Source organism: Roseibium limicola (assembly GCF_017313085.1).
Lineage (GTDB): Bacteria > Pseudomonadota > Alphaproteobacteria > Rhizobiales > Stappiaceae > Roseibium > Roseibium limicola.
In genome coordinates, this window is sequence record NZ_JAFLNF010000010.1 from 1 (window position 1) to 56,934 (window position 56,934).

52 protein-coding genes and 1 tRNA gene (1 of these 53 only partly in view) are annotated in these 56,934 nt (G+C 60.1%); 34 read left to right on the top strand and 19 right to left on the bottom strand.

Features of this window, described 5'->3' with window-relative positions; genetic code table 11:
* Positions 1 to 817: 817 nt before the first annotated feature.
* On the bottom strand, positions 818 to 1,912 hold the full coding sequence (locus J0X15_RS18725) for a zinc ABC transporter substrate-binding protein (RefSeq protein WP_206944191.1): 1,095 nt from the start codon (positions 1,910 to 1,912) through the stop codon (positions 818 to 820).
* A gap of 310 nt (positions 1,913 to 2,222) precedes the next feature.
* Here J0X15_RS18725 and J0X15_RS18730 point away from each other — a divergent pair, with 310 nt between their 5' ends.
* Together J0X15_RS18730 and J0X15_RS18735 are read left to right on the top strand one after the other, a co-directional pair.
* A complete protein-coding gene (locus J0X15_RS18730) occupies positions 2,223 to 3,842 on the top strand; it encodes an EAL domain-containing protein (RefSeq protein ID WP_206944193.1) in 1,620 nt (539 codons plus the stop codon).
* 204 nt (positions 3,843 to 4,046) lie between these two features.
* On the top strand, positions 4,047 to 4,796 hold the full coding sequence (locus tag J0X15_RS18735) for a sulfite exporter TauE/SafE family protein (RefSeq protein WP_209015472.1): 750 nt from the start codon (positions 4,047 to 4,049) through the stop codon (positions 4,794 to 4,796).
* Between the two features lie 74 nt (positions 4,797 to 4,870).
* Here the strand turns inward: J0X15_RS18735 and wrbA are convergent, their stop codons facing one another.
* Positions 4,871 to 5,494, bottom strand: coding sequence for an NAD(P)H:quinone oxidoreductase (gene wrbA, locus J0X15_RS18740; protein WP_206944195.1), 624 nt, complete (start codon positions 5,492 to 5,494; stop codon positions 4,871 to 4,873).
* Positions 5,495 to 5,826: 332 nt separating this feature from the next.
* Between wrbA and J0X15_RS18745 the strand changes: the two genes are divergently transcribed.
* From J0X15_RS18745 to J0X15_RS18775, 7 genes are all read left to right on the top strand, one after another.
* Positions 5,827 to 6,735: a LysR family transcriptional regulator gene (locus tag J0X15_RS18745; RefSeq protein WP_206944197.1), complete on the top strand. Its 909-nt coding sequence runs from the start codon at positions 5,827 to 5,829 to the stop codon at positions 6,733 to 6,735.
* 283 nt (positions 6,736 to 7,018) lie between these two features.
* A complete protein-coding gene (locus J0X15_RS18750) occupies positions 7,019 to 8,179 on the top strand; it encodes an ABC transporter substrate-binding protein (protein ID WP_206944199.1) in 1,161 nt (386 codons plus the stop codon).
* A gap of 73 nt (positions 8,180 to 8,252) precedes the next feature.
* Entirely contained in the window at positions 8,253 to 9,242 is a 990-nt protein-coding gene (locus tag J0X15_RS18755) for an ABC transporter ATP-binding protein (RefSeq protein ID WP_206944201.1), read from the top strand.
* Positions 9,239 to 10,195 (top strand): ABC transporter permease, encoded by a 957-nt coding sequence (locus J0X15_RS18760; RefSeq protein ID WP_206944203.1) that lies wholly within the window; start codon positions 9,239 to 9,241, stop codon positions 10,193 to 10,195. The genes J0X15_RS18755 and J0X15_RS18760 overlap by 4 nt, the downstream gene beginning before the upstream one ends.
* Complete coding sequence (locus J0X15_RS18765) at positions 10,185 to 10,520, top strand: hypothetical protein (RefSeq protein WP_206944204.1); 336 nt, start codon at positions 10,185 to 10,187, stop codon at positions 10,518 to 10,520. Before J0X15_RS18760 ends, J0X15_RS18765 begins: the two co-directional genes overlap by 11 nt.
* Positions 10,517 to 11,329, top strand: coding sequence for an ABC transporter permease (locus J0X15_RS18770; RefSeq protein WP_206944206.1), 813 nt, complete (start codon positions 10,517 to 10,519; stop codon positions 11,327 to 11,329). Before J0X15_RS18765 ends, J0X15_RS18770 begins: the two co-directional genes overlap by 4 nt.
* 21 nt (positions 11,330 to 11,350) lie before the next feature.
* A complete protein-coding gene (locus tag J0X15_RS18775) occupies positions 11,351 to 12,778 on the top strand; it encodes a gamma-aminobutyraldehyde dehydrogenase (RefSeq protein ID WP_206944208.1) in 1,428 nt (475 codons plus the stop codon).
* A gap of 77 nt (positions 12,779 to 12,855) precedes the next feature.
* Here J0X15_RS18775 and galE read toward each other — a convergent pair whose 3' ends face one another.
* Positions 12,856 to 13,887, bottom strand: a complete 1,032-nt coding sequence (gene galE / locus J0X15_RS18780) for a UDP-glucose 4-epimerase GalE (protein WP_206944209.1) — start codon at positions 13,885 to 13,887, stop codon at positions 12,856 to 12,858.
* Positions 13,888 to 13,937: 50 nt separating this feature from the next.
* On the opposite strand from galE, the gene J0X15_RS18785 reads away from it, so the two are divergent.
* The 4 genes from J0X15_RS18785 (at position 13,938) to J0X15_RS18800 (ending at position 17,410) form a co-directional block, all read left to right on the top strand.
* Positions 13,938 to 14,105, top strand: a complete 168-nt coding sequence (locus tag J0X15_RS18785) for a hypothetical protein (RefSeq protein ID WP_206944211.1) — start codon at positions 13,938 to 13,940, stop codon at positions 14,103 to 14,105.
* 19 nt (positions 14,106 to 14,124) lie between these two features.
* Entirely contained in the window at positions 14,125 to 14,499 is a 375-nt protein-coding gene (gene secG, locus J0X15_RS18790; protein ID WP_206944239.1) for a preprotein translocase subunit SecG, read from the top strand.
* A 134-nt stretch (positions 14,500 to 14,633) separates the two neighbouring features.
* Positions 14,634 to 16,262, top strand: coding sequence for a CTP synthase (locus tag J0X15_RS18795; RefSeq protein ID WP_206944241.1), 1,629 nt, complete (start codon positions 14,634 to 14,636; stop codon positions 16,260 to 16,262).
* Between the two features lie 980 nt (positions 16,263 to 17,242).
* Positions 17,243 to 17,410, top strand: a complete 168-nt coding sequence (locus J0X15_RS18800) for a hypothetical protein (RefSeq protein ID WP_206944243.1) — start codon at positions 17,243 to 17,245, stop codon at positions 17,408 to 17,410.
* 50 nt (positions 17,411 to 17,460) lie between these two features.
* Here J0X15_RS18800 and J0X15_RS18805 read toward each other — a convergent pair whose 3' ends face one another.
* Positions 17,461 to 17,682 (bottom strand): hypothetical protein, encoded by a 222-nt coding sequence (locus J0X15_RS18805; RefSeq protein ID WP_206944245.1) that lies wholly within the window; start codon positions 17,680 to 17,682, stop codon positions 17,461 to 17,463.
* Between the two features lie 213 nt (positions 17,683 to 17,895).
* On the opposite strand from J0X15_RS18805, the gene J0X15_RS18810 reads away from it, so the two are divergent.
* Positions 17,896 to 18,717 (top strand): VOC family protein, encoded by an 822-nt coding sequence (locus J0X15_RS18810; protein ID WP_206944247.1) that lies wholly within the window; start codon positions 17,896 to 17,898, stop codon positions 18,715 to 18,717.
* A gap of 192 nt (positions 18,718 to 18,909) precedes the next feature.
* Here the strand turns inward: J0X15_RS18810 and J0X15_RS18815 are convergent.
* Positions 18,910 to 18,985: transfer RNA gene (locus J0X15_RS18815), tRNA-Lys, on the bottom strand.
* 383 nt (positions 18,986 to 19,368) lie between these two features.
* Here J0X15_RS18815 and J0X15_RS18820 point away from each other — a divergent pair.
* Both J0X15_RS18820 and J0X15_RS18825 read left to right on the top strand, forming a co-directional pair.
* Positions 19,369 to 19,665 carry a hypothetical protein gene (locus J0X15_RS18820; RefSeq protein ID WP_206944249.1) on the top strand — a complete coding sequence of 99 codons (297 nt, stop codon included), beginning with the start codon at positions 19,369 to 19,371 and terminating at the stop codon, positions 19,663 to 19,665.
* Between the two features lie 244 nt (positions 19,666 to 19,909).
* Positions 19,910 to 20,647 (top strand): cytochrome c biogenesis CcdA family protein, encoded by a 738-nt coding sequence (locus J0X15_RS18825; RefSeq protein WP_206944250.1) that lies wholly within the window; start codon positions 19,910 to 19,912, stop codon positions 20,645 to 20,647.
* A gap of 7 nt (positions 20,648 to 20,654) precedes the next feature.
* Here J0X15_RS18825 and J0X15_RS18830 read toward each other — a convergent pair whose 3' ends face one another.
* Positions 20,655 to 21,977 (bottom strand): hypothetical protein, encoded by a 1,323-nt coding sequence (locus J0X15_RS18830; protein ID WP_206944252.1) that lies wholly within the window; start codon positions 21,975 to 21,977, stop codon positions 20,655 to 20,657.
* Positions 21,978 to 22,199: 222 nt separating this feature from the next.
* Here J0X15_RS18830 and glmU point away from each other — a divergent pair, with 222 nt between their 5' ends.
* The 3 genes from glmU to J0X15_RS18845 all read left to right on the top strand — a co-directional run bounded on the left by glmU (position 22,200) and on the right by J0X15_RS18845 (position 25,998).
* The gene (glmU, locus tag J0X15_RS18835; protein ID WP_206944254.1) at positions 22,200 to 23,558 is read left to right on the top strand and encodes a bifunctional UDP-N-acetylglucosamine diphosphorylase/glucosamine-1-phosphate N-acetyltransferase GlmU; all 1,359 of its coding nucleotides are present in this window, start codon (positions 22,200 to 22,202) and stop codon (positions 23,556 to 23,558) included.
* A 132-nt stretch (positions 23,559 to 23,690) separates the two neighbouring features.
* On the top strand, positions 23,691 to 25,517 hold the full coding sequence (gene glmS / locus J0X15_RS18840; RefSeq protein ID WP_206944256.1) for a glutamine--fructose-6-phosphate transaminase (isomerizing): 1,827 nt from the start codon (positions 23,691 to 23,693) through the stop codon (positions 25,515 to 25,517).
* A 31-nt stretch (positions 25,518 to 25,548) separates the two neighbouring features.
* Positions 25,549 to 25,998, top strand: a complete 450-nt coding sequence (locus tag J0X15_RS18845; RefSeq protein ID WP_206944257.1) for a GNAT family acetyltransferase — start codon at positions 25,549 to 25,551, stop codon at positions 25,996 to 25,998.
* An 18-nt stretch (positions 25,999 to 26,016) separates the two neighbouring features.
* On the opposite strand, the gene J0X15_RS18850 is transcribed toward J0X15_RS18845, so the two are convergent.
* Complete coding sequence (locus J0X15_RS18850; RefSeq protein WP_331461955.1) at positions 26,017 to 26,385, bottom strand: YbaN family protein; 369 nt, start codon at positions 26,383 to 26,385, stop codon at positions 26,017 to 26,019.
* Between the two features lie 145 nt (positions 26,386 to 26,530).
* Here J0X15_RS18850 and J0X15_RS18855 point away from each other — a divergent pair, with 145 nt between their 5' ends.
* Positions 26,531 to 27,274, top strand: a complete 744-nt coding sequence (locus J0X15_RS18855) for a DUF502 domain-containing protein (RefSeq protein WP_408015354.1) — start codon at positions 26,531 to 26,533, stop codon at positions 27,272 to 27,274.
* Positions 27,275 to 27,353: 79 nt separating this feature from the next.
* Here J0X15_RS18855 and J0X15_RS18860 read toward each other — a convergent pair whose 3' ends face one another.
* Positions 27,354 to 28,847: an aminotransferase-like domain-containing protein gene (locus J0X15_RS18860; protein WP_206944261.1), complete on the bottom strand. Its 1,494-nt coding sequence runs from the start codon at positions 28,845 to 28,847 to the stop codon at positions 27,354 to 27,356.
* 256 nt (positions 28,848 to 29,103) lie between these two features.
* Between J0X15_RS18860 and J0X15_RS18865 the strand changes: the two genes are divergently transcribed.
* From J0X15_RS18865 to J0X15_RS18880, 4 genes are all read left to right on the top strand, one after another.
* Positions 29,104 to 30,243, top strand: a complete 1,140-nt coding sequence (locus J0X15_RS18865) for an ABC transporter substrate-binding protein (RefSeq protein WP_206944263.1) — start codon at positions 29,104 to 29,106, stop codon at positions 30,241 to 30,243.
* A 147-nt stretch (positions 30,244 to 30,390) separates the two neighbouring features.
* Complete coding sequence (locus J0X15_RS18870) at positions 30,391 to 31,485, top strand: ABC transporter ATP-binding protein (protein ID WP_206944265.1); 1,095 nt, start codon at positions 30,391 to 30,393, stop codon at positions 31,483 to 31,485.
* 3 nt (positions 31,486 to 31,488) lie between these two features.
* A complete protein-coding gene (locus J0X15_RS18875) occupies positions 31,489 to 32,412 on the top strand; it encodes an ABC transporter permease (RefSeq protein WP_206944267.1) in 924 nt (307 codons plus the stop codon).
* Complete coding sequence (locus tag J0X15_RS18880) at positions 32,409 to 33,626, top strand: ABC transporter permease (RefSeq protein WP_206944269.1); 1,218 nt, start codon at positions 32,409 to 32,411, stop codon at positions 33,624 to 33,626. The genes J0X15_RS18875 and J0X15_RS18880 overlap by 4 nt, the downstream gene beginning before the upstream one ends.
* A 731-nt stretch (positions 33,627 to 34,357) precedes the next feature.
* Here J0X15_RS18880 and J0X15_RS18885 read toward each other — a convergent pair.
* From J0X15_RS18885 to J0X15_RS18920, 8 genes are all read right to left on the bottom strand, one after another.
* Positions 34,358 to 35,551 carry an osmoprotectant NAGGN system M42 family peptidase gene (locus tag J0X15_RS18885; protein WP_206944271.1) on the bottom strand — a complete coding sequence of 398 codons (1,194 nt, stop codon included), beginning with the start codon at positions 35,549 to 35,551 and terminating at the stop codon, positions 34,358 to 34,360.
* Positions 35,548 to 37,332, bottom strand: a complete 1,785-nt coding sequence (ngg, locus tag J0X15_RS18890; protein WP_206944273.1) for an N-acetylglutaminylglutamine synthetase — start codon at positions 37,330 to 37,332, stop codon at positions 35,548 to 35,550. The genes J0X15_RS18885 and ngg overlap by 4 nt, the downstream gene beginning before the upstream one ends.
* A gap of 7 nt (positions 37,333 to 37,339) precedes the next feature.
* Entirely contained in the window at positions 37,340 to 39,115 is a 1,776-nt protein-coding gene (locus tag J0X15_RS18895) for an N-acetylglutaminylglutamine amidotransferase (RefSeq protein WP_206944275.1), read from the bottom strand.
* Positions 39,116 to 39,988: 873 nt separating this feature from the next.
* Entirely contained in the window at positions 39,989 to 41,191 is a 1,203-nt protein-coding gene (locus J0X15_RS18900; RefSeq protein ID WP_206944277.1) for a molybdopterin molybdotransferase MoeA, read from the bottom strand.
* Between the two features lie 33 nt (positions 41,192 to 41,224).
* Positions 41,225 to 41,746 (bottom strand): cyclic pyranopterin monophosphate synthase MoaC, encoded by a 522-nt coding sequence (moaC, locus tag J0X15_RS18905; RefSeq protein ID WP_206944278.1) that lies wholly within the window; start codon positions 41,744 to 41,746, stop codon positions 41,225 to 41,227.
* A 26-nt stretch (positions 41,747 to 41,772) separates the two neighbouring features.
* Complete coding sequence (gene trpC, locus J0X15_RS18910) at positions 41,773 to 42,585, bottom strand: indole-3-glycerol phosphate synthase TrpC (RefSeq protein ID WP_206944280.1); 813 nt, start codon at positions 42,583 to 42,585, stop codon at positions 41,773 to 41,775.
* 4 nt (positions 42,586 to 42,589) lie between these two features.
* Positions 42,590 to 43,603: an anthranilate phosphoribosyltransferase gene (gene trpD / locus J0X15_RS18915; RefSeq protein ID WP_206944282.1), complete on the bottom strand. Its 1,014-nt coding sequence runs from the start codon at positions 43,601 to 43,603 to the stop codon at positions 42,590 to 42,592.
* Between the two features lie 92 nt (positions 43,604 to 43,695).
* Complete coding sequence (locus J0X15_RS18920; RefSeq protein WP_206944284.1) at positions 43,696 to 45,582, bottom strand: peptidylprolyl isomerase; 1,887 nt, start codon at positions 45,580 to 45,582, stop codon at positions 43,696 to 43,698.
* Between the two features lie 247 nt (positions 45,583 to 45,829).
* On the opposite strand from J0X15_RS18920, the gene tpiA reads away from it, so the two are divergent.
* From tpiA to J0X15_RS18970, 10 genes are all read left to right on the top strand, one after another.
* A complete protein-coding gene (tpiA, locus tag J0X15_RS18925; RefSeq protein WP_206944286.1) occupies positions 45,830 to 46,603 on the top strand; it encodes a triose-phosphate isomerase in 774 nt (257 codons plus the stop codon).
* A 248-nt stretch (positions 46,604 to 46,851) separates the two neighbouring features.
* A complete protein-coding gene (locus J0X15_RS18930; RefSeq protein WP_206944287.1) occupies positions 46,852 to 47,208 on the top strand; it encodes an FtsB family cell division protein in 357 nt (118 codons plus the stop codon).
* Positions 47,209 to 47,367: 159 nt separating this feature from the next.
* Positions 47,368 to 48,420 carry a pyruvate dehydrogenase (acetyl-transferring) E1 component subunit alpha gene (gene pdhA / locus J0X15_RS18935; protein WP_206944289.1) on the top strand — a complete coding sequence of 351 codons (1,053 nt, stop codon included), beginning with the start codon at positions 47,368 to 47,370 and terminating at the stop codon, positions 48,418 to 48,420.
* Between the two features lie 15 nt (positions 48,421 to 48,435).
* A complete protein-coding gene (locus J0X15_RS18940) occupies positions 48,436 to 49,824 on the top strand; it encodes a pyruvate dehydrogenase complex E1 component subunit beta (RefSeq protein ID WP_206944292.1) in 1,389 nt (462 codons plus the stop codon).
* Between the two features lie 15 nt (positions 49,825 to 49,839).
* Entirely contained in the window at positions 49,840 to 51,222 is a 1,383-nt protein-coding gene (locus J0X15_RS18945) for a pyruvate dehydrogenase complex dihydrolipoamide acetyltransferase (protein ID WP_206944294.1), read from the top strand.
* 76 nt (positions 51,223 to 51,298) lie between these two features.
* Positions 51,299 to 52,747 carry a dihydrolipoyl dehydrogenase gene (gene lpdA, locus J0X15_RS18950; protein WP_206944296.1) on the top strand — a complete coding sequence of 483 codons (1,449 nt, stop codon included), beginning with the start codon at positions 51,299 to 51,301 and terminating at the stop codon, positions 52,745 to 52,747.
* A 265-nt stretch (positions 52,748 to 53,012) separates the two neighbouring features.
* On the top strand, positions 53,013 to 53,249 hold the full coding sequence (locus tag J0X15_RS18955; protein ID WP_206944298.1) for a GlsB/YeaQ/YmgE family stress response membrane protein: 237 nt from the start codon (positions 53,013 to 53,015) through the stop codon (positions 53,247 to 53,249).
* A 2-nt stretch (positions 53,250 to 53,251) separates the two neighbouring features.
* Positions 53,252 to 53,671 carry an acyl-CoA thioesterase gene (locus tag J0X15_RS18960; protein WP_206944300.1) on the top strand — a complete coding sequence of 140 codons (420 nt, stop codon included), beginning with the start codon at positions 53,252 to 53,254 and terminating at the stop codon, positions 53,669 to 53,671.
* 83 nt (positions 53,672 to 53,754) lie between these two features.
* On the top strand, positions 53,755 to 54,729 hold the full coding sequence (gene lipA / locus J0X15_RS18965) for a lipoyl synthase (protein WP_206944309.1): 975 nt from the start codon (positions 53,755 to 53,757) through the stop codon (positions 54,727 to 54,729).
* 79 nt (positions 54,730 to 54,808) lie between these two features.
* Positions 54,809 to 55,261, top strand: coding sequence for a type II toxin-antitoxin system RatA family toxin (locus tag J0X15_RS18970; RefSeq protein ID WP_206944311.1), 453 nt, complete (start codon positions 54,809 to 54,811; stop codon positions 55,259 to 55,261).
* A 24-nt stretch (positions 55,262 to 55,285) separates the two neighbouring features.
* On the opposite strand, the gene J0X15_RS18975 is transcribed toward J0X15_RS18970, so the two are convergent.
* The 3 genes from J0X15_RS18975 to recG all read right to left on the bottom strand — a co-directional run.
* Positions 55,286 to 55,816: a hypothetical protein gene (locus J0X15_RS18975; RefSeq protein ID WP_206944314.1), complete on the bottom strand. Its 531-nt coding sequence runs from the start codon at positions 55,814 to 55,816 to the stop codon at positions 55,286 to 55,288.
* A 203-nt stretch (positions 55,817 to 56,019) separates the two neighbouring features.
* Complete coding sequence (locus tag J0X15_RS18980; RefSeq protein WP_206944316.1) at positions 56,020 to 56,538, bottom strand: hypothetical protein; 519 nt, start codon at positions 56,536 to 56,538, stop codon at positions 56,020 to 56,022.
* Positions 56,539 to 56,691: 153 nt separating this feature from the next.
* Positions 56,692 to 56,934, bottom strand: partial view of an ATP-dependent DNA helicase RecG gene (gene recG / locus J0X15_RS18985; protein ID WP_206944318.1) — the 3' end only. The gene runs 1,860 nt beyond the window's last position; only the last 243 of its 2,103 coding nucleotides appear in the window; its start codon lies beyond the right edge, outside the window — the gene reads right to left on this strand; the stop codon is at positions 56,692 to 56,694.

Here is a 56,934-nt window from a genome sequence, read left to right on the forward strand (position 1 = left end):
CAAGCCCCCGCGTGACACAGGCAAGCCCGCAAAAAACAAACCCATAAACGCGGACAATCGCCACAAAGCAAAAGCTTAAAAAACAAACCCGCCGGAAATCGACGGGTTTGTCAGCAGTCTGAGGCCGCCCACCCGGGCGGCCTTTTTATTACGCATGCCACCTCTGCGTCATGCCATGGCTTGACCATGGCATCCATGCCGTTACGTCCCCTCTCGGTGAGGCTGATCGTGTGACACGGGAGTGGCCTGGATCCTCGGGTCGAGCCCGAGGATGACGGAGTGGCGAGGTTGGGGTGTGGTGGAGATGGCAGGTGTCGCCCTTCCCACCTCTGCGTCATGCCATGGCTTGACCATGGCATCCACGCCGTTACGTTTCCTCTCGGGAAGACTGATCGTGTGACACGGGAGTGGCCTGGATCCTCGGGTTGAGCCCGAGGATGACGGAGTGGCGAGGTTGGGGTGTGGTGGAGATGGCAGGTGTCGCCCTTCCCACCTCTGCGTCATGCCATGGCTTGACCATGGCATCCATGCCGTTACGTCTCCACGCGGGGAGCTTGTTTGTGTGGCAACGGAGCGGCCTGGATCCTCGGGTGGAGCCCGAGGATGACGGAGTGGCGAGGTTGGGGTGTGGTGGAGATGGCAGGTGTCGCCCTTCCCACCTCTGCGTCATGCCATGGCTTGACCATGGCATCCATGCCGTTACGTCTCCACGCGGGGAGCTTGTTTGTGTGGCAACGGAGCGGCCTGGATCCTCGGGTCGAGCCCGAGGATGACGGAGTGGTGAGGATGGGACGCGATGAGGTCAGTGCGCCGGGCGCTAGTCCTTGGCGCAGGTGGCGATGGCGTCGGCCATGGCGGTGAGCAGTGCCGGGTAGAGATCCGGGCCGGCCGCCAGATCAGCGCCGAGCGGGTCGAGGGTGCCAATCTTCAGGCCCGAGGATTCTTGCAGGAGTTTTACCCGTTTGGCAGTGAATTGCGGTTCGGCAAAGATGCAGCGAATGCCGCGTTCCTTTACCAGCGTTTCCAATGCCGACATGCTGGAGGCTCCGGACTGGACCTCCGGATTGGGAGAGACGGCCGCCTCGAAGTGCAGGTCGAAGCTCTCTTCGAAATAGTGATAGGCGTCATGGAAGACGATCATGCCGGTGCCACGCGCCGCGGCGACGCGACTGTTGATCTCGTCGGACAGCGCGCTGATCGAGATTTCAAGGGCCCGGGCATTCTCCTGATAGCGGGCGGCATTGTCCGGGTCCATCGCGCCAAGGCGAGCTGCCACTGTGGCGGCGATCAGCTTGGCATTATTCGGTGACAGCCAAATGTGGGCGTCAAGGCCGGTGTGGTGATGCGCGCCCTCAGGGTGGCCGTCCTCATGATCCGCTTCTTCGTGGTCTCCATGATCTGCGTGATCTGCATGTTCTTCGTGGTCGGCATGACCTGCCTCATGCTGTGCGTCGTGATGATCTTCATGATCATCATGGTCCGGATGGCCCCAATCGTCGCTGTCGCGGTAGGACAGAAGCTGCAGTCCGTCGATCTCCATCAGTTCGAGAACGCCGTCCTGCTTGCCCAGGCTTGCCAGCGGCTTTTCCAGTGCGCTTTCCAGGTTTTCTCCAACCCAGATGATCAGATCAGCTTTCTGCAGTTTTGCTGCTTGCGACGGCTTCAGCGCCAGTTCATGCGGCGAGGTCGAGCCTTCAATCAGAAGCTCGGGTGCGCCGATGCCCTGCATGACGGCGGCGATAAGCGAGTGGATTGGCTTGATCGTCACAACCACACCCGGCGCGGCATAAGCTTGCGGCGAGGTGGCGATGGCAAGCGCGGCTGAGAGGGGCAGACCAAGTGCCAACGCGGCAAGCTGGCGACGAAGGGCACGGGGCTGTTTCCAGTTGGAAAAAAGGCTAAGGGAGGACATTTGCAAAACCATGTTATGTTATCAAGTAACAGTAACTCTATAACGTGTCAGGTGCGGGCCATCAAGCGCGATTTCAAAAAAACAGCGGGCACGTCGCTGTGGTGGCTGCAGAACGCTTTCTTGCCTCTAGGGGACCTCTTGTAGGGTTCGTGCAATCGCGGTTCAGTATTCTGACGTATTTTCCATGGAAAACCCTTGGTAAGATCTTGTCGTTTATACTCATGCAAATTCATCCCGGCTTTCGGGCTGTGGAGAATGAGGAGTAACAGCGGAGCCTTGAGCTTCGCCCAGTGAGGCAGGGTGATTTTGAATGTCCAGAACGGCAGTGCCAGGCTCTGTTCCAAAATTTTGGTTGGTCGCCGTTTCTCTGTTTTTGTTCGCATTGTGCCTGATCTCTGTTGTGCTGCTGACAAAGAACGAAGAAGAAAGGGAGTTGCGCTACGAAGCGGAGCTTCTGGTGAGGAATGTCCTGGACGCGCTGCAGGAACGCGAAAGGGTGTTTCGCGACCCGATCCTGGTTGCGTCAGGTGACTGTAGCGAAGCCAGTCTGGCGACGTTTCGCGAAACCTTGTTCGGCTTTACCCTGCTTACCGATATTGTTGTTTTCGAAGAGGCTGGCGACGCCATTCTCTGCTCGGCGACCATGGGCGCCCTGAAAGAGCCGCATGTTGTCGTCGGACGTGAGATTGAGTCCCTAGTCTATCTGCATCGCCAGATCATCGTGGATGTCCGGCTGCCATTTCTCCCTCAGGTTGCTGGCCATCACCTGGAGAGACGCCGGCGTATCGGTGTGATTCTGGACCCGAAGCGGGCCCGTGGGCATGTGCCCGATCACCGTTGGCAGGTCTACTCGGTGGATCTGTCGGGTGCGTTCATAGCGCACGTCCATGGCAACCCGATGTTGCGGGAGCTGGCCGCGCGCAACACTCTGACCAGCTTCTTTTGGGCGACCGTCACGCATTGCAACAAGGATCTTGGCGTGTTTTGTGTGGTCACAGCCAATTCACCGCTCAGTGTTGCCAGAAACCAACGGCTCATGATTGTTCTGGGCGGCCTGACTTCGCTTTGTATCGCTGTGCTGTTTTATCTGGTTTCCAAGCGGTCTCTGGAGAAACGCCTGAGTGTGAGTGGGCGGATATTGCGTGCTCTCAGGCACCAGGGAAAGGGCTTTGCCTGCCACTATCAGCCGATCATCGACATGAACACGGGACGTGTTGCTGGCTGTGAGGTGCTTGCGCGGTTTGAGGATGAGTATGGGCGGCTCAGCCCTCTGGACTTCATTCACGTGATTGAGAGGGAAGGGAAGTCCTGGGCATTTACCGAAATGCTCTTTCGGATTGTGCTGCGCGAACTTGAGAGCCTTGGCTCGCTTCCTGACGGCTTCCGTTTGTCCTTGAATTTCTATCCGGCAGACCTCTGTGATAAAAACCTTCAGCGCATCAAGGGCTGCAGTGCCTTGGCTGGCCTGCGTCAGCGGAATATTCAGATTGTCTGTGAAATCCTGGAAACCGGCATGGGCCATGGCAACGGCATGGTGGAAACTTTCAGGTGGCTGAAGCAGGCGGGCCTGGATGTTGCCATCGACGATTTCGGGACGGGATATTCCAACCTGCAGCAGTTGCAACAGGTCGATGCAGACTACCTGAAGATCGACAAGTCGTTCACCGACGAGATTGACCCGGCGCGCAAAAGCGTCAAGGGATCCTTTTTCCGCCATATCGTGGCAATCGGCGAGGAGGCAGGCATTGCGATGATCGCCGAGGGCGTGGAAACACCAGCTCAGGTCCAGGCTCTGGCCGCTTATGGCATTCCCTATGCCCAGGGCTATTATTTCTCCCGCCCTGTGCCAGCGGTCGAATTTGCGAAAATTATCGGGCATTGCTATCCGGTGTCCGCGAACTCCCAGGTCGCAGCGACGGCTCGCTCCTGATCTTCATACCTCTGCTTTTGTTGGAGAAAGTCCTCCGCATAGGTGTGTTGCACTGGACATCTCGCGCCTGACCGTGGGACGAGAGATCTGATGGTCTGCGTGCTGAGTCCGGATCCTTGATTTTGTATATGTCGCGCACCTGGGCCCTTGCCGCAGAGGAGGCGTCCTGCGCCTGCCGCACACGATAGCTACGGAGTTCTTCAGTTGGAGTTCGATCTTTTCTCGTTGGCCATTGCGCTTCTCGCCTGCGCCATGGGCGGGCTGCTGAAAGGCGCGACCGGAGCGGGGGCGCCGATCATCGGCATTCCGGTCCTGACGGCGCTGGTCGACATTCAGTTCGCAGTCGCCGTCTTCGTCGTTCCCAACCTACTGACCAACATCTGGCAGGCCTGGCTGTATCGGCGTCACCTGCTGCCTGTGCCGTTTCTGGCACTGTTTGGCGGCGGCGGCGCACTCGGGGCCATCATCGGCACCTATCTTCTGTCCGAACTGCCGGGCGAGACGCTGGAAATCGCCATGGCCCTGGTTGTCATCGGCTATGTCGGATTCCGCCTTTGGAAGACGGATTGGGCTCTGACTTATCCAGGTGCGGTGAGGCTGGCACTGCCGCTTGGCTTTCTCGGTGGCATGATGCAGGGCGCAACCGGCCTTTCGGCCCCGGCCTCTCTGACCTTCCTCAATGCCTTGAAGCTGCCTCGGGCAGCCTTCATTGCGACGATCTCGGTGTTCTTCGCGTTGATGACCGTGACCCAGATCGAGCGCATGGTGGCTGTCGGACTGTTGACCGAGGAGCGGTTTCTGATCGGACTGGCCGCAACAGTGGCCTCATTGATCGCCATGCCTGCAGGCGCCTGGGTTGGCGAGCGGGTGTCGCGTCAGGTCTTCGACTGGGGTATTTTGGTGCTGCTCGTCATCCTGGCCCTGAAGATCCTCACCGGTGCGCTGTTAGGCTAGAGACCTCGCAAAAAAAAGCGGAGTGCCGAAGCACTCCGCTGAAGTTTGGGCCTTTCTCACGGGAGGAGAGAAGCTCAGGCCGGCTCGGCAACCTTGGCACCGGCGAGCAGCTTGCCAGCTGTTTCAGCCACGAACTTGCCCTGGTAGCGCGCGCCATCCAGTTCGATCTTGCTCGGCAGACGTTCGCCCTTGCCACCGGAGATGGTTGTTGCACCATAGGGCGAACCACCGGCGATTTCGTCCAGGGTCATTTGACCGGCGTAGGAATAGGGCAGGCCAGTCACCACCATGCCGAAGTGCAGGAAGGTGTTCAGCAGACCGAAGAGTGTGCCCTCGTTGCCGCCGTGCTGGGTGGCGCTGGAGGTGAATGCACCACCGACCTTGCCTTCCAGAGCGCCCGTGGCCCACAGACCGCCAGCCTGTTCCCAGAAGCTTGCCATCTGCGACGGCAGACGACCGAAGCGTGTCGGCGCGCCAACGATGATGGCGTCGTAATCCTTCAGGTCGTCCGGCTTTGCCAGGGGAGCTGCCTGGTCCAGCTTGAAGTAGCTCTGCTTGGCGATGTCTTCCGGCACGGTCTCGGCAACGCGCTTGACGTCGGCTGTGGCACCGGTGGAGCGTACGCCCTCGGCAACGGCTTCCGCCATGGCTTCGATGTGGCCGTAGCTGGAATAATAAAGAACGAGAACCTTGGTCATGGAGAACCTCTGAAGTCTGAAAAAACCACCGGCACCATGCCGATCCTTATCACGGCATATGGCATGGGAAACTGATGGGTAAAAGATGCTGCGCTGCACACGCAGTGTTCATCAGGCGTGAACAGTGAAGTTCCGCAGGGAGACACGCCAATCTGAAGGGTGGGGTGGGGCGATCAGGAATCGCAAGAAACAGCCAGTCAATTCAACGTTGCAAACGCGCACTGGAGGCTATGCGGTCGGGGCGGTGAAAATCTCTTGCTCCGACGCTGGCGGCAGTGTCTCATGTGGGTGATCAGTCCAGTGTTAAACTCTCAAGTGTTGTTGCCAACGGCATGTCTTTTTCCATCCGCCAGTTGCATTATTTTGTGGCCGCAGCAGAACGAGGCTCTATCTCCGGCGCGGCCCAATCCTTCAATATCTCTCAGTCTTCCGTGACCGAGGCGATCAAGGCGCTGGAGAGCGATCTTGGGGTGGCTCTGTTTGAACGTCATTCCCGTGGGCTGACGATCACTCACAAGGGGCATCAGTTTCTCCGTCATGCGACATCGATCCTGGCCAGTGTCTCCGATGCTCGACGGGCTTTCGTCGAGCCTCCGGATGCCGCACCGGGACGGCTGCATCTGGGTGTCACTTCGCTGGTTGCCGGCTATGTGCTGTCGGATATTCTGGCGCGGTATCGCAGAGCTTATCCGGGCGTCCAGGTCACGGCGATCGAGGACAGCGGCGAGTATCTGGAGCATTTGCTGATCGGTGGCGAACTGGATGTGGCGGTGATGGTCGTCTCCAATCTGCGCGACCCGATGGCGCTGCAGTCGGAAATCCTCGAAGTGTCGCCCTACCGCCTGTGGTTGCCCATTGGTCACCGGCTTGAAACCCCGGACAGCGTGGCCCTGTCGGACCTGCTGGGCGAACCCCTGATCATGCTGACCCTGGATGAAATCGAAGAGGCGACCGGCAAGCTGCTTGGCGCGCTTGGTTCACGCCCGCCCGTCGCGTTCCGCACCCGTTCGGTCGAGGCGGTGCGCTCGCTGGTGGCAACGGGCGCAGGCATCGCCATCCTGCCGGATCTGGTCTACCGCCCCTGGTCGCTGGAAGGCGACCGGATCGAATCCCGTGATGTCAGCGGCAGCCTGCCGGTGGTGCAGGTCGGGATTGTCTGGCGCCGCGGCTCGGTGCCGCAAAAGACGACAGCGAATTTCATCGAACTGGCCAAGGCCCAGCGCATGCTTCGCAATCGCTAAGCCGCACGGCAGTGGCCGTTTGGGGGTGCGTGCCGTGATTTACCTTACGTGAGATGGCTTTCACGAAATTCCAAAAATCCTTTTTTAATAAGAGTTTAGAGGAGGTCACTCCTCGGCGGTTCCTGGCTTGTTTGAATTGATGGTATCGGAAATTCCGATACACACTTTCTGTTTTTTGAAATTGCGATTGCCAGGGGATCGGCGCACTCTCGGGTCACAATAAAAAGTCCAAAAAATATCACCTCCACACGACCAAAATTCCATTCAGAGGGAAGGTTTGTTGATGAATAAGTTTCTGACGTGCTGTTCAATCGCATCGCTGCTGATTGCCCAGACTTCCAGCCTCCAGGCTGCTGAAATGATGACCGAATTGGGCGCAGGCGAAGGCGAAGTCGTCATCGTTGCCTGGCCGGGTTACATCGAGCGCGGTGAAACCGACAAGTCCTTTGACTGGGTCACTTCGTTTGAAGAGAAAACCGGCTGCAAGGTCAGTGTGAAATCTGCCAATACATCCGACGAGATGGTTGCGCTTATGAACGAAGGCGGCTTCGATCTCGTCACCGCTTCCGGTGACGCATCCCTGCGTCTGATTGCCGGCAAGCGCGTGCAGCCGGTCAATGTCGACCTGGTGCCGAGCTGGTCCGACGTCGATGACCGGCTGAAGGATGCACCCTGGCACACGGTTGACGGCACCCATTACGGCATTCCCTACATGTGGGGCCCGAATGTTCTGATGTACAACACGGAAGCCTTCTCTGAAGCCCCGACCAGCTGGAAAGTGGTGTTTGAGGAAATGACCCTGTCGGACGGCAAGTCCAACCAGGGCCGGGTGCAGGCCTATGACGGCCCGATCCACATTGCCGATGCCGCCAACTACCTGATGACCCACAAGCCGGAGCTGGGCATCAAGAGCCCGTATGAGCTCAATCAGGAACAATATGACGCGGCTCTGGACCTTCTGCGTCAGCAGCGCAAACTGGTGTCGCGCTATTGGCATGATGCCTTCATCCAGATCGACGACTTCAAGAACGAAGGTGTTGTCGCCTCCGGTTCCTGGCCGTTTCAGGTCAACCTGCTGAAGGGCGATGGCGTGCCTGTGGCTTCTGTCATTCCGGAGGAAGGGGCGACGGGCTGGGCCGACACCACCATGCTGCATGCGGAAGCCGAGCATCCCAACTGCGCCTACATGTGGATGGAACACACGCTGTCGTCCAATCTGCAGAGCGATCTGTCGGTCTGGTTCGGGGCCAATCCGTCCGTGCCGGCTGCCTGTACCGATGGGCGTGGCATGCAGACGGCTGAAGGCTGCACCGCCAATGGTCTGGATGACTTTGACAAGATCAAGTTCTGGACCACGCCGGTTTCCAAATGCGAAAGCCAGGAACAGTGCGTTCCCTACTATCGCTGGGTCTCCGACTACATCGGCGTGATCGGCGGCCGCTAAGTCGCTTCATCTGACATTCAAGACCTCCAAACCACCTGCCGGCGCGTCCGGCAGGTGAAGGGACCATGCATCCATGCAATCTGCAGTACTCTTCAAGGCCGTCTCCCGCCTCTATGGCGATGTCCGGGCTGTTGATGCCGTCGATCTGGACGTTCGGGCGGGCGAGTTTTTCGCCATGCTCGGGCCCTCCGGCTCCGGCAAGACGACAAGTCTGCGGCTGATCGCCGGCTTTGAACTCCCGACCGCGGGAGAAATCGAGATTTTCGGCGAGAGCGCCAAGGGAGTTCCGCCTTACCGCCGCAACGTAAATACGGTTTTTCAGGACTACGCCCTGTTTCCGCACATGAGCGTGCGCGACAATGTCGCCTACGGCCTGATGATCGCCGGAATGGGCAAGAAGCAACGCCATGCCAAGGCGGAGGAAACCCTCGAACTCGTGCGACTTCCCGGCTACGGTGACCGTGCGCCCAGCGCCTTGTCCGGCGGCCAACGTCAGCGCGTGGCTCTGGCCCGCGCCCTGGTCAACCAGCCGAAGGTCCTGCTTCTCGATGAGCCTTTGGGCGCGTTGGATCTGAAGCTGCGCGAACAGATGCAGGAAGAGCTGAAATCCCTGCAGCAAAGCCTGGGCATCACCTTCATTTTCGTCACCCACGATCAGGGTGAAGCCCTGTCGATGGCCGACCGTGTCGCCGTCTTCAATCAGGGACAGGTGCAGCAGGTCGGCACGCCGGAAGAGATCTATCAGCGGCCGGACACGCCGTTCGTGGCGGATTTTGTCGGCTCGTCAAATGTTTTGCCGGCAGAACTGGTGCGCGAACTGACCGGGGTTGCGGCACCGGCAAGCCTGCGTCCTGAAGCCATTCGTATCGGGCAGGGTGAGGCCCACGCGGCGACAGTCAACAGCCTCAGTTACACCGGCGCTGTGACCAAGCTCGGCCTGCAGTTCCGCCAGATCCAGCTTTCCGCATTGGTGCCTGCCGGAATGCCGGTGCCAGAGCGCGGCACCTCGGTGGCGATCGGCTGGGACCGCACCGCGCTCCACATGATGGGGCAGGGGAAATGAACCCGAGCGTTACGGCGTCACCTGCCGTTCTTCAAAGGAAGCCGGGGCTTCTGGCCCGGTTTTCCGACCTGCTGTGGCGGCGGCCAACCGTCCTGCTCGCCGTTCTGCTGGCGCCGCCCGTTCTCTGGCTCGGGGTCATCTATCTCGGCTCTCTGTTTGCGCTGTTGGCGCAGAGCTTCTTTGCCATCGATGAATTCACCGGCCTCGTTCAATACGAATGGACGCTGAAGACCTATGGCGAGCTGCTACGGCCGGTCAATCTCGACATCATTACCCGCACGGTGACCATGGCGGCTTGCGTCACGGTGTTTGCGGCCATCGTCGCCTTTCCCATTGCCTATTTCGCCGCCCGCTATGCGCGGGGGCGCTGGAAGGCGGTCTTCTACCTCGGCGTGATGTTGCCTCTTTGGTCCAGCTATCTGGTCAAGGTCTATGCGTGGAAGCTGATCCTGGCCAAGGAAGGTATCCTGACCTGGGGGTTCTCCAAGATTGGTTTGATGCCGCTGCTGGAACTTATCCTCGCCATTCCGGTGATTGGCGGAAACTCATTGTCCGTCAGCTACATCGGCACGTTTCTGGTGTTCCTCTATGTCTGGCTGCCCTTCATGATCCTGCCGATGCAGGCAGCCCTTGAGCGGGTACCGGTCAGTCTGCTGGAAGCCTCCGCCGACCAGGGCGCCAACCCGTCCGAAACCCTGCGCCACGTGTTGCTGCCTCTGGCGTTGCCAGGCGTGGTGGCCGGCTCGATCTTCACCTTTTCGCTCACGTTGGGCGACTACATCATCCCGCAGATCGTCGGTTCGTCGCGGCTGTTCATCGGTCAGGCGGTCTATGCCCATCAGGGCACAGCCGGCAACATCCCGCTGGCGGCGGCCTTTACGGTCGTCCCGGTGGTGATCATGGGCTTCTACCTCTGGGGTGCCAAGCGGATGGGAGCCTTCGATGCACTTTGATTTTTCCCAGCTTTTTGCGTGTCATCCCGGACAGCCTGCGGCTGATCCGGGATCGGAGAGCCGAGAGCATCGCCGTCGCTCACCGATCCCGGCTCTTCACTCCGCTACGGCCGGGATGACGAAGGAGGGCGTGGAACGATCCTCCCTCTACCAGCCTCGGTCTACCAATCCCCTCCGCGTCATTGCCGGACTTGATCCGGCAATCCATGCCGTTCCGTCTCGACCAACCAGAGGCCTGCGCGATCCGCAGGTGAACGGCATGGATGCTCGGATCAAGTCCGAGCAGGGCGGAACCCGGATGAACCTTGGGAGACCTCTGTCATGAGCGCATATTCCGCAAAGGCTCCGCTTGGCCTGAAGATCGCAGCTGGTGCCGGCCTGGCGTTTCTGCATCTGCCGATCCTGCTGATCTTCGTCTATGCCTTCACCACGGAAGAAAAGAGCTATCAGTGGCCGCCCCCCGGGCTGACGATGAAATGGTTCGCGGTAACCTGGAACCGGCCGGATGTCTGGGAGGCGCTGTATCTGTCTTTGCAGGTTGCAGCGATTTCCACGGCAATCGCCGTTGTGCTCGGCAGCTTTTGCGCCGCAGCTGTTGCCAAATCTCGGTTCTTTGGCCGCGAAGCCGTGTCGCTGATGGTCATCCTGCCGATCGCGTTGCCGGGCATCATCACGGGTATCGCCCTGCGCTCAGCCTTCCATCTGGCCGACATTCCCTATTCGATGTGGACCATCATCCTCGGTCACGCGACCTTCTGCGTCGTGGTCGTCTACAACAACGCGGTGGCGCGGTTCCGCCGGACGTCGGGGTCGCTCATCGAAGCGTCGATGGACCTGGGCGCCAATGGCTTCCAGACCCTGCGCTATGTCATTCTGCCCAACATCGGCACCGCGCTTCTGGCAGGCGGCATGCTCGCCTTTGCCCTGTCTTTTGATGAGGTCATCGTCACAACCTTTACCGCCGGTCAGCAGGCCACCCTGCCGATCTGGATGCTGGAAGAGCTGGTGCGTCCGCGTCAGCGGCCCGTCACCAACGTGGTGGCCATGGTGGTGGTGCTGGTCACCTTCCTGCCGATCCTCGGCGCCTACTATCTCACCCGCGACGGCGACAAGACCGCCGGACACGGCAAATAAACCGGACTACGGAGGCACTTTATGGACACTCAAATGCTGATCGGCGGCTCCTTCGAAGCCGGAACGGAAACCGAAGAGACAATCTTCAACCCACGCACCGGCGAGACCATCACCACTTTGCCGGAGGCGTCGATTTCCCAGGTGGAGCGCGCGGTCGCGGCTGCAGAAAAGGCGTTTGCGACATGGTCGCGCACGACCCCGGCAGAACGCGCCGGCTACCTGCTGAAAATTGCCGACAGGATCGAAGCGGAAGCCGAAGGGTTTGCAGCCCTCGAAGCGCTCAACTGCGGCAAGCCGATCAACGCGGCAACGGATGACGAAATCCCTGCAATCGTCGACTGTTACCGGTTTTTTGCCGGTGCCGTGCGCTGTGTTCCGGCCTCGGCTGCCGGCGAATACATGGAAGGCCACACCTCGATGATCCGCCGCGATCCGGTCGGCATCGTCGCCTCCATCGCACCCTGGAACTACCCGTTGATGATGATGGCCTGGAAGTTGGCGCCAGCCATTGGCGGCGGCAACACGGTGATCTTCAAGCCGTCCGAGCAAACGCCGCTGACGGCGCTGAAACTGGCGAAGATCCTCGCCGATGTGCTGCCGGAAGGGGTCGTCAACGTGGTTCTCGGGCGCGGTGACAGCGTCGGAAACGCACTGATCAATCACCCGAAGGTCAACATGATCTCGATCACCGGTGACGTGGCCACGGGAAAGAAGATCATGCAGGCCGCTTCCAGAACGGTGAAGCGCACCCATCTGGAGCTTGGCGGCAAGGCGCCGGTCATCGTCTATGATGATGCGGATCTGGATGCGGTCGTGGAAGGACTGAAGGCCTTTGGCTTCTACAACGCCGGGCAGGATTGCACCGCCGCTTGCCGGATCTATGCCGGCCCGAAGATCTACGACCGGCTGGTGGCCGATCTGTCGTCTGCGGTCTCGACCATCAAATATGCGCTTGAGGATGACACCCAGAACGAAATTGGCCCGCTGATTTCCATGCGTCAGCGCGACCGGGTGGCAAGCTTTGTCGAACGCGCTCTGGAGCAGCCGCACATCGAGGCGACAGCCGGCGGCAAGACCCACGGCGGCAACGGCTTCTACTATCAGCCGACGGTGTTGGCCGGAGCTCTGCAAAGCGATGAGATTGTGCGCCGCGAAGTCTTTGGTCCGGTTGTCTCCGTCACCCGCTTCTCTGAGGTCGATGAGGCCGTCACCTGGGCCAATGACAGCGACTACGGCCTGGCCTCTTCGGTCTGGACGAAGGACGTTTCACGCGCCATGCAGACGGCAGCTCAACTGCGCTACGGCTGCACCTGGGTCAACACCCATTTCATGCTGGTCAACGAGATGCCGCACGGTGGCATGAAGCAGTCCGGCTACGGCAAGGACATGTCGCATTACGCGCTCGAGGACTACACCGCCGTGCGTCACGTGATGATCGCCCACGGCTGAAAATGACCGCGGTCATTTCTTCGAGGGAAAATTGACCGCAGTCATTTTATCAAATGCGATTCTCGGGGACGCAACGCTCAGGCGCTTTCGTCCTCGAAGCCTTTCGGGTTTTTGCAGACCCAGTTCCAGGTGTCGTGACACATCTCCTCAAGACCCTTCCGGGCCACCCAGTCGATGGAGCGTTCGGCCTGGCTGGTGTCGGCAAAACACGCTGCCACATCGCCCTCGCGTCGCGCTGCGACGGTGGTGGTAATTTTCTGGTTGGATGCGCGCTCGAACGCCTTGACCATCTGCAGCACGGAATAGCCGGTCCCGGTTCCCAGATTGACGGTCATGCAGGCGTTGTCGCTTGATGCGGTCTGCAGGGCGTCATAGGCCTTCAGATGGCCTTCCACCAGGTCGACCACATGGATGTAGTCGCGCACGCCGGTTCCATCGACTGTGTCATAGTCGTCGCCGAAGATCGCCAGCTGTTCCCGTCGTCCGTCGGCCACCTGGGTGATGAACGGCATCAGGTTGCTGGGAACGCCGAGCGGATTCTCGCCGATCAGACCAGACTTATGGGCGCCGACCGGATTGAAATAGCGCAGGATGGAAAACCGCCACTTGGGATCGCTGGCGGAAAGGTCGCGTAAAATCTGCTCGACCATCAGTTTGGACTGGCCGTAGGGGTTGACCGGTCCGGTGGGGTGATCTTCCGTCAGGGGCAAATATTGCGGTTCACCATAGACGGTGGCCGAGGACGAAAAGATCAACTGATGCACGCCACAGGCTTCCATGGCGCTGAGCAGGCGGTGACTGCCGATGACGTTGCAGTCGTAATAGTCGAGGGGATTGGCAACGGATTCGCCCACCGCCTTCAATCCGGCGAAATGCACGACCGCCGTACAGCTGTATTTGCGCAACACCTCTTCCAGCCGGTCCTGATCACGAATGTCGGCCTGCTCGAAGCTGACGGACTTTCCGGTGATCTCGGCCACCCGCTCCAGGCTTTTCAGGCGGGAGTTCGCAAGATTGTCGAGAACGACGATATTGTGGCCGGCCTCCATGAAGGTGACGCAGCAATGTGATCCAATGTAACCGGCGCCACCGGTAATCAAAATAGTCATCTTGTCTCGAAATCCCTTGAACCGCTGAAAAAAGACGCAGCAAAAACCTGATGCAGGATCTCGCAAGCGGCCTAAATAAACCTGAAAATCTGTATAAAACCAAAAGCAAAGCCGGGAAACTGCTGTTTTACGGCCAACCAGCTGGCAAGCCGTGGGCAAAAGCCCATATGAAGGGTGGAAAGCTTCTGCCAACTGGTGTAGAAGGCGCCCAATCTTGATCAAACAGAATGGCCCACGATGGAAACCGTAGTCATCGTAATTCATCTTATGGTCGTGCTGGCTCTCGTGCTGGTCGTCCTGCTGCAACGCTCCGAGGGCGGTGCCCTTGGCATCGGCGGCGGCGGCGGTGGCGGCTTCATGTCCAGTCGTGGCACGGCAAACGTGCTGACCCGCGCGACGGCGATCCTGGCAGTGGCCTTCTTTGGCACCTCGATCGCTCTGACCCTGATTGCAGAAATGGGCCAGCGCCCAGGTTCTGTGCTGGATCAGGTTCCTGCGACCACCGCACCTGCCGACAGCACCGGCGGTTCGGGCAATGGTCTCCTTGATTCGCTCAAGCAGCAAAGTGAAGAGAGCACCCCCGCAGGACCACAGGTTCCGGCTGCCCAGTAAGGGCGGTTTGCGGGTGGCGAACGTTCGTTCGCGATGCTCTATATGCCCTGCGGACCCCGCAGGGCATTTTTGTTGTGTCTAATGAAAACTCACGAGTGGTCAAACACCCCTCGGCAACGATATGATGCGGCTCCATGGCGCGATACATTTTTATCACCGGCGGCGTGGTCTCCTCGCTTGGCAAAGGTTTGGCTTCTGCGGCCCTGGGCGCTCTGCTCCAGGCACGCGGATACAAGGTTCGACTGCGTAAGCTCGATCCCTACTTGAACGTTGATCCGGGCACCATGAGTCCGTATCAGCATGGCGAGTGTTTCGTCACAGATGACGGGGCCGAGACGGATCTCGACCTGGGTCACTACGAACGCTTCACCGGGCGTCCTGCCAACAAGCAGGACAACATCACCACCGGTCGCATTTATCAGGACATCATCACCAAGGAACGCCGCGGCGACTACCTTGGTGGAACGGTTCAGGTCATTCCCCACGTTACCGACGAGATCAAGAACTTCGTTCTTGACGGCAATGAGGACTATGACTTCGTCCTGACCGAAATCGGTGGCACGGTCGGTGATATCGAAGGCCTGCCGTTCTTCGAAGCCATCCGTCAGCTCGGCAACGAATTGCCGCGCGGCGATGCTGTCTATGTTCATCTGACCCTGATGCCCTACATTCCGGCAGCCGGCGAAATGAAGACCAAGCCGACCCAGCACTCGGTCAAGGAGCTGCGGTCGATCGGCATTCAGCCCGACATTCTGATGGTCCGCTGTGATCGTCTGATCCCGGAAACCGAGCGCCGCAAGCTGTCGCTGTTCTGCAACGTGCGCGAAGGCGCCGTGATCCCGGCCTATGACGTCAAGTCGATCTATGATGTGCCGCTGGCCTACCACAAGGAAGGCCTGGACGACGAGGTTCTGGCCGCATTCGGGATCACTGGTGCACCGGCGCCGGTTCTTGATCGCTGGACAACCATTTCGGAAGGCATTGCCAATCCGGAAGGCGAAGTGAAAATCGCCATCGTCGGCAAATACACCGTGCTCAAAGACGCCTACAAGTCGCTGATCGAAGCCTTGGTTCATGGCGGCATCGCCAACAACGTCAAGGTCAACTTCGAGTGGATGGAATCGGAAACCTTCGAGAAGGAGGATCCGACCCCTTACCTTGATGGCGTGCACGGCATTCTGGTCCCCGGCGGCTTCGGCGAACGCGGCGCGGAAGGCAAGATTGCCGCCGCGCATTTTGCCCGCACCCGCAAGATCCCTTACTTTGGCATTTGCTTCGGCATGCAGATGGCGGTGCTGGAAGCCGCCCGCAACCTGGCCGGTATCCCTGACGCGAACTCGACCGAATTCGGTCCGGCGAAAGAGCCGGTTGTCGGTCTGATGACCGAATGGTCGCGCGGCAACGAGAAGGAAGTCCGTCATCTGGACGGCGATCTCGGCGGCACCATGCGTCTGGGCGCCTATACGGCGGCTTTGAAGCCGGGGTCGAAAATCGCCGAGATCTACGGCGAAGAGACTGTCTCCGAGCGTCATCGTCACCGCTACGAGGTCAACATCGGCTACCGCGAACAGCTGGAATCCTGCGGACTGATCTTTGCCGGCACATCGCCTGATGGCGTCCTGCCGGAAACAGTCGAGATCGAAGGCCATCCGTGGTTCATCGGCGTTCAGTACCACCCGGAACTGAAGTCCCGCCCGTTTGAGCCGCACCCGCTGTTTGCTTCCTTCGTCGCGGCCGCCATCCAGCAAAGCCGCCTCGTCTGATGCCTTGTGCTTTTGGTACAATCTTCAAAGCCGGCCCCTGGGCCGGCTTTTTTTGTCTTTGGGATCTTTGTTTGGACGGGAAGTCCAGTCGCCCCCAGTCCGCGTGGCTCCGCTTACTCGTCATTGCCGGTCCTGATCCGGCACTCCACGCGGTTGCCGTGCGTCTCGGGGAGGTGCTCGTCTGCCGCGACATATCGGCATGGATCCCATGATCAAGTGATGGGATGACGAGGGGAGGGACAGGTGTTGTGCGCGTCCATCGGGCGTCATCCTCGGGCTTGTCCCGAGGATCCAGAATTAAAGTTCGTCGAGATGTTCGGAGCTCACCGGTCCCGCATCTCCGCCTTCGCTGCGTGCGGGATGACCGATCATGGGGTGTCGTGTGCCGGCGGGTGGAGAAGGAAAGCGGGGCTGAGCAGGCGACCTGCACGAATCCCTCCGTCGTCATCCCGGACAAGCGCCAGCGCCGATCCGGGATCGGTGCGCCCCGACCTGACCGCTCTCGTGCCCCCTGGCGTCATTGCCGGACCTGATCCTGCGCTCCACGCCGTTGTCATGCGCCTCGGGAAGGTTTTCGTCTGTCGCGATGTATCGGCATGGATCCCATGATCAAGTCATGGGATGACGGAGGAACGTGCGTGCATTCCTCTCCTTAGCCGTCACTGCCGGACTTGATCCGGCACTCCAAGCCGTTGCCGAGCGCCTCGGGGAGGCTCTCGTCTGTCGCGATGTATCGGCATGGATCCCATGATCAAGTCATGGGATGACGAGGGGAGGGGCAGGTGTTGTGCGCGTCCATCGGGCGTCATCCTCGGGCTTGTCCCGAGGATCCAGAATTAAAGTTCGTCGAGATGTTCGGGGTTCGCCGGTCCCGCACCTCCGCCTTCGCTACGTGCGGGATGACCGATTATGGGGTGTCGTGTGCCGGCGGGCGGAGAAGGAAAGCGGGGCTGAGCAGGCGACCTGCACGAACCCCTCCGTTGTCATCCCGGGCAAGCGCCGGCGCCGATCCGGGATCGGTGCGCCCCGACCTGACCGCTCTCGTGCCCCCTGGCGTCATTGCCGGACTTGATCCGGCACTTCACGCCGTTGCCGAGCGCCTCGGGAAGGCTTTCGTCTGTCGCGATGTATCGGCATGGATCCCATGATCAAGTCATGGGATGACGAGGGGGCAAGGGTAGGTAAATCGCCTCCGTTGTCATCCCGGGCAAGCGCCGGCGCCGATCCGGGATCGGTGCGCCCCGACCTGACCGCTCTCGTGCCCCCTGGCGTCATTGCCGGACTTGATCCGGCACTTCACGCCGTTGCCGAGCGCCTCGGGAAGGCTCTCGTCTGTCGCGATGTATCGGCATGGATCCCATGGTCGGGCCATGGGATGACGGAGAGAAACCTGGCTCTCGGCAAATCTCTCGGCCGTCATCCCCGACTTGTTCGGGGATCCAGACGTCCTGGCTGCCACGAACCAGCCTGAGGGGCGAGGCGAAGGACAATTCGCCAAAAACCAGCCAGTACCGCTTTTCAGATGTTTTGCGAGAGCGCGGCTTTTGGCACCGACCTCGGTCTGCTATGACCACGCGAAGAGCGTGAAGTCTGCAAGGCGGGCCTCAGGGCAAGGGAACAAGGAAAACTGAAAATGACGCGTGGCCTGGATCATATTGTCGTTGCCGTGAAGGATCTTGAGGCCGCGGGCAAGGCCTGGCAGGCGCTGGGTTTCACGGTCACGCCGACCAACCATCATGCCTGGGGCACGGCCAACAAGCTGGTGCAGCTGGACGGCTTCTTCGTCGAGCTGCTAAGCGTTGCCGAGCCGGACAAGATTGTCGAGGCGACGGAGACTGCATTTTCCTTCGGGGCGTTCAATCGAGATTTTCTCAAAACCGGTGAAGGCATTTCCATGCTGGTGGCCGATTCCCTCGGGGCCGAGCAGGACCGTGCCGACTATCAGCGCCTGGGTCTGAAAACCTACGAGCCCTTCGGCTTTGAGCGCGAGGCCAATCTGCCGGATGGCGCGACGGCAAAAGTCGCCTTCGATCTGACTTTCGCCACGGACCCGCATGGGCCGGAGCTGGGCTTTTTCGCCTGTCACAACAAATACCCGGAGAATTTCTGGAAGCCCGCCTTCCAGAGCCACGCAAATGGCGCCACAGCGGTTTCAGCGCTTTATATGGTCGCCGGTGACCCCTCCGACCATCACGAGTTTCTGGGCGGCTTTATTGGCCAGCGAGAGATGCGCGCCACCAGTCTGGGCCTTGAGCTGCCCACAGCCCGCGGTGAGATCAATGTTCTGACCAGACAGGCCTACGCCTATGCTCTGGGCGAGGCAGCGGCAGAGAGCCTGCCCGACACGCTGCCATGCTTCGCAGCGCTGGAAGTGGCCTGCAAGGGTCTTGAAGCCCGCAAGGTGATCCCGGCGAGAGAGCTGCATGGCATGAGTTTGGTTCTGTCGCCGGCCTGAGGCTGTTTCAAAACAATCTGAACAGCAAGATTCAGACGCCGCTATCAGCCGATGGCGGCGTTTTTCGTGCGGCGATCAGGGGAACGGGATAGGGTAAAACTTTCCGGTGCCAAAAGCCGCACCGAATTCAAGGCGACACGCATTTCGCTGATGCCGCAGGGAGCACAAGTTTTTGATTTTTCTAGGAGAAAATGGTGAGCCGACAGGGGTTCGAACCCTGGACCTACTGATTAAAAGTCAGTTGCTCTACCAGCTGAGCTATCGGCTCCCAATTTGGGTCCGGGGACTGGGTGGGACTGGTTGGGCCCGCCGTCGTTGCCGTCCGGAATGCGCTGGTGTTTAAGCGGGGGAGGGATTTGATGCAAGGGCAAAATGCCAAAAAAAATCGATCACCTGTTGATGAATTGCCTGGAAAGGTCTCTTGACGCAAAAATATCGAGTCACCTAGGGTAAGTAATCAGAATGCCAGAGTTTTTCAGTTATGTTTTTTGCGGTGCCTCAGCAAAATCGCCCTAGGTCGATTGACGGATATCGCTTGTTCTCCGTTTTGTTGTATTCTATCCGTAGGTTAGTTTAGGTCCGCTTGGGCAATTTTCGAGAGGTCCGCACATCCGGCGCGAGAACTCGCTTGCCGGACCAGCGAGGTTTTTTATGCACGATAATACGGCAGAAATGCATGCCAGCTCAATGGAGCTGGAGTTTGTAAAGGGGCACATCGCGGCGACGATGACCCTGATACACGCACTCATCGATCAGGGAACGCTTGACCGTGCACGTCTCGACGAGTTCTTTGCCGGCTTCATAGGTCAGTTGCCACACAACCGGGACACATTGGGCCTGCGTCTTGTGCTGGATCAGTGGCGGCAGGGCCTGCGTGATGGCATGGAAGAAAAAGACCTGCGGGAAAACCTGTTTGAAGTGATCAAGGGTGGACGACACCCGGGTTAACCGAGGTTTTCCAGATCTGACCAAAAAGCCCAGGCGGTTCGGTTTTCAACCGGCGCCGGGGCTTTTTGGTTTTCAGGTCGGAATCCATCCCCCGCAATACCCGAAGGGCATTCATGTGGGGGCGTTGATTTGTCCCGGCGCTGCGCTGACCGAGCTGTGATACAGACGTGACTTTCTTGTCGTGATGGCTTGCGCCATTTATGACCCTGTCGAATCCATCCTCCAATCCGGACCCGATTTCTTCATGTTGCAGGACATCACCATCTGGGGCGCGCTGTTTGCCGGGCTCCTGTCGTTTGTATCCCCATGCGTCTTGCCCCTGGTGCCGCCCTATCTCGGCTTTCTCGCCGGTGTGTCGCTGGACCAGCTGAACGGGGAGGGGGATACGCAAGTCGCCTCCCGCAAGGTGTTCTTTGCCGCCTTGTCGTTCGTGGCCGGGTTCTCGACCGTCTTCATCGCGCTTGGCGCCAGTGCCAGCGTGCTGGGCAAGCTGGTCAGCGGTCACATCGACACGCTGGCCGTGGTGGCTGGCATCCTGATCATCATCATGGGGCTGCATTTCCTTGGCGTTTTCCGCATCGGGCTGCTCTACCGCGAGGCACGGGTGCATGTGGAGCGCAAGCCGGCCGGGCTGCTGGGCGGCTATGTCATCGGTCTGGCCTTTGCTTTTGGCTGGACGCCCTGCATCGGTCCGATCCTCGCTGCAATCCTCTCGGTGGCTGCCTCTGAAGCCACGGTGGCCAGTGGAGCGCTGCTGCTGAGTGCCTACGCCCTGGGGATGGGCATCCCCTTCCTGCTGGCGGCGCTCTTTGCCAAGCCGTTCCTCGGCTTCATGCAGCGGTTCCGGCGGCATATGGGGCTGGTGGAAAAGGCGATGGGGCTGGTGATGATCCTGACCGGCATCATGTTCCTCACCGGCTTCATGCAGACGATGTCCTACACGCTGCTGGAGTGGTTTCCGGTCTTCGCTCAAATCGGCTGAGCCAGCGTTATGAACGGCCCTGGGGCATGCTCGGCAGGGCAGGCAGCGCATCACCGGAAAACAGCGTTGGGTGACATTGCCCGGCGCTGTCGATAAGCCGCAGACAGGCCACGGTCGCATCGGCTGCATTGGCAAACGGCCCGACAAGCAGGTCGATCTCGCCCGGATGCAAGGCGGACGGGGCAGAGCGTGCCGTCAGATCGGCAATGCGCTCAGAATTGTCGGTTGTGAATTTTTCCCAGGCTTCGGCCGCAGCAACATCGCTTTCAAAATGCCCGAGTACCACGGCAAAATCGCTGCGACTGACGCTGCCCGAGCCGCCTTGCGACTGGCCGGCGGCTTTCGATGGCTTGATGATCAGATCGACTTCGGGCGCGGGTGCGACCTGCTGACGGGTCTGTGAAGCGTCAAGCGCCGCCCTTGGGATCGCGGCGCGTGTGGCGGAGGGGATCGAGGCCGTCGATGTGGGCTCCAGACCGTCTTCCGGCGGCAGCAACAGCTGCGCCTGCTCATAGGACGGAGCTTCTTCTGCCGGCGGCAGCTGAACGATGCGCACCGGGCGCGGCGCGGGGGCAGGGTCGCCAGAGTTGGTGCCGCGGGGCAGTTGAGACAGGGTCAGAAACGGTTTGCCACTGCGGGTTTCCGGTGCCGGCATGAATTCGATGCGCGAGCGCACGCTGTCGCTGTCGTCCTGAGTATCTTGCGATGACTTGATGTTGGCTGTCGGCCGGAACCGCTCCTGCGCCTTCAGGGCTGCGGCTCGTGGATCAGCTGGTTCAGTGGCCTGCGTCTGTGCCGAAGGTGTCTGCTTGACCGGGGATGGCACGGGTGTTTTCTTTGCCGCGCTCTCGTTCTTGTCGGGAGCAGCCTGTGTGATGCTTCCCTGTGCAGGGCTCTCCGGGATGCCTGCCTGAAGTTTTTCTTCCAGAGCCGCCAGTCGGCGCGAATACTGTGCATTCTGTTCGCTCAGCAAAAACACATGCCGGCGCAGCGAGACGACTTCCTTTTGCAAGGTTTCAATGTGACCGCTGGAAATCAGGTTACGGGCTTCGGAGGCGGCTGAAGGCATGTCGTAGATGCCAAGGGAAATATCCTGGCCATTCAGACCGATCGAGGCCGTCGAGGACACCGGGCCGACTGCCGGCAACTGAACGCCGTCATAATTGGCAGCAAGTCGATCTGCCAACGGTTGACCGTACTGAAGCGCTGCCAGCCCCGTCACACCGCACAAGATCGCGGCAAATGCCCAGCCGAGCACAGTAAGTCGCTGATTTGTCAGCGTCTCCCTGGCTCGGCGTCTGGCCGCGTTGCTGGTGGTCCTGTCTGGCACGTGTGTCCCGTGTCTCGTGAAGCCGAATCTTAGATGATAATCTGCGCAATGAGACTTCAATTATGGTTAACGAACAAGAATGCGTCCGGGGAAACATGGAAAGTCTTTCAATGTCTTGTGGATCGGGGCATACAGGCAGCGATTTTAGTCACGGGGATGCCGTTGTTGTATCCGGGGAAAGGCACTGATCGTTCCGAGTGGGACGAAAAGGGGACGAAATTCATGACATCACGTAGCTTCCTTCCAATCGTTTTGGGTGCGGGTCTTGGAACGCGCATGCGCTCTGACGTCCCGAAGGTCATGCATGAAATCGGAAACCTGCCTCTGGTCGGCCATGTGCTGAAGGCGCTTCAGGCTGCCGGAGCTGACCGGATTGCCGTGGTGATCGGCCCGGATATGCCCGAGTTGGAGCGCGCCGTCGCCCGTATCTCCCCCAATGCCTCCTGCTACGTGCAGACCGAACGGCTCGGCACGGCACATGCAGCCCTGGCCGCAGAACCGGCGCTGCAGCAGGCCTCCGATGACGTTCTGGTGCTTTTCGGCGACACCCCGCTGGTGACGGAAGCGACGATTTCGCGCGTGCGCGATGGTCTGGCAGCTGGCGCCGATGTGGCCGTTCTGGGTTTTGAGGCAAAGAACCCGTTTGGCTATGGCCGTCTGCTGACCTGCGATGGCCGCTTGATGGCGATCCGCGAAGAAAAAGATGCCACCGATGAGGAGCGCAAGGTCACCCTGTGCAACTCCGGCATCATGGGCTTCAACGGCAAGGTCGCGCTTGAGCTGATGCAGGCCGTTGGCAATGCCAATGCCAAAGGTGAGTTCTACCTGACCGATGCGGTGGAAATCGCCAATGAGCGCGGATTGACCGTCAAGGCGGTCTCCGCTGAGGAAGAAGAAGTGCAGGGGGTCAACACCCGTGCCCAGCTGGCCGCCTGCGAAGCGGTGTTCCAGAAGCGTGCCCGGCTGGCGGCGATGGAGGCCGGTGTGACACTCCATGCGCCTGAAACGGTTTACTTCTCCCATGACACCGAACTGGGGGTCGATGTGGTGGTGGAGCCGAATGTGGTGTTCGGCCCGGATGTGAAGGTGGCCACGGAAGTGCGGATTCGCGCCTTCTCGCATCTTGAAGGCGCGCGCGTCGGCTCCGGCACGTCCATGGGGCCCTATGCCCGCCTGCGCCCCGGCGCCGAGCTGATGGAAGACACCCACATCGGCAACTTCGTCGAGATCAAGAAAGCCGTGGTCGGTCGCGGCGCCAAGGTCAATCATCTGAGTTACATTGGGGATGCGGACATCGGGGCAGGCAGCAATGTCGGCGCCGGCACCATCACCTGCAATTATGATGGCTTCGGAAAGCACCGCACGGTGATCGGCGACGGCAGCTTCATTGGCTCCAATGCGACGCTTGTGGCGCCCATCACCCTGGGCAAGGGCGTCTATGTGGCTGCCGGCAGCACGGTGACGGAGGATGTCTCCGATGACGCGCTGGTGCTCGGACGTGCCCGCCAGTCGGAAAAGCCGAAGCGTGCGGCCGAACTGCGCGCCCGCTTCAAGGCGGCAAAAAACGCAGCAAAAAGCTGATCCTTCAAGCGCCTGAGTGTTGGCGGATACGCCTTCAGACCTCCCTGTCACGAAGTGAAACAGGGATTGATTTCGTTTTTTCAGATGCACCGCGTAAAGCGGACAAGTCATTTTTTACGAGGGTAATTACATATGTGTGGGATCGTCGGCATTCTGGGCGCAAGTGAAGTTGCCCCTCGTCTGGTGGATGCGCTGAAACGGCTTGAGTACCGCGGCTATGATTCCGCCGGCGTCGCCGTTCTGGTCGATGGCACGCTGGAACGTCGCCGCGAAGAGGGCAAGCTGCGCAACCTCGACGCAGCACTCGGCAAGAACCCGCTGGCAGGCACCTCCGGCATTGGCCACACCCGTTGGGCAACCCATGGCGGTCCGAGCACCCGCAACGCGCACCCGCATATGGCCGGGCGTGTGGCTGTCGTCCACAATGGCATTATCGAAAATTACCTGGAATTGCGGGCGGAAATCGAGGGCTTTGGCTCTGTTCTGGAAAGCGACACCGACACGGAAATGGTGGCGCATCTGGTCAACCGTGAGCTGGACAACGGCTCGACGCCAAAAGACGCAGTTGCTGCTGTGCTGCCGCGTTTGCATGGTGCCTTTGCACTGGCGTTTCTGTTCGCCGGTGAAGACAACATCATGATCGGCGCCCGCAAGGGCTCGCCCCTGGCCATTGGTCACGGCGAAGGCGAAATGTTCTTCGGCTCAGACGCCATTGCCCTGTCCCCCTTCACCGACCGCATCACCTATCTGGAAGAAGGCGACTGGGCGGTTCTGACCCGCACCTCGGTCGAGGTCTTTGACGCGCAAAATGCGCCCGTGTCACGTGGTGAATCAAAGTCTTCGGTCACATCTGCGCTGATCGACAAGGGCAACTTCCGCCATTTCATGGCCAAGGAAATCCACGAGCAGCCGGAAGTCATCGGCCATACCCTGAGCCGCTACATCGACTTCGGCACAAGGAAAGCGTCTGTTCCGGGCATTGAGACCGCCGGCTTCGACAAGATCTCGCGGGTGATCATTTCCGCTTGCGGAACAGCTTATTACGCTGGTCTGGTGGCGAAATACTGGTTTGAGAAATACGCACGCCTGCCGGTGGAAATCGACGTTGCCTCCGAGTTCCGTTATCGCGAGACGCCGGTCTCCGAGGACGAATTTGCGCTGTTCATTTCCCAGTCCGGCGAGACAGCGGATACGCTCGCCTCGCTGCGCTACTGCAAGCAGAATGGCGCCAGAATCGGCGCAGTCGTCAATGTGGCCGAAAGCACCATCGCGCGTGAATCCGATGTGGTGTTCCAGACCATTGCCGGACCGGAGATCGGCGTTGCCTCAACCAAGGCTTTTACCTGTCAGCTTGCGGTTCTTGCCGCACTCGCGGTCCAGGCTGGCCGTATTCGTGGCGTGCTGAGCGAAGAGCAGGAAAGCGAGCTGGTCGGCGCCTTGGCGGAAATCCCGGGCTATGCAGTGCAGGCCCTGAAGCGCGAAGTCGAGATCGAGCGCCTGTCGCAGTCCCTGTCAAAGGCGCCCAACGCGCTGTATCTGGGCCGTGGCACCAACTTCCCGCTGGCACTGGAAGGCGCACTGAAGCTCAAGGAGCTGTCGTATATTCATGCGGAAGGCTATGCGGCTGGCGAGTTGAAGCATGGGCCGATCGCGCTGATCGACGAGAACATGCCGGTCTTCGTCATTGCGCCCTATGACGGGATCTACAGCAAGACCGTGTCGAACATGCAGGAAGTGGCCGCGCGTGGCGGACGTATCGTGCTTCTCACCGATGCCAGAGGCGCGGCAGAAAGCGGCAATGCAGCCGACGATGTGGTGATCATGCCGGATGTGCCGGAAATCGCCGCGCCGATCGTCTACGCCCTGCCGGTGCAGCTGATTTCCTATCACACGGCTGTCTTCATGGGCACGGATGTGGATCAGCCGCGCAATCTGGCGAAGTCCGTCACCGTCGAATAATGGCTTTTGTCAGACAAGAAAGACAGCTCTCATGAGTGATGCTGTAAGCGAGGCTGTGGCGCTTGAAATCGTTGAATTTCAGGAGCCTCAGCGCGCTGCCGTGATTGCCTTGTGGCAGGCAAGCGGCCTGGTCAGGCCGTGGAACGACGCGGACAAGGACATCAACCGCAAGCTGACTGATCCGGTCGGGCGGCTGTTTGTGGTGCTGGTCGGGGCGGCCGTGGTCGGCTCGGTGATGGTGGGGTATGACGGCCATCGCGGCACGATCTACTATCTTGCGGTCCATCCGGATCACCAGTCAGCGGGCCTTGGGCGCCGGTTGATGGCCCATTGCGAGGCCTATTTGCTTGCGCTTGGATGCCCAAAAATCAACTTGCTGGTGCGCCGTGGCAACGACAAGGCACGCGGCTTTTATGATGCGCTCGGCTTTTCGGAAGACGAGGCCGTGTCTCTCGGCAAGCGGCTTATTCCCGACGTCTGACCCGATCAGGCCATTGCCTCAGGCCGTCGGATGCGAGGGGCGTGACAGCACAAAACCGGCACAGGCGGCAAACACCGCGGCCACGCCCAGTGCCCAGACCAGGCGCGGCTGGCTGCCGACGTAAAACCCGACATAGCCGATGACCATGCCACCAACGGCCATCATCTTGGCTTTCGGCGGAATGACGCCGTGGTCGCGCCAGGAGCGGACCATCGGCCCGAAACGCGGGTGGTCCAGAATGCGGGCTTCAAGCTCCGGAGAGGAGCGGGCGAAACAGCCAGCGGCAAGGATGAAGAAGATCGTGGTCGGGAGCAGCGGCAGGACAGCGCCGATCAGCCCGATGAGAACGAAGCCAATCCCTAAGATCTTGAACGTGGTGCGCCGCACGCAAGTGCCTCCAAATGTCGCATTGGGTGCGCGGCCGCGCCCAAAATTTAATATCCGCACAGGATGTTTAAACCTGCTAGGAACACCTATGTAATGGACTTGCATCGCAATTGCGATGATGTTGCGGCCCTTTTGGAAAACTCGAATGACGCGTAAAGAGCAGATGCCGGATCCGGTCCCCCCAGCGCCTCACAAGGCAAAGTTTTCCACGCGCCTGCGCAACTACTTTCTGACAGGTCTGGTGATCGCCGGCCCCATCGGCATTACGTTATGGTTGACCTGGACGTTCATCCAGTGGGTTGACGGCTGGGTCAAGCCGCTGATCCCCCATACCTATAATCCCGACACCTATCTGCCGTTTCCGGTGCCCGGTTTCGGCCTGGTTACGGCAATCGTCCTGCTGACCATCATCGGTTTTCTGGCAGCCAATTTCCTGGGCCGCTCGATGCTCCGTCTCGGCGAAAGCCTGGTCAACCGCATGCCGCTGGTCCGCAATCTCTACAGCGGCCTGAAGCAGATTTTTGAAACGGTTCTGAACGAACGCGGCACGTCGTTTTCCAAGGCTGCGCTGATCGAATATCCGCGCCGGGGCCTGTGGGCCATTGTCTTCATCTCGCTGGATACCAGGGGCGAAGTGGCCAAGCGTCTGCTCGACAAGGCCGATACGATGTCCGTCTTTCTGCCGACCACCCCGAACCCGACTTCCGGCTTCCTGCTGTTCGTGCCCAAGGAAGAGATCATCGAACTCTCCATGAGCGTCGAGGATGCGGCCAAGCTTGTCATTTCTGCTGGTCTGGTGAACCCGGAATATCCGGACATGCTCGACAAGTTCATCGAGGACCCGGAGAAGGCCAAGCTGCTGAAAACCCGCCAGACTGAAGAAGTCTGAGGCCGCTTGGCTTCTCACTTGTTTTGCCGGAGCACTCTGCTCTCCCGGGCTCGACCCGGGACCCAATCTAAGTTTCAAATCACCCACGGGCTTTTGGGTCGAGGCGGCGGATGACTGCACCGAGACGCTTCAGGCCGGGTGCGATCTTGTCTTCGGCGATGGCACCAAAGCCGAGGCGGATGTAGCTGCGGTGGGCATCGGGCCGCAAGAAGCGCAGATCGCCACGCTCCAGCAACACCCCATCGGCTTCCGCCTCGCGCTGCAACTCCGCCAGATCGAGTTCTTCGGGCACCCGCACCCAGATGCCGGTGCCGCCGGTGGTCGGGGTGACCTCACACATCGGCATATGGGTTTCCGCTGCGGAAAAAATCGTCCGCCACTTGGATGCCAGTGTTTTACGCAGCCGCCGGATGTGGCTGTCGTAATGACCTTCGGCGAGAAACAGCGCCATGGCGCGCTGATCCTGCGCCGGAGGATGGCGATACATCAGCCGCCTCAGGGCGCGCAGCTCCTCGATGATATCTGCCCGCGCCGAAATGAAGCCCAGCCGCAAGCCGGGAAACAGCGGTTTGGACAGGCTGCCCACATGCAGCACACGTTCGCTGCGATCCAGACTCTTGAGCGAGGGTTTCTGCGCACCGACAAAGTTCAGCTCGTGCTCATACTCATCTTCGATGATCACCAGATCGTGGGACTCGGCCGCAGCCATCAGAGCGAGGCGCCGGTCCAGCGACATGGTGACGTTGGTCGGCGACTGGTGACTGGGGGTGATGTAGACCAGCTCCGTGTCAGCCAGCTCCGGTGTGACGCGCATACCGAATGAATCAACCGCCTGTGGCGAGATTTTTGCCCCCATTGTCAGGAAAATATTCCTGGTGTCGACGTAGCCGGGATCCTCCAGAGCGACCCGCGTGCCGTCTTCGCAAAACAGCCGCGCGGCCAGATAGATGGCGTTTTGGGCACCGACGGTCACCAGAATGTTGTTCGGGTTGGCCCGAAAGCCACGTTGCGGCAGTATCTTGCGGATGATCTGGTCGACCAGCATCGGGTCGTCGCTGTCCACCAGATCGGAGATCCACTTCGGCGCATGCTGGGCCGTCCCGGCCAGCCGGACGCAATCGCGCCAGCGGGTGACTGAGGTCTTGTCCGGGTCGATCTGGCCATAGACGAACGGGTAGGGGAACCGCCGCCAGTCAGACGGCTTGTGAATATTTTCCTGTTCCACATAGCTGATCTTCAGCCGGTTGCGCAGCTCGAAAGGGTGCGGATCGGGCAGACCGCTGTTCATCTCACCGCCCTGGCGCAGGCTCAGTCGCTCCCGAACCGCCTTGTCGTTGACGAAGAAACCGCGGCGCGGCAGCGGGATCAGATAGCCGTCCTCGGCCAGCCGCTCATAGACCAGCGAAATCGTGTTGCGCGACACGCCGATGGTCTTCGACATCACCCGAGTTGCCGGCAGAGGCTCATGCGTTGGCCAGGCTCCCGCGAGAATGGCTTCAATCAGCCTCTCCTGGATCTGGTGCTGCAGGCGTCGGTCCGGGTCGAACGGTGTGGAGAAATAGGGGTCGAGCATTGTCTATGGTCAGTTCGCACTGTTGGGCCAAAAGCGAGGTTGTGATCACATTCTATATCACCAGTTTCCAATCCGAAATTCCACCTCTGGCTCCATAGTTTTCAACTTCTGGATCTAAGGGCGGATATCGCATCGCAATAGTCTTTTTGGTGCGCCGCAGCGTCAGGCAAAAAACCTAGAAAATAGGGTCGACGCCGCTGAAACGCTTCATCCCGAAGGGGCCTTCCACCCCAGGGATTTCAGAGGGGAATATTGTATGACCAACAACATCAAGGACGTCCGCGCAAGCCGACGCCAGTTCCTGAAAACGTCTGCCGCAGCAGGGGCCGGTCTTGCCATGCCGGCCATCGTAAGCTCCAGCGTGCTGGCGTCCTCCGGTGAGATCAACATCATGATGTGGTCTGACTATCTTCCGGAAAGCTTCGTCACCGGCTTTACCGACAAGACGGGGATCAAGCTCAACTTCACCGGCATTGGCTCCAACGAAGAGATCATCAACAAGCTGAAAGCCACCAACGGCGAAGGCTTCGACATCGTCTCTCCGACCGTCAACCGCAACCTTCTGTGGGCTGAGCTTGGCCTGTTGCAGCCGTTCGACATGTCCAAGGTCGCTCTGGAAAAGGTCAACCCGGCCATGGCTCTGGGCGAAACCCATTGGAACTTCGGCGACAAGGGCGTCCATTGGTTGCCGCACATCTGGGGCACCGAGGGCATTTCCTGGCGCACCGACGCCTTCACCCCGGCAGGAGAATTCCCGAGTTATTACGACGTCTGGGATGACGCCAACGCCGGCAAGACCATGGGCCGTGGCCACTCCATGCTGTTGGGTCTGGGTCTTGGCCTGGAAGCTCGTGGCGAGATGGATGCCGGCTCCATGTGGGCTGCCTATGAGACCCCGGAGAAAATGGACGAAGTCTGGACCAAGCTGATTGAGGCCGCCATCGCCAAAAAGCCAAACATCAAGCTGATCTGGAACGATGCCGATACGCAGAAGAATGGTCTGCTGAACGAAGGCGTCATTGTCGGTCAGACCTGGGACGGTCCTCCGATTGCCCTGAAGACGGCGGGCGAGCCGGTGATGTACCGGGCGCCGAAGGAAGGCGCTATGGCCTGGGTTGACGGTATGGCGATGCCAACCGGTGCCAAGAACATCGATCAGATCTACGCCTTCATCGATGCCGCCTATGATGCCAAACTGGCAGGCGAGGCCATTCAGACCCACGGCTACAACTCTCCGGTGATCGGGGCTGCCGATTTCGGTGGCGAGATCTACGCCAAGAACTTTGCCGACGCTTACCCCGGCGATGCTCTGGCCAACCTGAACGCCTGGCCGGCAGAAGCGCCTTGGTATTCCGAAAAGCGGACTGAATACACCAACAAGTTCCTGTCTGCCTAAGCCGGCAAGCGGATCTGCGACATCTCCACGGGGCCGAATTGACGTTCGGCCCCGACGGGAGAGCTTTGTTTGAACTCTCCATTCCCTGTCACTTGAGCCTGCTTTGCCCGCGCAGGCACTTTTTAGTTTTGAGAGGCCTGGCCGCCTATGACCACTAAAGATATTGTGTTGGATCATGTGTCGATCCGCTTCGGGTCGTTCACTGCCGTCGACAATGCGCATCTGACCATCAAGGGCGGGGAGTTTTTCTCCTTTCTCGGTCCGTCGGGCTGCGGCAAGACCACGCTTTTGCGTTGCGTGTCCGGCTTCACCGACCCGACGGAGGGTATGGTGACCATCGGCGGAAAGGACATGCGCGGGGTCGGCCCCAACAAGCGTCCGACCGCGCTGATCTTCCAGAACCTCGCCCTGTTTCCGTTGATGTCGGTTGCCGACAACATCGCCTTTCCGCTGGAAGTGCGCGGTATCGGCAAGAAGGAACGCCGCAAGAAGGCGGATGAGCTGCTCGACATGATTGCCTTGCCCGGTGTCGGCGAGAAGAAAGTGCATGAGCTGTCCGGTGGCCAGAAGCAGCGTGTGGCCATTGCCCGTGCCCTGGCTGTCGAACCGGATATCCTGCTGCTTGATGAACCGTTGTCGGCGCTCGACCTGAAGCTTCGGCATCACATGCGCACCGAGCTTCGCGCCATCCAGCAGCGCGTGGGTCTGACCTTCATCTACATCACCCACGATCAGGGGGAGGCGCTGACCATGTCTGACCGCATCGCCGTGATGAACCAGGGCGTGGTGGAACAGATTGGCGATCCGGAAGCCATCTACAACCGTCCGAAGACCGCGTTCGTCGCGTCATTTGTCGGAGAATCCAACTCATTTTCAGGAAAAGTCAGCAGTCAGTCAGGCAAGGAAGTTCTGCTGGAAACCCCCGTCGGCCCCTTGCGCGGCATCGCAGCCGGCGGACGCACCTACAAGCCGGGCGACGAGTGCTATCTCTTCGTGCGGCCCGAGCAGATGACCATCGCCAACGGCGTGCAGCCAGACAACAGCTTCACTGCACAAGCTCTGAAGGAGGAGTTCGAGGGCAACGCCCGGCATCTCTTCCTCAATTCGCAAGGGGTAGATCTTCGGCTCAGCCGGATCAATCTGGGCGCCAAGACGGACGACCTCAGCGGCTCGGTGATCACTGCCGGATTTTCCGCCGATCAGGCCATCGTGCTGCCGCACGGGCCTCTGGCGGGGACCTGAGCCATGGGAGCCTTGCAAGCCAGTTTTACCAGTTTCACCAACAAGCATGGACTTGGGGTGGCCTGTTTCATCGGCCTGACGGTTTTCTTCTGGGTGGTCTTCCTGATCGTCCTGCCGCAGCTGGCCATGGTCGATTTTTCCTTTCGTTACAATCTGCCTCAGTCACAGATCGGCGGAGCCAACGATGTCTACACGCTCGACAATTACGCCTATTTCTTTCAGGGCAATGACGGCACGATCAACACGCTCGATATCGGCATTCTGGTCAAGACCCTGGTGGCGGCTCTGATCGTCACGCTGATCGACATTGCGATCTGCTATCCGATCGCTTTCATTCTGGCCCACTCGGCCACCGGCGTCGCCGCCCGGCTGATGGTGATCGGTCTGATTGTGCCTTTCTGGGTCAATGAGATCCTGCGCGCCTTCGCCTTTCGCGTCCTGTTCGGTGCCACCGGATTGGTCAACGGCATTGGCATGAACATGGGGCTCTGGGATGTTCCCATCGACTTCATTCGGGCCGATGTGGCGCTGTATTCGGGCCTCGTTTATGCCTACATCCTCTTGATGATTTTCCCGATCTTCAATGCGGTGGAAGCCCTCGATCGCAATCAGATCGAGGCGGCCCGCGACATGGGCGCCAGCTGGTGGCGGGTGCATTGGCGGGTGGTTCTGCCCATTGCCAAGCCGGGCATCGCCTCGGGCGCAACCATGGTGTTCATGCTGACCGCCGGAGCGCTTGCCGCACCTCAGATCCTGGGCGGCCCGTCCAATCTGTGGTTCACACAGCTGATTTATCAGTGGTTCAACCAGTCGGCCAACTGGCAAAGGGGGTCGGCTTACGCCGTCATCTTGCTTCTCGTCTGCATCGGCTTCGTCATGATGATGATGCGCGTCTTCAAGGTATCCATCGGGGAGATCGGGCGATGAACAAACAGACCGGAGGCGGCCCGCTGGCCGTCGGCTATTCGCTGCTCTTTTTTGCCTTCCTCTTCGGCCCACTGATCATCATGGTCGTCACCGCCTTCAACTCTTCGTCGTTTCCCCGCATCACCCCGTGGGAATGTTTCACCACAGAGTGGTTCGGTGTGCTCTTCGGCAACAGCCGCCTGATGGGTGGGTTGCTCAACAGCGTGGTCATCGGCTTTGGCGTCGTCTGCATTGCCGTACCCGTCGGTCTGGCCGGCGCGCTGGCGTTGTCCGAGCTGGGACCGAGACTGCGGGCGACGCTCTACACTGTGCTGATCACGCCGATCCTGGTACCCGGCGTGGTTCTGGGCATTTCGACCATCGTCTTCTGGGGCGCCGTCGGGCGTGGTGTCGGCGCAGGCTATGACAGTCTGTTCTTCAACGGCATGTTCCTGACATTGGCCGGGCAGGTCACCTTCGTCTCCGCTTATGCCATGCTGGTTTTCATGGCGCGGCTGCAGCGCTTTGACCCGACCCTGACGGAAGCGGCCCTGGATCTGGGGGCGACGCCGGGTCAGGCGTTTCGCAAGATTCTGCTGCCATTTCTCGCCCCTGCCATCGGCTCAGCCGCGTTTCTGACGCTGTTGGCGAGTTTTGAAAATTACAACACCACCGTCTTCACCATCATGTCCCAGAGCACCTTCACCACCGCTCTGGCCTCGAAGGTGCGGCTGGGTACGGATCCATCCCTGTCGGCGCTGGCGGTGATCATCATCGGTATCACGCTGATCGGCGCGATGGTCAATGAGGCCCAGACCCGGCGCAAGGACATGCTACGCTCAGGCCGGGCGGCCCAGTCGCGGGTCTATGGCAACCCGGTGTTGAGTGTGCTGGTGCATCCCCTGAGCGTATTCTTTTTGCTCATTGCAATTGTCGGGTTCTTGTCCTGGCAGGGCAGCCAGCAAGATGCCGGCGTCTGCAAACAGCAGATCCTCGATGGGAAGCGTGCCCGTCAGGAGGAGCTTCTCGAAGCTCAACGGGAACGGATGAAGGCCCAAAAGGCAGCCGAAGAAGCCACCAAACCGACCGTCTCGACCCAGCCGGCCAGCCCATCTGCCTTTGGTGGTGCCTTCAACAGCCTCGCCCCCAAGGCCGAACCGGCCCCAGCTGAAAGCGCCAACCCATCGCCTTTTGGTGGCGCCTTCAACAACCTGACCCCGACAACCGACGACTAGAAGGGTGTGATGGACTGACAAACAAAAAGCGGCGCCCCACGACGCCGTTTTCGTTTTTGATGATCGCGGTAGGGCCGTGGCTCACCGATGCCGGGTCTGCGCCCGGGATGACGAAAGAGAGGTTTTGCTTGGGGCATTCGCACCCCACCACCGTCATCCTCGGCCTTGTGCCGAGGATCCAGCTCTTCGCCCGTGTCGAGAACATAAAGTCTGGATCCCCGCCTGGGCGGGTATGACAGAGGAGGGACGTAGCTTTCGGGGAAGGCAGACGCAGCTGTCTGGTTCCTCCGCTGCTCTCTGTTCCCAGGCACAACTCCTCCGTCGTCATCCCGGACAAGCGCCTGCGCTGATCCGGGACCGGTGCGTCGAGGCCTGTCTGATGGAAGGATGATCGCGGTAGGGCCGTGGCTCACCGATGCCGGGTCTGCGCCCGGGATGACGAAAGAGAGGTTTTGCTTGGAGTATTCGCACCCCACCACCGTCATCCTCGGCCTTGTGCCGAGGATCCAGCTCTTCGCCCGTGTCGAGAACATAAAGTCTGGATCCCCGCTTGGGCGGGTATGACGGGGGAGGGGCGTGGCCTTCGGGGAAGGCAGACGCGGCTGTCTGGTTCCTCCGCTGCTCTCTGTTCTCAGGCGCAACTCCTCCATCGTCATCCCGGACAAGCGGCAGCGCTGATCCGGGACCGGTGCGCCGAGGCCTGTCTGTTGGAACGATAATCGCGGAAAGGCCTAGTCGGCCTCTTCTTCCATCTCGTCGACCAGGACATCCGGCTTTGGCTTTTTGGTTTCCGGCGACAGCGTCTGGGCGGCGTCGTCGGTGGGTTGATTGGTAAAACCCTTCAGCGATGAGAATTCGCGGGCGTCGCGCTGGATTTCCACGGAACTCGTGCCGTAGACGCTGACCAGTTCGGCAAGCGAGCGCAGGGCGTGCATGTGGATGCGCTCATAGCCGTGGCTGGCATCGACGCCGAAGGTAATCAGCGCCGTGCGTACATCGGCGCCGGCTTCCACGGCAGAGGCCGCATCCGAGCGGTAATAGCGGAAGACGTCCTTCTGGTGCTTGATGGCATTTTCCCGGCACAACTGGGCGATCTTGCGCGTCAGGTGATAGTCGAACGGCCCGGTCTCGTCCCCCATCGATATGGTGACACCGAATTCTTCCGACTGCTGGCCCGGCGCGGAAGTGCCATTGTCAATGGCAACCAGACTGGCGATTTCCGGGGTCAGGATGGACGAGGCGCCATGGCCGGTTTCCTCAGCGATGGTGAAGAGCCAGAACATGTCGACGGTCGGCTGGACGTCCTCGTCGAGGAAGGCCTTCAGCGCGCTCAGCATGACGGCGACGCCGGCCTTGTTGTCGAGGTGCCGCGAGACGATGAAGCCGTTGTCGAGGAACTCCGGCTGCGGGTCGATGGCAACAATATCGCCGACTTCAACGCCAAGCTTGTGCAGGTCGTCGTCATTGCGGGCGTAGGCATCAATGCGCAATTCGACGTAATTCCAGCCAATGGGGAGATTGTCGATCTCGTCGTTATAGGTGTGCCCGGAAGCCTTCAGCGGCAGGATGGTGCCGGTAAAGGCGCCGCTTTCGGTGAAGATGCTGGCGCGCGCGCCCTCGGCAAACCGCGCGGACCAGGTGCCGATGGGCACGAGTTCCAGGCGGCCATTGGGTTTCAGGGATTTGATCTGAGCCCCCAGGGTGTCGAGATGCGAGACGATGGCGCGTGCCGGTTTCGGGCTTTTGCCGGGAAGCTTGGCGCGGATCGCGCCGCGTCGTGTCAACTCGTAAAAGACGCCGAGGCGGTCCAACTCCTTGCAAACGTGCCGGGCAATTTCATCCGTAAAGCCGGTCGGGCTTGGAATGGCCAGGAGGTTCTTCAGAGTTTGGCTCAGGTAGTCGACGTCTATCGCAAGCAAGGTCATTTCCCGTTTCTTGTCATGGCTTCTCTGACCGATTGTGGCACGGAGAGCGGAAAGAGGAAATCGACAAATCTCTCGGCTGTGGGTTGTGGCTCATGGTTGGCCAGTCCGGGGCGCTCGTTGGCCTCGATGAAATGGTAGTCCGGTTCGCGCGGCGATTTGACCATCAGGTCAATGCCTGTAACCGGGATCTCGATGGCCCGCGCGGCGCGGATTGCTGCGTCTATCAGCACATGATTGGTCTCGCCGGTGACGTCATGAATGGTGCCGCCGGTATGCAGGTTCGCGGTCTTGCGCACCGGCACAGTTTGGCCCTCCGGGACGACGCTGTCCCAATCGAAACCTGCGGCCCTCAGACAGCGTTCGGTCTCCCGGTCGAGCGGAATTTGTGATTCGCCCCCGGTTGCAGCGGCGCGGCGTCGGGACTGGGTGTCGATCAGCTCACGCGCCGATGAGCGACCATTGCCGATAATCTCGGCCGGTTTTCGGATCGCGCAGGCGACGACCTTGTAGTCGATGACGACCAACCGCAGATCTGCCCCCTCGACGCATTCCTCGATCAGAACGGCGTCGGAATAGGCCCGCGCCGCCTCGATGGCGTTGTGCAATTCGTCGGCGGTGGTCAGGCCGATGGAAATGCCCTTGCCCTGTTCGCCGCGCACCGGCTTGACGACGACGGAACCATGTTTTTCCAGAAAGGACTTTTCGGCATCGGCTTCGCCGGCGAGGATCTGCTCGGGAACCCGGATGTCCGCATTGGAGACCACCCGGTGGGTCAGTTGCTTGTCGTCACAGATCGACATGGCGACGCCGGAGGTGAAGTCGGTCAGGCTTTCACGGCAACGCACGGAGCGACCGCCATAAGTCAGCCGGAAGATGCCGCCTCGAGCGTCAATGATGTCTGTCCGGATGCCACGCTTGCGAGCTTCGTTGACGATCAGTTCGGCATACGGATTAAGCGAATCCTCTTCCGGTTTCGGGCCGGAGTACAGGGCCTCATTGATGGTGTTGCGCATCTTGACCGTGAAGAATGGCACCCGCTCGAACCCAAGCTTTTCATACAGTGCGATGGCCTGGGTGTTGTCATGCAGCACCGACAGATCCATGTGGGCCAGTCCACGGCCCTTGAACTGTTCTGCCAGGCGGCGCACCAGCGCCTCGCCGATACCGGGAAAGCGCGCCTGGGGGGAGACCGCCAGGCACCACAGGGATGAGCCCATGTCGGCGCCGTTGGTTGCCTCGGCGTGATTGACGCCCATCGCGGTGCCGACGATGGCACCGCTCTCGTCTTCCTCGGCCACCAGAACGGTCAGAACCCGCTGATCGATCTGGTTCCAGAAGAAGTCGAGGGAGACGGGCACCATGCGCCGGCTGGCGTAGAGCACGTTGATGGCCTCGGCATCGGAGCGCGAAGACAGACGGCGGATGGTGAAGCCCTTGCGCCGGTTGCGCGCGGCCCGATAGGTCGACAGATTGGTCCGGTAGGTGTGCGAAGGATCAAGGAACAGCTCCTGCGGCGCCCCGGCCAGCAGCACATGCGGATCACGCACGTAAAACGCAATGTCGCGCTGGTCCGGCCGCTCGTCGCGCAGCACGTCCACAAGCTCGGCTGCCTCGGAAAACGTGTTGCCGAAGATCAACCGACCCCAGCCGCATTCGGCGACCCGGTTCTTCTGGTTTTCCTGATCCGGTTTCTGATATTGCGGTTTACCGCCCTGATCGCGCATGCGTTTCAAGCGGTGATCGTATGCGGTCTTCCGCTTGAGGACTTCTTGGTCCGCCATGATGGGCTCAGACCTCCTGTGCCTGTAGCCACATTTCCAGCAAGGCCACCTGCCACAATTCCGAACCGCGCAGGGGCGTGATGTGTTCGGTCGGGGCCGCAAACAGCTTGTCGAGATAGCCTGTGTTGAACAGGCCGCGTTCACGCGCTTTCTGGTTTGTCAGCGTGTCGCGCACCATGTCGAGGTAATCGCCTTGAATGTACTTCAGCGCCGGGACCGGGAAATAGCCCTTGGGCCGGTCGATGACTTCCGACGGAATGACCTTGCGCGCCGCTTCCTTCAGCACGCCCTTGCCGCCATGGGCCAGCTTGTGTTCCGCCGGAATACGCCCGGCAAGTTCCACCAGTTCATGATCGAGGAAAGGCACGCGGGCTTCGAGGCCCCAGGCCATGGAGTGGTTGTCGACGCGCTTGACCGGATCGTCCACCAGCATGGTGTTGGTGTCCAAACGCAGCGCCTTGTCGACCGGATCCTCGGCGCCGGAGCGGGCGAATTGCGCTTCGACGAAAGCCAGGCTCTCGTCGCGGTTGGCCATATAGTGTGGGCTGACGGCCTCCTTCATGCCGGCATAGGTGCGGTCGAAGAAGGCGGCTGCGTAGTCCTGGGCCGGAGCGTTGGAGCCCTGCATCTTCGGATACCAGTGATAGCCGGCAAAGACCTCGTCAGCACCCTGGCCGGATTGCACCACCTTGATGTGCTTGGAAACCTCACGTGACAGCAGATAGAAACCGATATTGTCGTAAGACACCATCGGTTCGGACATCGCGCTGATGGCGCCAGGAAGATTTTCCTGCAGATGGGCTGAGGGAATGAAGATCTGGTGGTGGTTGGTGCCATAGTGATTGGCGATCAGATCCGAGTACTGGAACTCGTCGCCTTTCTCGCCATTGGCTTCCTCGAAGCCGATGGAGAAAGTCGCCAGGTCCTTCTGACCTTCTTCGGCCAAAAGCCCGACGATCAGACTGGAATCAACCCCACCAGACAGCAGGACCCCGACCGGAACATCGGCGACCATGCGGCGGCGCACAGCGGTGCGCAGGCTTTCCAGAACCATGTCATCCCACTCTTCGGCGGAGCGGTTCAGGTCTTCGGCGGATTTCTCGAATTTCGGCTCCCAGAAGGTGACGTCCTTGTAGGACCCATCCGTCTCGATGGTGCGGATGGTGGCGGCCGGGAGCTTGCGGACACCTTTCAGGATCGTGCGCGGGGCGGGGACGACAGCGTGCCAGGACATGTAGTGGTTGAGAGCAACCGGATCGATGTCCTTGTCGATGTTGCCGCCGGCCAGAAGCGCGGGCAGGGAAGAGGCGAAGGCCAGACGCTGGTCTTTTTCAGCCAGATACAGCGGCTTGATGCCAAAGCGGTCGCGCACCAGATGCACGCGGCCGGAGCCGTGCTCGTGGATGGCGATGGCGAACATGCCGTGAAACTTGTTGAAGCAGTCGTGGCCCCACTCGGCAAAGGACTTCAGAATGACTTCCGTATCGGAAGTCGAGGCAAAGCTGTGCCCCTTGTTCTGCAGTTCCTGGCGCAGGTCCTGATAATTGTAGATACAGCCGTTGAAAACCAGGGTCAGGCCGAGGGTGGCATCCGTCATGGGCTGAGCGCCCAGATCGGAGAGGTCGATGATCTTCAGACGCCGATGCCCGAAGGCAACCCGTCCGCGCATGGTGACGCCCATTGCATCCGGCCCGCGCGCCGCCATGGCTTGCGCCATTCGGTCAACCCGTGCCGTGTTCGCCATGTCGTTGTTGAAGACTACTTCTCCGCAGATGCCACACATGTGTCGGTCAATTCCTTTTCAAATTCCGGTCCGCCGTCGGACCGAAGTCCGAGGTGGCAATGAGACCATCGTTTGAACCGGCAAAATGCCAGCTCACTGGTCCCGTCGTCCCTCTGGAGTATCCACAGTCAGGCCTGATTTCGGGCGAGAAACCAGACTGAAAGCAAGCGTCATCGCTTGAGCGGAGGGTATCACTCGGGGGTGAAACGCTTTGGCTGTGCCATCGTTGCATATTTTTTGGAGGAATTACCAATGGATGTGCTGCAATGCGGCATTTGGCAGAAAATTGAGACACTCTCAGCCGGAAGCAGGAGATTTCTTCCGTCCTCCCCGCGCGGGCGGGGATCCAGACTTCAGCGATGGGTCTGCGGCGAAAAAGGGCTGGATCCTCGGGACAGGCCCGAGGATGACGGTGGAGAGGGTGCCGCCAAAGCCGAGGGTTGCAGCGGCTTGAGGGGGATGGGGGCCCCGAGGATCTGGGCAGGGTCGAGGATGCTCGTGGTTCAGAGTGGCCGTCATTCGGACGTCTTCTCCCCCTGCGTCATTCTCGGGCTCGACCCGAGAAACCATGCCGATAGCTGACATCCCGTTCAAGGCTTGCCGGGTGGAGGCGCAACGGCATGGATGCCATGGTCGAGCCATGGCATGACGCGAAGGTGTGCCCCTCGGCCTGCCGGCCACCAACCTGTACTGAGGCGTGTCTGGTGTTCCCCCGTCCGTCCTTCGTCATCCCGGGCGGAGGCTTTGCCGGAGACCCGGGATCGGTGAGCCCGGAAGCAGCGGGTTTTCCTGCACCGGCAGGCCCTCGGCGCACCGGTCCCGGATCGGCGCTGGCGCTTGTCCGGGAGGACGAAAGAGGGGCAGTGCGAGGTGTTAAAGCACCAGAACCGGAACGGTTTCTCCGGCCTTGGCGGCGGAAGCGTGGGGCGGGCGGATGATGAGGGCACCGGACTGGGCGAGAAGCGCCAGCATCGAGCTGTCCTGCTTGGCAAAGGGAGCAACCTGCAACGAGCCATCAGACTGGCGGTCCAACGTGGCGCGAACATAATCCTGCCGCCGGTCGTTCTCTGGAAGGTCTGCCGTCAGTGTAGCAACGTGTTCGTCCGAATGGATCTTCTGCCCTAACATATGCGCCAGCAGCGGCTTCAGGAACAGCAATGAACACACCAGGCTGGAAACAGGGTTTCCCGGTAGCCCGAGCACTTTCATCCGGCCCAAGTGGCCGGCCATCAGCGGTTTTCCCGGACGCATGGCGATGCGCCAGAAGGCCAGGTCCATGCCGGCGTCGCCGAGAACGCCCTGCACCAGATCATGATCGCCAACAGAGGCCCCGCCCAGCGTGATCAGAATATCGGCCTCGGCTTCAATCGCACGGGCCACATGGGCAGCCATTTCGATGGCATCATCGCGCGAGATACCAAGATCGAGCGCTTCGCCGCCGCAATCCTCGACCAGCGCCGCGACGCCCGCATGATTTGAGGCGATGATCTGATCCGGAGCTGGAACCTCGCCGGGACGCACCAGCTCGTCTCCAGTCGCGAGGATGGCAACCTTCGGACGGCGGCGCACCGGCAGCGTGGCGTGGTTCATGGCCGCTGCCAGCGCCAAATCCCGGTAGCAAAGGCGTTGGCCGGCGAAGATCAGCGTCTGTCCTTCCGCGAAATCCAGTCCTGCAGGCCGCACGTAGAGGCCGGCCTTGGGGATCTCGTTGATGCTGATCCGGTCCCCGTCGACGCTGACGTCTTCCTGAATGACAATGGTGTCGGCCCCGGCGGGCAGCGGCGCGCCGGTGAATATCCGCAGGGCCTCGCCAGCGCCAATTGCACCGTCGAAGGCGTGTCCGGCAGGGGCCGCGCCGATGACCTTGAGCTGTGGAGCATCGCCCTGAAGATCAGCATGCCGCACCGCGTAGCCATCCATGGCGGAGGCGGCAAACGGCGGCTGGGTGCGTGTGGAAACAAGGTCTTCGGCCAGCACCCGACCATTGGCGGCGCTCAGTGCCACAGGCTCCGTTTCAAGCGCCGGTGCATCTGCCAGAAGACGCGACAGGGCTTCGGAAACGGGCATCAAGCTCATGGAAATTCGGTCCTAGCGAGGATGTGAGAAAAATCAGGTTCCGCCAGTGGTGCCGGTGCGGGCATCTTCGGCAGCGGTCCAATGGCCAGACTTGCCGCCGTCCTTTTCCAGCAGCTTGATATCGCCGATGATCATCCCCCGATCGACCGCCTTGGCCATGTCGTAGATCGTCAGGCAGGTCACGGAACAGGCGGTGAGGGCTTCCATCTCGACGCCGGTCTGTCCGGTGACCTTGGTGGTGACGGTGACACGCAGGCCCGGCAGGCTTTCGTCCACTTCGATGTCCACCTTCACTTTGGACAGGGCGAGCGGGTGACACAGCGGGATCAGCTCATGAGTGCGCTTTGCCGCCATGATGCCGGCGATCCGGGCCGTGCCGATGACGTCGCCCTTCTTGGCGTTGCCGGAGCGGATCAGTTCCAGGGTTTCTGCCCGCATGGTGACGGAGCCACAGGCCACCGCAATGCGTGAGGTGACGGCCTTTTCGGCAACGTCGACCATATTGGCAGCCCCTGAAGCGTCCAGATGGGTCAGTGTGGCGGTTTCGTCGCTCATGCATGAGCTCCCGGGCGTGTTGGACGTTAGTGCGCGGCTGCGGCCGTTGGGCGGGTCAGAAGGGCGCGGGTTGCCGCTTCCACATCATCCTGGCGCATCAGGCTTTCGCCGATGAGGAAGGTGGAAATGCCAACCTTGGCCATGCTGGCGAGATCCTGCGGTGTGAAAAGCCCGCTTTCGCCCACCAGAAGTCGGTCGTCAGGAACCATAGGAGCCAGGATTTCGCTGGTTTCCAGCTTGGTCTCGAAGGTCTTCAGGTTGCGGTTGTTGATACCCATCAGCGGCGAGTTGAGCTTCAGCGCGCGCTCCAGCTCTTCTTCGTTGTGGACTTCAAGCAATGCGTCCATGCCAAGCGCAAAGGCTTCGTCTTCCAGTGCCTTGGCCAGATCATCGTCGACGCCAGCCAGGATGATCAGAATACAATCGGCGCCCCAGGCACGGGCTTCGTGCACCTGGTAGGTGTCATAGAGGAAATCCTTGCGCAGAACCGGCAGCGCGACGGCTTCGCGCGCGGCGATCATGAACTCGGGCTTGCCCTGAAACGACGGCGTGTCGGTAAGCACGGAGAGGCACGCTGCCCCGCCGGCCTCATAGGCCTTGGCATGGGCTGGCGGATCGAAGTCCGGACGGATCAGACCTTTTGACGGACTGGCCTTCTTGATCTCGGCAATCAGACCATAGTCACCAGCGGCCTCTTTGGCCTTCAAGGCCTTGAAGAAGCCACGCGGCACGGTCTGATCCGCCTGACGTGCTTTCAGGTCGGCAAGCGAGACGGACGCCTTGGCAGCCGCGATTTCCTCGCGCTTGTAGGCTTCGATTTTCTGCAGGATATCAGCCATGAACCTATCCGTTGGAGACGGCGACGAGGCGCTCAAGCCGACCTTCGGCGGCGCCTGAATCGATGGATTTTGTGGCAATCGCGAGGCCTTCGCTCAAGGTCTCGCATTTGCCGGCGACCACAAGCGAGGCTGCAGCATTGAACAGCACCACATCGCGGTAGGCGTTCTTTTCACCGGCGAGAACCTTGCGCAGGGCAGCGGCATTTTCAGCCGGTTCCCCGCCCTTGAGCGCGGAAATGTCGACCTGCGCCAGTCCCACATCCGCCGGATTGATCTCGAACGAACGGATCTCGCCGTTTTTCAGCTCGGTGATATAGGAGGGACCCGTCGTGGTGATCTCGTCCATGCCGTCAGAACCGTGGACCACCCAAAGGTCTTTGGTGCCCATTTCACGCAAGGCCTGGGCAATTGGCTCCAGCCACCTGCGGTCGAACACACCAAGCAACTGGCGGGTCACGCCGGCCGGATTGGAAAGCGGACCGAGGATGTTGAAGATCGTCCGGGTGCCCAGTTCCATACGGGTTGGGCCGACGTGCTTCATCGCCCCGTGGTGTAGAGGTGCAAACATGAAGCCGATGCCGGCTTTTTCAATGCATTCGGAGATCTTGGCGGGGCCGATATCGATGTTGATGCCCAATTCCGACAAGGCTTCCGCCGAGCCGGACTTCGACGATAGGGAGCGGTTGCCGTGCTTGGCAACGGGAATGCCGCAGCCGGCGACCACGATCGCCGTGCATGTGGAAATGTTGTAGCTGCCGGAATTGTCGCCGCCGGTGCCGACGATGTCGATGGCATCCGCCGGGGCTTTGACCCGAACCATTTTTTCGCGCATCGAGGCGACAGCGCCGGTGACTTCCGAAACGGTTTCACCGCGTACCCGCAAGGCCATCAGAAAACCGCCCAGCTGGGAGGGCGTGGCCGAGCCGCTGAGGATCGTATCGAAGGCCTGCTTCGCCTCTTCGTGAGACAGGCTTTGCCCTTCGGCGACCTTTGCAATGAAATCCTTGAAGTTGTTCATGTCACTCTTTGCTCATGCGAAGGGCAGTCCCGAAGGGTGGTTCTGGCGAGAGGACAGGTGGTGCCCTCTCGCTGCGTGTCTTGCTAACCGGATCAGTTCGTCGGCGAGCCGATGACCTGGGAAATCGCTGCCTGATTGATTTCCACGCCAGCTGTGTCCTCGATGTGGACAACATACTGATTGAGGATGGAATCCTGCAGCTGGCGGGTCAACTGGGTCGAGATTCCGGCAATGCCGTCGGCTTCCTCGAAGAAGGCCGGAACGGCACTGTCAGTAACCTTCAAGACCAGTTCTTCTGCCGATCCGTCACCGCTGACAGCATGGACAGACCCGACCGGACCGGAGAAGGCTGCCTGAACCGCGTCACGCCCCATGCTGGACGCCCCACGGCTGAGATCCGACTGGCTCTGAACCTCAACGCCAAGCTCTTCAGCCAGGGTTGCCATTTCAGTGCCGGTCTGAAGCTTTTCGACCGTGCTCTGCGACAGCTCTTTCAAGCGCTTGGTGGTTTCTTCCGCCTGCCAGGCGGTGACCACAGAATCATGCACCTCATCGAGGGTACGGTCGCGCGCAGGTGTAACCTTCGTCACTTCATACCAAAGGAAGCCACGCGAACCGAGCTGCAGCGGATCGTTTTCGACACCGACATCACTGTCGAAGGCACCGGAAACAAGGCCCTCTACCTGGGGGAATTCGACCGGATTGCCATCGGCGTCATTGCCGGAAGCATCAAAGGCGACCGGCGTGTCCAGGGGGAGCTTGAAACGCTCGGCCACTTCCTGAAGCGAAGCGCCACCGGCGCGGGTGTCTTCAATCTCGCCCATCAGGTCGAGAACTTCGCGTTCGCCGCCTTCCAGTGCGAGGTTCTGGCGAATCTCGTCCTTCATTTCGTCGAACGGCTTGGTCGCACCCGGCTGCACGTCGGTGACCTTGAGGATCACCGGCGAGAAACGCCCGTCGATCACACCGCTCGTCGCGCCCGCATCCAGCGCGAAGACCGCATCACCGATGGTGGTGTCGAGGAAGTCGTCTTGTGCCATAACACCGAGAGAGACGTCATTTTCAGACAGGTTGCGCTCACTCATCAGATCTTCGAAACTGGCGCCTTCGGCCAGTTTCGCTGCTGCTTCCGTGGCATCGTCCTGGCTGGTGAAGGTCATCTGAAGCACGGTGCGCTGCTCAGGATTGGTGTAACGGTCCTTGGAGCGCTCATATTCAGCGCTGACCTGCTCATCGGAAATGTCATCGGGACGCGCCAGGGCTTCCGGTGTCAGTTCCAGCAGAACGACTTCACGCTGTTCCGGTGCGCGGAAAGCCTCGATGCGCTCGTCGTAGAAGGCGCTGAGCGTGGCATCGTCAGGCGTTTCGATCGGGTCGAGCTGGGCAGCCGTCAGACGCAGATAATCCACAGCGCGGGTTTCCGACTGATAGGTGTGCAGGGCTTCCAGATAAGCCGTCGGGGCCTTCAGACCACCAGTCACCCCCTGAGCCAGTTGCTGACGCAGAGCGAGAGCATGACGCTCAAGCACATATTCGTCTTCACTGATGCCGTTGCTGCGCAGCAGTTGCGCAAGCTGGGTCCGGTCATATCCGCCGGTCGGTCCCTGCATTGAGGGGTCCTGCTGGATGATCTTGGCCAGTTCGGCATCGGAAATGCCAAGGCTCAGATCGCGAGCGGTTTCGTCCAGAGCAGCCTCAGCCACCAGCTTGCCGAGCGTCTGCTGCGGAATGCCGAACTGCGCGCCCTCTGTGGTCGACAGCGGACGGCCGATCTGGCGGCCCAGAGTGTCGAGATCACGGCGGTAGGTGCGGTCAAATTGCACCAGGGAGATTTCCGTGTCGCCGACGGTGGCGGCGACATTCTGGCCGAAGCCACGGAAGATGTCCGCGATTCCCCAGACAGCAAAGCTCATGACGAGCAATGCGATGAACACTTTGGCAACCCAGGTGCCGGCGCCCTTGCGCAGCGCGTCGAGCATGGTGTCTCCCGTCTTTTTATTCTTCAAACCTTGTCCGTGACCAGGATTGGCTACGGTAAACCGGTATCGCCTGTCGGCACAGCGGCCGGGGCGAAGCGGGCGGATAATAGAGAGGCTTGCAAAGCGGAGCAAGGCGGGGACGACAACTTACTCCGCTCATTTAATCGTTATAATTCTGGAGGCTGCGTTCAGATCCGCTATAGATGCCTGCAGACAAGACAGTGAAGTATCTGGAGGAGACGCATCCATGGCCTCGACAGCCTCGTCGCAGACGATCAAGCCGATTGTTGCCGGTAACTGGAAGATGAACGGCGCGCGCGCCAGCCTGGCAACCCTTGCCGCCATTGGTGAGGGTGTGGGGTCGCAGCTGGCTAGCAAGGTCGATGTGATGATCTGCCCGCCGGCGCCGCTGGTTTTCGCCGCCGCAACGGCATGCGAAAAGCTGCCGATGACAATTGGCGCTCAGGACTGCCATGCAGAAGAAAGCGGCGCTCACACGGGTGATACCTCAGCGGAAATGCTGGCGGATTGCGGTGCGGTTGCTGTGATTGTCGGTCATTCAGAGCGCCGGGCCGATCACGGCGAGCGTGATGCGGATGTGAAGGCCAAGGCCGAAGCTGCCTACCGGGCGGGTCTCGTGGCGATCGTTTGCGTCGGGGAGACCCGAGCACAGCGCGAGGCGGGAGAGGAAATCGCCGTGGTGTCCGATCAGCTGGCTGAATCGCTTCCCGACGCGGCAACGGCAGCCAACACGATTGTTGCCTATGAGCCTGTCTGGGCCATCGGAACCGGCCTCACGCCGACTGCGAATGATGTAGCTGCCATGCATAAGGTCATGCGTGACCGGCTGACGGCGCGTTTTGGCAATGAAGGAGCGAGCATGCGTCTTCTTTATGGCGGGTCGGTCAAGCCGGGCAACGCGGCCGAGTTGATGGGCATTGATCATGTCAACGGGGCTTTGGTCGGTGGCGCTAGCCTCAAGGCAGAAGATTTTCTGGGTATCATCAGCGCCTACGCCTGATTTCAACAGCGGAACGGGCTGCGGTTCAGCAGTCAGACACATCAACCGGAGCCGGCAACGGCTCCGGTTTTGTTTATTCGGGCAATTACTTAGGGCTGTTGCAGGGAGCCGGGCGCGCGGCAGCGCTCGACGCAGGGTGTTGATAACCTGGCAACGGTCGGTTTCGGCGGTCTCGGAAACCGTCTCTTAACCCTGTCGACCCATAGTGAGGTCAGACCCGTTTGTATCTCTGTTTCAAGGTCTTTTCCGTGCCCGCGACAACACGCCAGCGCAAGCAATCCGTCTTCCGCCGACTGATCATTCCTGCCGCCGCTTTGTCGGTGCTCGCCTATTATGGCTTCCACGCCCTCAACGGGGAGTTGGGGTTGGTCGGGCGAGCGCGTATCGAGCGCCAGGAGAAACTGCTTCAGGCGGAGCTGGACGGGCTCGTCAAAGAGCGTAATAGTTACATCGCCAAGGTGACCCTCCTGCGGCCGGAAAGTCTCGATCCCGACATGATGGACGAGCGTGCCAGGCAGAGCCTCAATCTAGTACAGGGCGATGAATTGGTAATTCTTCGTCGATCAGCGAGATATGCCAATATCAACCAGAATTCGGTTGAATAGTGCTTTTAAACCGAAATTCGGTTAATTCTAATTACAAGAGCAATAACAGGTTGATAGATGGCTTGAATGCCAGCTATGCAGTATCTTGGATTGACAAGAGGCGCAGGTTAATTTCCGCTTGCTGTCTATAAGGGAAACGTCCAGCTAGAGATGAGGGATATGGCCGCAGCGACAAAGTCAACTGCAGGCTCGGGCACTAAGTCCGCCAGCCGCTCTCGCGGAGCCGCCAAATCGGCCGCTCCGGCGATCGTAGAATTCGACAAGGATCAGGAGCTACACGCTTACCGCGAAATGCTCCAGATCCGCCGTTTCGAGGAAAAAGCCGGCCAGTTGTATGGCATGGGCCTCATTGGCGGGTTCTGTCACCTCTATATTGGCCAGGAAGCTGTCGTTGTCGGCATGCAGATGGCCAAGGTCGATGGTGATCAGATGATTACCGGCTACCGGGACCACGGCCACATGTTGGCGATGGATCTCGATCCGAAGGGCGTCATGGCCGAGTTGACTGGGCGCCGCGGCGGCTTGTCGAAAGGCAAGGGCGGCTCCATGCACATGTTCTCCAAGGAAAAACATTTCTACGGCGGTCATGGCATTGTCGGTGCGCAGGTGTCGCTTGGAACTGGTCTCGGCTTTGCCAACAAGTACCGTGAGAACGGCAATGTTGCGATGGCCTTCTTTGGTGACGGCGCGTCCAACCAGGGTCAGGTCTACGAGAGCTTCAATATGGCTCAGCTGTGGAAGATCCCGGTGATCTACGTCATCGAGAACAATAAATACGGCATGGGCACCTCGGTTGAACGCTCCTCTGCCAACACAGACCTCTCCCAGCGCGGGGCCTCTTTCGGCATTCCGGGCGAGCAGGTCGACGGCATGGATGTCCGTGCCGTAATGGCTGCCTCCCAGAAGGCGCTTGAGCATTGCCGCTCGGGCAAGGGCCCCTACATCCTTGAAATGATCACCTACCGCTACCGCGGGCACTCCATGTCCGACCCAGCGAAGTATCGCTCCAAGGAAGAAGTGCAGAAAATGCGCACCGAGCACGATCCGATCGAGCAGGTTCGCAAGCGTGTTCTGGACAACGGCTGGGCGACTGAAGACGAGCTCAAGGCGCTCGACAAGGACGTCCGGGCCATCGTCGCCGAGGCGGCCGAGTTTGCCCAGACCGATCCGGAGCCGGATGTATCCGAGCTCTACACCGACATTCTGCTTTAAGGCCGGGGGACACCAATGCCGATTGATATTTTGATGCCGGCCCTTTCCCCGACCATGGAAGAGGGCAAGCTCGCCAAATGGCTCAAGGCCGAAGGCGATAGCGTGACAGCCGGCGACGTGATCGCCGAAATCGAAACCGACAAGGCGACCATGGAAGTGGAAGCTGTCGAAGAGGGCACCATTGGCAAGATCCTGGTCCCAGAGGGCACGGATGCCGTCAAGGTGAACGAAAAGATCGCCATCTTGCTTGAAGAAGGCGAAGACGCCAGCGCTCTGGACAAGGCGTCCGAAGCTGCCGCTCCGGCGCAGTCGGCGCCTGCTGGCAAGGAAAACGCTGAAGCGGAAACGGCTGCTCCGCTGCCGGCTGCTCCGGTCTCCTCCGAGCCTGCCGATGATCCGGAAATTCCGGATGGCACACCGATGAAGTCCTCGACCGTTCGCGAAGCGCTGCGTGATGCGATGGCCGAAGAAATGCGTCGGGATGGCGATGTTTTCGTCATGGGTGAGGAAGTCGCCGAATACCAGGGCGCCTACAAGATCACTCAAGGCCTGCTGGCAGAGTTTGGCGACAAGCGCGTCATCGATACACCGATCACCGAGCACGGCTTTGCCGGCATGGGCGTCGGCGCCGCGATGGCCGGTCTGAAGCCGATCGTTGAGTTCATGACCTTCAACTTCGCCATGCAGGCGATTGACCAGATCATCAACTCTGCTGCCAAGACACTTTACATGTCTGGCGGCCAGATGGGCGCACCCATGGTGTTCCGTGGTCCAAACGGTGCTGCGGCGCGCGTTGGGGCACAGCACTCGCAGGATTTCGCAAGCTGGTATGCCAGTGTTCCGGGCCTGACGGTCATCCAGCCGTACTCGGCTGCTGACGCCAAGGGTCTTTTGAAGGCTGCGATCCGCAATCCGAACCCGGTGGTCTTCCTGGAGAACGAAATTCTCTACGGTCAGACGTTCGAGATCCCGGACATGGACGACTTCATCCTGCCGATCGGCAAGGCGAAGGTCGAGCGCACCGGTTCCGACGTGACGCTGGTCTCCTGGAGCATCGGCATGACCTATGCGCTCAAGGCGGCTGATCAGCTGGCGGAGCAGGGCATTTCGGCGGAAGTCATCAACCTGCGGACGATCCGTCCGCTGGACATCGACACGGTCATCAAGTCGGTCAAGAAGACCGGCCGTCTGGTTACGGTCGAAGAAGCTTATCCGATGTGTTCGGTGTCTTCGGAAATCGCCTTCCAGGTTCAGGAAAAGGCTTTCGATTATCTCGATGCTCCGATCCTGCGTGTGACCGGCAAGGACGTTCCGATGCCTTACGCCGCAAACCTGGAAAAGCTGGCGTTGCCGAATGTTCAGGAAGTGATCGATGCGGCCAAGGCCGTGACATACACCGCCTAATCCCGGGGGAAGCACATGCCTATCAATATCACGATGCCGGCGCTCTCTCCGACGATGGAAGAGGGCAATCTGGCCAAGTGGCACGTCAAGGAAGGAGACACAGTCTCTGCCGGTGACGTGATCGCTGAAATCGAGACCGACAAGGCGACCATGGAAGTGGAAGCCGTCGAAGAGGGGACGGTCGGCAAGATCGTCGTCGCTGAAGGCACGGAAGCCGTCAAGGTCAACGCACTGATCGCCATCCTGCTTGAGGACGGCGAAGACGCCAGCGCTATCGAAAAGTCCGGCGACAGCGCCGGGTCTTCAGAGGCTCCGTCCAAGGCTGAAAAGTCCGAGGCCGCTCCCGCAGCTGCCGCCGATGCCGGTTCCAAGGAAGTCATTCCTGTCGGTACCGAGGCAGCTTCGGGCCCGAACCCGGCACCCAAGGGTGCTGATGGCGGCCGGATCTTTTCCTCGCCGCTGGCCCGTCGCCTGGCCAAGCAGAACGGCCTCGACCTCGCTGCTCTGTCCGGTTCTGGCCCGAAGGGACGCATCGTCAAAAGCGATGTGGATGCAGCCCTGAAGTCCGGCACAGGCAAGGCTGCCGCGGCTGACGCTCCGAAGGCCGCCGCTCCGGCCGCCGCTCCGGCAGCCGCCCCGGCCGCAGCCCCGGCTGGCATGAGCAAGGATCAGGTGCTGAAATTGTTCGAGGAAGGCTCTTACGAGCTGGAACCGCATGACGGCATGCGCAAGACCATTGCCAAGCGCCTGACAGAGTCCAAGCAGACCATCCCGCACTTCTATGTCTCGGTGGATTGCGAGCTGGATGCGCTTCTCGCCCTGCGGGCGCAGCTCAACTCTGCGGCGCCGACCGACAAGGACGGCAAGCCGGCCTACAAGCTGTCGGTCAACGACATGACCATCAAGGCCCTGGCCTTGTCCCTGCGCGATGTTCCGGACGCCAACGTGTCCTGGACCGCCGATGCCATGGTCAAGCACAAGCATGCCGACGTCGGGGTGGCTGTTTCGATTCCTGGTGGCCTGATCACACCGATCATCCGCTCGGCTGAGATGAAGCCTCTGTCCGTGATCTCCAACGAGATGAAGGACATGGGCGCACGTGCCAAGGCGAAGAAGCTGAAGCCGGAAGAGTACCAGGGCGGCACCACCGCCGTGTCCAACATGGGCATGATGGGCGTCAAGGACTTCTCCGCTGTGGTCAACCCGCCGCATGCCACGATCCTGGCCGTTGGGGCTGGTGAGAAACGCCCGGTTGTGAAGGACGACGCACTGGCGATCGCCACCGTCATGACCGTGACGCTCTCCACCGACCACCGTTGCGTCGACGGGGCACTGGGCGCCGAACTGCTGAAGGCGTTCAAGGGCTACATCGAAAATCCGATGAGCATGCTCGTCTGATCGAGCCGATTCCTTTTGGCGCGGCGGCGATTGCCTGCCGCGCCACTCCAGCCTTTCTCGATATAAGGGGGAAACGATGGCCGACACCAATTACGACGTCATCATCATCGGCTCCGGTCCCGGCGGTTATGTCACCGCCATTCGCGCAAGCCAGCTTGGCCTGAAGACCGCCATTGTCGAACGCGAGCATCTGGGCGGCATCTGCCTCAACTGGGGCTGCATTCCGACCAAGGCGCTGCTGCGGTCTGCTGAAATTCTCGATCATGCCAACCATGCCAAGTCCTTCGGGCTGAAGCTGGAAGGCAAGATGACTGCTGACGTCAAGGACGTGGTTGCCCGCTCCCGCGGCGTATCCGCCCGCCTTAACGGCGGCATCGGTTATCTGATGAAAAAAAACAAGATCGATGTGATCTGGGGCGAAGCCAAGCTGAAAAGCCCAGGCGAAATCACCGTGGGCAAGTCGTCCAAGCCGGCTGTTCAGCCGCAGCACCCGGTGCCGAAAGGCGTCAAGGGTGAGGGCACCTACACGGCCAAGCACATCATTGTCGCCACGGGCGCCCGACCGCGCGCGCTGCCGGGCATCGAGCCGGACGGCAAGCTGATCTGGACCTACTTCGAGGCGATGAAACCGGACTTCATGCCGAAGTCACTTGTCGTCATGGGTTCGGGCGCCATCGGCATCGAGTTCGCCTCCTTCTACCGCTCCATGGGCGTCGACGTGACCGTGGTCGAAGTCATGACCCAGGTGATGCCTGTGGAAGATCCCGAGATTTCTGCCATCGCCCGCAAGGCGCTGGAAAAGCGCGGGCTCAAGATCCTGACCGAAGCCAAGGTGTCCAAGGTGGAGAAGGGATCCAACTCGATCACCGCCCACGTTGAGACCAAGGACGGCAAGGTTCAGAAGATCGAAGCCGATCGCCTGATCTCGGCAGTCGGCGTTGTCGGCAACATCGAGAACCTCGGCCTCGAGGATCTCGGCGTCAAGACGGATCGCGGCTGCGTTGTCATCGACGGATACGGCAAGACCAACGTTCCGGGACTCTATGCCATCGGTGATGTGGCCGGTCCTCCCATGCTGGCACACAAGGCCGAACATGAGGGCGTGATCTGCATCGAGAAGATCGCTGGCGTTGAAGGCGTTCATCCGATGGACAAGGGCAAGATCCCGGGCTGCACCTACTGCAACCCGCAGGTTGCCTCGGTCGGTCTGACGGAAGCCAAGGCCAAGGAGCAGGGTCGTGAGGTCCGCGTCGGACGCTACAGCTTCAATGCCAACGGCAAGGCGATTGCCCTGGGTGAAGACAACGGCATGATCAAGACCATCTTCGACAAGAAGACCGGCGAGCTGTTGGGTGCACACATGGTCGGTGCGGAAGTCACCGAGCTAATCCAGGGCTTTGTGGTCGCGATGAACCTGGAGACCACCGAAGAAGAGTTGATGCACACCATCTTCCCGCATCCGACCCTGTCGGAAATGATGAAGGAAAGCGTGCTCGACGCCTACGGACGGGTTCTCAACGCCTAAATATTGCAGGACCGGCGTGATAGCGTCGGTCTTCGCATTTGATCCATATCTATCGGTTTGTCATCCCGGCCAAGCGTAGCGCGAGCCGGGACCGGTGGGTCAATAGACTATCGATAAGACTTCGGCTCACCGATCCCGGATCTTCGCGTTGCTGCGTCCGGGATGACGAAGACGGGGGGAGTCGAATTCAGCCCCCTTTTTTGAGACAGCCTGGCGGGCTTCCTCGGGATAAGGTGGACATTTTGTGTCGGGAGGAACAGACCAAATGGGTTTCATACTGTGGATCATCATCGGGTTGATTGCCGGGGCCATCGCGCACCGTGTGTTGAACTCCCGTGGCGGCTTCTTCGGATCTCTGGTTGTCGGTCTGGTTGGTGCGCTGCTGGGCGGCAAACTGGCGGATGTGTTCAATCTGCATGTGGCTGGCGGCTTTGTTGATCAGCTGATTGTCGCGACGCTTGGATCAATCCTGTTCCTCTTCCTCTGGAAGAAGCTTTTCTGAACATGGCGGATTTGCAAGCGCGGCTGGAAGACTTTCCCGCCTGCACGACCGACAAGCTGCGCTACCGGGACTGTGACGCCCAGGGCCACGTGAACAATGCGGTCTATTCTACCTTTCTGGAATCCGCCCGCACGGAAATGCTTTACGTCGGCGGCGAGCCGATTCTGGATCCGGGATGCGGCTTTGTCATCGTTCGGCTGGAGCTGGACTTTGTTGCCGAAACCCATTGGCCGGGCACGGTTGATATCGGAAGCCGGATCTTGAAGCTTGGCACCAGTTCGGTGACGATGAAGCAGACCATCTTCCAGAACGGCAAGGTGGTTGCGGACGCGGTCTGTGTGTTGGTGCAGGTGAATATGGACAGCCGCAAGCCGCAGGCTATTTCCGATCGCGCTAGGGCGCGGCTGGAACCACTGAGCTAGGGGCCGCTTGATGCCCGTTTGTCGCATGGCGGCCATGCGAAAGAAGACTTGACCTTTTCACCCAAGGACGACACTTAGGCTCCATGGTTACGATCGTAGACACCCTGTCGAAATCGGCGGACGCTCGCGCAGATAAGCCCCGCCACCCGGAAAAGGCTCACCGCCCGGACAATCCGATTCAGCGCAAGCCGAAATGGATCCGAGTGAAGGCGCCGACGTCGCCCGTCTATCGCGAGACCCACGAGATCGTGAAGAAGAACGGTCTGGTGACGGTGTGCGAAGAGGCAGGCTGCCCGAACATCGGTGAGTGCTGGTCCAAGAAGCACGCCAGCTTCATGATCCTCGGTGACACCTGCACCCGCGCCTGCGCCTTCTGTAATGTGCGCACAGGCATGCCGGGTGCTGTCGATCAGAGCGAACCGGCCTCAATCGGCGAAGCCGTGGCTCGCATGGAGCTGCAGCACGTGGTGATCACCTCGGTTGACCGGGATGATCTGGATGACGGCGGCGCGACCCACTTTGCCAATGTCATCAAGGCGATCCGCGATCAGTCTCCCGGCACCACCGTTGAAGTTTTGACACCGGATTTTCTGCGCAAGGACGGTGCCATCGAGATTGTCGTTGAAGCCCGCCCGGATGTGTTCAACCACAATCTGGAAACCGTGCCGTCGAAGTACCTGAAGGTGCGCCCTGGCGCCCGCTACTTCCATTCCATTCGCCTGCTTCAGAAGGTCAAGGATCTGGATCCGGGCATGTTCACCAAGTCCGGCATCATGGTTGGCCTTGGCGAAGAGCGGAATGAAGTGCTGCAGCTGATGGACGATCTGCGTGTTGCAGATGTGGATTTCCTGACCGTCGGTCAGTATCTGCAGCCATCGAAAAAGCATTATCCGGTCAAGGCCTTCATCACGCCGGACGAGTTCAAGGCGTATGAGCGCATTGCCTATGCCAAGGGCTTCATGAAGGTTTCTGCCAGCCCGTTGACCCGCTCGTCGCACCACGCGGGTGAGGATTTCGCCGATCTCAAGGCGGCGCGCCTGGCAAAGCTCGGTCACTAGCATCAAAGGCGCGAGGGACGGTACGCCGGCCCCTCGCGATCCCAACCAGTTCCTCCGGGCAATTCATTCAGACAGGACGATGCCGAGCTTTTCCCAGACACAGACAGTCAATCATTCTGCTGCCGACATGTTCAATCTTGTCGCTGATGTTGAGCAGTATCCGGTGTTCGTACCGCTCTGCCAGTCCCTCAGCGTGCGCGGTCGCAAGTCGCTTGACGATGGCCGGGAAGTGCTCGTGGCCGACATGACGGTTGCCTACAAGATTGTCCGGGAAACCTTTACCAGCCGTGTCGAGCTGCGGCCCGACGAGAATGTCATTCTGGTGGAATATCTCGACGGTCCGTTCAAGCAGCTAGAAAACAAGTGGACGTTCACCGACCGTCCGGACGGCAAGAGCGATATCGGCTTTTTCATTTCCTATGAATTCAAAAGCCGGGCACTGGGCTCGCTGATGGGCGCGATGTTCGACCGGGCCTTCCGCAAGTTCTCCTCAGCCTTTGAAAGCCGCGCAGACGAGGTCTACGGCGTCTGAACGCCTGCTTTGTCCAGGTGATACCTATTTGAAGCCCTTGAAGGCCTCACTGATGACGCGCATGCGATTGGGGCGCAGGTTCACCGGACTGTTTCGACTGCGCATCTCATCCAGCTCGGCTTTCTTGATATCCAGGTCCTCAATCGTCACCTGAAGCTGTGGCGACTGACACAGCACCTCACGGTCGTCCTGGCGATTGCGTTCGACAATCAGGTTGCGTCCGGCCGAGGCTTCCGTCTCTGTCCACAGGACGGTCGAGGGGCGCACCCAGAAAGCCTGGTCGCAATAGGTCACTTTGACGAAACCCGGTTTACTGCGCTTCGAGATCTGATGGTAGCCGTTGAACGTGCCATTGCTGAGTTCGGAGCGGATGTAGAAGTCCCGCGGCGCCTGGCCAAAGGCTGCGACAGGCAGAACAGCGTGAAGCAAGCCGGCCAACAGAATGGTATGGGCGCCGAGAAGCCAAAGCCGATGGTGTGCGTTGGCGGCTGACTTCGCAGTCAGCGCGCAAGGAGCCGAAGGGGCGTGCAGGTGTGATCTTGTTCTTGTGTGCATCTGACATCTCCATTCCATGTCCTGCATTGCAGGGGGATCGAATGTCTTTCGGTCCGCTTGATTAAAGCGTGCACGGAACCATTGTCCGGAAGATCCGGCGGGTCCTTCTCATTGACGAATTACTAGAGCAAGGGCCATTTAAGGCTTCCTTGCGTTGATCGACTAAAGTCGAGCCTATCTCATCACGAATGCTTGAGACCGGCTTATTCGTCGTGATAGCTGGTTTTCTGACGGTCATTGCCCGAGGCGCTCTGAAAACTGTCGCGAATGGCCGAAAAGCGGTTCGTCGAGGCCAGATAGCGTGCATTGGTGCGCAGGACATAGCGGGCGTTCTCGTCGATGCCTATGTCCGTCAGCGTGACCTGCTTGTCGGGATCATTGCAGATCGGCCGCCATCCCAGCCCCTTGCTGTACTCGACCCGAACCCGGTGGTTGTTCTCAACTTCCACTTCGGTCCAGGCGACAGTGACAACGCGCACCCAGTAGGAACGTCCGCAATAGGTGACTTCGCGCATATCCGGTCCGGCTTCGGAAAAGATCTTGTGGCTGCCGAGAAATCCGCCGTTATAGTCCCGCGAAATCAGAAAATAATCCGCTGGCTTGGTCTGCTCTGACGCAAGCGCTCCCACTGCCGGCAGGCAGAACGCCAATCCAAGGCAGGCACCAATGGCAGCTTGGATCAGGGCTCGGGCGAGCGGAAGTTCTTGCAATCGCATGGACATGACACTGTTACCTTTGGTCCGGCGAGTTGGCATTTTCCCCGTCGATGCCGCCTCTGACAGTCACGTCTTCTACACCTGCTTTTTCTAGAAACCGCCAAGGGAATGTCTAAAAATTTAGGCAAATCAATGCAATGCAACCTGGTAGCCGATGGCTTACCCGGCGCGTAGCAGGCGGATCGCCTCATCCCGGGAAAACAGATACAGCAGGCAGCGCAGAGCCTGGCCGCGCTCCGACTTGAGCTCCGGGTCTTTCTCCAGAACAAGCCGTGCGTCGTCGCGTGCCACTTCCATCAGGTCGGCGTGGTCTTCCACGTTGGCAATGCGAAAGCCGGGCGTGCCTGACTGACGGGTACCGAGGATCTCGCCGCCGCCACGCAATTTGAGGTCTTCCTCGGC

Coding starts and splice junctions, on each gene's coding strand:
- J0X15_RS18820 (WP_206944249.1), top strand. CDS start 19,369: ATGCACGATAATACGGCAGAAATGCATGCCAGCTCAATGGAGCTGGAG.
- J0X15_RS18745 (WP_206944197.1), top strand. CDS start 5,827: ATGTCTTTTTCCATCCGCCAGTTGCATTATTTTGTGGCCGCAGCAGAA.
- J0X15_RS18750 (WP_206944199.1), top strand. CDS start 7,019: ATGAATAAGTTTCTGACGTGCTGTTCAATCGCATCGCTGCTGATTGCC.
- lpdA (WP_206944296.1), top strand. CDS start 51,299: ATGGCCGACACCAATTACGACGTCATCATCATCGGCTCCGGTCCCGGC.
- glmS (WP_206944256.1), top strand. CDS start 23,691: ATGTGTGGGATCGTCGGCATTCTGGGCGCAAGTGAAGTTGCCCCTCGT.
- glmU (WP_206944254.1), top strand. CDS start 22,200: ATGACATCACGTAGCTTCCTTCCAATCGTTTTGGGTGCGGGTCTTGGA.
- J0X15_RS18900 (WP_206944277.1), bottom strand. CDS start 41,191: ATGAGCTTGATGCCCGTTTCCGAAGCCCTGTCGCGTCTTCTGGCAGAT.
- J0X15_RS18920 (WP_206944284.1), bottom strand. CDS start 45,582: ATGCTCGACGCGCTGCGCAAGGGCGCCGGCACCTGGGTTGCCAAAGTG.
- pdhA (WP_206944289.1), top strand. CDS start 47,368: ATGGCCGCAGCGACAAAGTCAACTGCAGGCTCGGGCACTAAGTCCGCC.
- J0X15_RS18945 (WP_206944294.1), top strand. CDS start 49,840: ATGCCTATCAATATCACGATGCCGGCGCTCTCTCCGACGATGGAAGAG.
- J0X15_RS18775 (WP_206944208.1), top strand. CDS start 11,351: ATGGACACTCAAATGCTGATCGGCGGCTCCTTCGAAGCCGGAACGGAA.
- J0X15_RS18770 (WP_206944206.1), top strand. CDS start 10,517: ATGAGCGCATATTCCGCAAAGGCTCCGCTTGGCCTGAAGATCGCAGCT.
- J0X15_RS18785 (WP_206944211.1), top strand. CDS start 13,938: ATGCAGGATCTCGCAAGCGGCCTAAATAAACCTGAAAATCTGTATAAA.
- galE (WP_206944209.1), bottom strand. CDS start 13,887: ATGACTATTTTGATTACCGGTGGCGCCGGTTACATTGGATCACATTGC.
- J0X15_RS18970 (WP_206944311.1), top strand. CDS start 54,809: ATGCCGAGCTTTTCCCAGACACAGACAGTCAATCATTCTGCTGCCGAC.
- moaC (WP_206944278.1), bottom strand. CDS start 41,746: ATGAGCGACGAAACCGCCACACTGACCCATCTGGACGCTTCAGGGGCT.
- J0X15_RS18880 (WP_206944269.1), top strand. CDS start 32,409: ATGAACAAACAGACCGGAGGCGGCCCGCTGGCCGTCGGCTATTCGCTG.
- J0X15_RS18730 (WP_206944193.1), top strand. CDS start 2,223: ATGTCCAGAACGGCAGTGCCAGGCTCTGTTCCAAAATTTTGGTTGGTC.
- wrbA (WP_206944195.1), bottom strand. CDS start 5,494: ATGACCAAGGTTCTCGTTCTTTATTATTCCAGCTACGGCCACATCGAA.
- J0X15_RS18855 (WP_408015354.1), top strand. CDS start 26,531: ATGACGCGTAAAGAGCAGATGCCGGATCCGGTCCCCCCAGCGCCTCAC.
- J0X15_RS18805 (WP_206944245.1), bottom strand. CDS start 17,682: ATGACGGCCGAGAGATTTGCCGAGAGCCAGGTTTCTCTCCGTCATCCC.
- J0X15_RS18725 (WP_206944191.1), bottom strand. CDS start 1,912: ATGTCCTCCCTTAGCCTTTTTTCCAACTGGAAACAGCCCCGTGCCCTT.
- J0X15_RS18755 (WP_206944201.1), top strand. CDS start 8,253: ATGCAATCTGCAGTACTCTTCAAGGCCGTCTCCCGCCTCTATGGCGAT.
- trpC (WP_206944280.1), bottom strand. CDS start 42,585: ATGGCTGATATCCTGCAGAAAATCGAAGCCTACAAGCGCGAGGAAATC.
- J0X15_RS18825 (WP_206944250.1), top strand. CDS start 19,910: ATGTTGCAGGACATCACCATCTGGGGCGCGCTGTTTGCCGGGCTCCTG.
- J0X15_RS18765 (WP_206944204.1), top strand. CDS start 10,185: ATGCACTTTGATTTTTCCCAGCTTTTTGCGTGTCATCCCGGACAGCCT.
- ngg (WP_206944273.1), bottom strand. CDS start 37,332: ATGGCGGACCAAGAAGTCCTCAAGCGGAAGACCGCATACGATCACCGC.
- J0X15_RS18975 (WP_206944314.1), bottom strand. CDS start 55,816: ATGCACACAAGAACAAGATCACACCTGCACGCCCCTTCGGCTCCTTGC.
- J0X15_RS18810 (WP_206944247.1), top strand. CDS start 17,896: ATGACGCGTGGCCTGGATCATATTGTCGTTGCCGTGAAGGATCTTGAG.
- J0X15_RS18955 (WP_206944298.1), top strand. CDS start 53,013: ATGGGTTTCATACTGTGGATCATCATCGGGTTGATTGCCGGGGCCATC.
- trpD (WP_206944282.1), bottom strand. CDS start 43,603: ATGAACAACTTCAAGGATTTCATTGCAAAGGTCGCCGAAGGGCAAAGC.
- J0X15_RS18845 (WP_206944257.1), top strand. CDS start 25,549: ATGAGTGATGCTGTAAGCGAGGCTGTGGCGCTTGAAATCGTTGAATTT.
- J0X15_RS18875 (WP_206944267.1), top strand. CDS start 31,489: ATGGGAGCCTTGCAAGCCAGTTTTACCAGTTTCACCAACAAGCATGGA.
- J0X15_RS18870 (WP_206944265.1), top strand. CDS start 30,391: ATGACCACTAAAGATATTGTGTTGGATCATGTGTCGATCCGCTTCGGG.
- J0X15_RS18760 (WP_206944203.1), top strand. CDS start 9,239: ATGAACCCGAGCGTTACGGCGTCACCTGCCGTTCTTCAAAGGAAGCCG.
- J0X15_RS18940 (WP_206944292.1), top strand. CDS start 48,436: ATGCCGATTGATATTTTGATGCCGGCCCTTTCCCCGACCATGGAAGAG.
- lipA (WP_206944309.1), top strand. CDS start 53,755: ATGGTTACGATCGTAGACACCCTGTCGAAATCGGCGGACGCTCGCGCA.
- J0X15_RS18980 (WP_206944316.1), bottom strand. CDS start 56,538: ATGTCCATGCGATTGCAAGAACTTCCGCTCGCCCGAGCCCTGATCCAA.
- J0X15_RS18885 (WP_206944271.1), bottom strand. CDS start 35,551: ATGACCTTGCTTGCGATAGACGTCGACTACCTGAGCCAAACTCTGAAG.
- tpiA (WP_206944286.1), top strand. CDS start 45,830: ATGGCCTCGACAGCCTCGTCGCAGACGATCAAGCCGATTGTTGCCGGT.
- J0X15_RS18895 (WP_206944275.1), bottom strand. CDS start 39,115: ATGTGTGGCATCTGCGGAGAAGTAGTCTTCAACAACGACATGGCGAAC.
- secG (WP_206944239.1), top strand. CDS start 14,125: ATGGAAACCGTAGTCATCGTAATTCATCTTATGGTCGTGCTGGCTCTC.
- J0X15_RS18865 (WP_206944263.1), top strand. CDS start 29,104: ATGACCAACAACATCAAGGACGTCCGCGCAAGCCGACGCCAGTTCCTG.
- J0X15_RS18860 (WP_206944261.1), bottom strand. CDS start 28,847: ATGCTCGACCCCTATTTCTCCACACCGTTCGACCCGGACCGACGCCTG.
- J0X15_RS18795 (WP_206944241.1), top strand. CDS start 14,634: ATGGCGCGATACATTTTTATCACCGGCGGCGTGGTCTCCTCGCTTGGC.
- J0X15_RS18960 (WP_206944300.1), top strand. CDS start 53,252: ATGGCGGATTTGCAAGCGCGGCTGGAAGACTTTCCCGCCTGCACGACC.